55 protein-coding genes, 1 tRNA gene and 2 pseudogenes (2 of these 58 cut by a window edge) are annotated in these 57,003 nt (G+C 52.4%); 33 read left to right on the top strand and 25 right to left on the bottom strand.

Annotated features, from left to right (window positions below; translation table 11 throughout):
• The 7 genes in view from ACZ1HF_RS17220 to ACZ1HF_RS17190 are tightly spaced (each overlapping or abutting the next) and all read left to right on the top strand, a layout consistent with a single transcriptional unit that may run on beyond the window.
• Positions 1–429, top strand: partial view of a glutathione S-transferase family protein gene (locus tag ACZ1HF_RS17220; RefSeq protein WP_472658661.1) — the 3' portion only. The gene continues 201 nt to the left of window position 1, outside the view; only the last 429 of its 630 coding nucleotides appear in the window; the start codon falls outside the window, past its left edge; its stop codon occupies positions 427–429.
• Positions 426–770: a hypothetical protein gene (locus ACZ1HF_RS17215; protein WP_472658660.1), complete on the top strand. Its 345-nt coding sequence runs from the start codon at positions 426–428 to the stop codon at positions 768–770. The genes ACZ1HF_RS17220 and ACZ1HF_RS17215 overlap by 4 nt, the downstream gene beginning before the upstream one ends.
• On the top strand, positions 763–1,974 hold the full coding sequence (locus ACZ1HF_RS17210) for an acetyl-CoA C-acetyltransferase (RefSeq protein ID WP_472658659.1): 1,212 nt from the start codon (positions 763–765) through the stop codon (positions 1,972–1,974). Before ACZ1HF_RS17215 ends, ACZ1HF_RS17210 begins: the two co-directional genes overlap by 8 nt.
• Positions 1,974–2,447 carry a cupin domain-containing protein gene (locus tag ACZ1HF_RS17205; protein ID WP_472658658.1) on the top strand — a complete coding sequence of 158 codons (474 nt, stop codon included), beginning with the start codon at positions 1,974–1,976 and terminating at the stop codon, positions 2,445–2,447. Before ACZ1HF_RS17210 ends, ACZ1HF_RS17205 begins: the two co-directional genes overlap by 1 nt.
• Positions 2,447–2,647 (top strand): hypothetical protein, encoded by a 201-nt coding sequence (locus ACZ1HF_RS17200; RefSeq protein ID WP_472658657.1) that lies wholly within the window; start codon positions 2,447–2,449, stop codon positions 2,645–2,647. The genes ACZ1HF_RS17205 and ACZ1HF_RS17200 overlap by 1 nt, the downstream gene beginning before the upstream one ends.
• Positions 2,644–2,919, top strand: coding sequence for a cupin domain-containing protein (locus ACZ1HF_RS17195; protein WP_472658656.1), 276 nt, complete (start codon positions 2,644–2,646; stop codon positions 2,917–2,919). Before ACZ1HF_RS17200 ends, ACZ1HF_RS17195 begins: the two co-directional genes overlap by 4 nt.
• The gene (locus tag ACZ1HF_RS17190) at positions 2,916–5,108 is read left to right on the top strand and encodes a 3-hydroxyacyl-CoA dehydrogenase NAD-binding domain-containing protein (RefSeq protein ID WP_472658655.1); all 2,193 of its coding nucleotides are present in this window, start codon (positions 2,916–2,918) and stop codon (positions 5,106–5,108) included. The genes ACZ1HF_RS17195 and ACZ1HF_RS17190 overlap by 4 nt, the downstream gene beginning before the upstream one ends.
• A 40-nt stretch (positions 5,109–5,148) precedes the next feature.
• Here the strand turns inward: ACZ1HF_RS17190 and ACZ1HF_RS17185 are convergent, their stop codons facing one another.
• Both ACZ1HF_RS17185 and ACZ1HF_RS17180 read right to left on the bottom strand, forming a co-directional pair.
• On the bottom strand, positions 5,149–5,760 hold the full coding sequence (locus ACZ1HF_RS17185) for a Hint domain-containing protein (RefSeq protein WP_472658654.1): 612 nt from the start codon (positions 5,758–5,760) through the stop codon (positions 5,149–5,151).
• 109 nt (positions 5,761–5,869) lie between these two features.
• The gene (locus ACZ1HF_RS17180) at positions 5,870–6,523 is read right to left on the bottom strand and encodes a sulfotransferase family 2 domain-containing protein (protein WP_472658653.1); all 654 of its coding nucleotides are present in this window, start codon (positions 6,521–6,523) and stop codon (positions 5,870–5,872) included.
• A 123-nt stretch (positions 6,524–6,646) separates the two neighbouring features.
• Between ACZ1HF_RS17180 and ACZ1HF_RS17175 the strand changes: the two genes are divergently transcribed.
• Entirely contained in the window at positions 6,647–7,666 is a 1,020-nt protein-coding gene (locus ACZ1HF_RS17175; protein ID WP_472658652.1) for a hypothetical protein, read from the top strand.
• Positions 7,667–7,671: 5 nt separating this feature from the next.
• On the opposite strand, the gene ACZ1HF_RS17170 is transcribed toward ACZ1HF_RS17175, so the two are convergent.
• From ACZ1HF_RS17170 to ACZ1HF_RS17125, 10 genes are all read right to left on the bottom strand, one after another.
• A complete protein-coding gene (locus ACZ1HF_RS17170) occupies positions 7,672–7,938 on the bottom strand; it encodes a hypothetical protein (RefSeq protein WP_472658651.1) in 267 nt (88 codons plus the stop codon).
• Between the two features lie 62 nt (positions 7,939–8,000).
• A complete protein-coding gene (gene upp, locus ACZ1HF_RS17165) occupies positions 8,001–8,651 on the bottom strand; it encodes a uracil phosphoribosyltransferase (protein ID WP_472658650.1) in 651 nt (216 codons plus the stop codon).
• 1 nt (position 8,652) lies between these two features.
• Complete coding sequence (locus tag ACZ1HF_RS17160) at positions 8,653–9,636, bottom strand: adenosine deaminase (RefSeq protein WP_472658649.1); 984 nt, start codon at positions 9,634–9,636, stop codon at positions 8,653–8,655.
• A complete protein-coding gene (locus tag ACZ1HF_RS17155) occupies positions 9,633–10,829 on the bottom strand; it encodes a phosphopentomutase (protein WP_472658648.1) in 1,197 nt (398 codons plus the stop codon). The genes ACZ1HF_RS17160 and ACZ1HF_RS17155 overlap by 4 nt, the downstream gene beginning before the upstream one ends.
• The gene (gene deoA / locus ACZ1HF_RS17150) at positions 10,826–12,136 is read right to left on the bottom strand and encodes a thymidine phosphorylase (protein WP_472658647.1); all 1,311 of its coding nucleotides are present in this window, start codon (positions 12,134–12,136) and stop codon (positions 10,826–10,828) included. Before deoA ends, ACZ1HF_RS17155 begins: the two co-directional genes overlap by 4 nt.
• Complete coding sequence (locus ACZ1HF_RS17145; protein WP_472658646.1) at positions 12,136–12,534, bottom strand: cytidine deaminase; 399 nt, start codon at positions 12,532–12,534, stop codon at positions 12,136–12,138. Before ACZ1HF_RS17145 ends, deoA begins: the two co-directional genes overlap by 1 nt.
• Before the next feature lie 97 nt (positions 12,535–12,631).
• Positions 12,632–14,068: an Ig-like domain-containing protein gene (locus ACZ1HF_RS17140; protein WP_472658645.1), complete on the bottom strand. Its 1,437-nt coding sequence runs from the start codon at positions 14,066–14,068 to the stop codon at positions 12,632–12,634.
• 262 nt (positions 14,069–14,330) lie between these two features.
• Positions 14,331–16,223: a propionyl-CoA synthetase gene (locus ACZ1HF_RS17135; RefSeq protein WP_472658644.1), complete on the bottom strand. Its 1,893-nt coding sequence runs from the start codon at positions 16,221–16,223 to the stop codon at positions 14,331–14,333.
• A 417-nt stretch (positions 16,224–16,640) separates the two neighbouring features.
• Positions 16,641–17,237 (bottom strand): hypothetical protein, encoded by a 597-nt coding sequence (locus tag ACZ1HF_RS17130; protein WP_472658643.1) that lies wholly within the window; start codon positions 17,235–17,237, stop codon positions 16,641–16,643.
• Between the two features lie 254 nt (positions 17,238–17,491).
• Positions 17,492–19,771 (bottom strand): NADP-dependent malic enzyme, encoded by a 2,280-nt coding sequence (locus ACZ1HF_RS17125; protein ID WP_472658642.1) that lies wholly within the window; start codon positions 19,769–19,771, stop codon positions 17,492–17,494.
• Between the two features lie 135 nt (positions 19,772–19,906).
• Between ACZ1HF_RS17125 and ACZ1HF_RS17120 the strand changes: the two genes are divergently transcribed.
• Positions 19,907–20,989, top strand: coding sequence for a cupin domain-containing protein (locus tag ACZ1HF_RS17120; RefSeq protein WP_472658641.1), 1,083 nt, complete (start codon positions 19,907–19,909; stop codon positions 20,987–20,989).
• Here the strand turns inward: ACZ1HF_RS17120 and ACZ1HF_RS17115 are convergent.
• Positions 20,986–21,725: pseudogene (locus ACZ1HF_RS17115) on the bottom strand (NAD kinase). The gene ACZ1HF_RS17120 and the pseudogene ACZ1HF_RS17115 overlap by 4 nt on opposite strands.
• A 209-nt stretch (positions 21,726–21,934) precedes the next feature.
• Here ACZ1HF_RS17115 and glyA point away from each other — a divergent pair.
• Positions 21,935–23,230 carry a serine hydroxymethyltransferase gene (gene glyA / locus ACZ1HF_RS17110; RefSeq protein ID WP_472658640.1) on the top strand — a complete coding sequence of 432 codons (1,296 nt, stop codon included), beginning with the start codon at positions 21,935–21,937 and terminating at the stop codon, positions 23,228–23,230.
• 109 nt (positions 23,231–23,339) lie between these two features.
• Here glyA and ACZ1HF_RS17105 read toward each other — a convergent pair whose 3' ends face one another.
• Entirely contained in the window at positions 23,340–23,969 is a 630-nt protein-coding gene (locus ACZ1HF_RS17105) for a TetR/AcrR family transcriptional regulator (protein WP_472658639.1), read from the bottom strand.
• A gap of 493 nt (positions 23,970–24,462) precedes the next feature.
• Between ACZ1HF_RS17105 and ACZ1HF_RS17100 the strand changes: the two genes are divergently transcribed.
• From ACZ1HF_RS17100 to ACZ1HF_RS17085, 4 genes are all read left to right on the top strand, one after another.
• The gene (locus tag ACZ1HF_RS17100; protein ID WP_472658638.1) at positions 24,463–25,749 is read left to right on the top strand and encodes a homoserine dehydrogenase; all 1,287 of its coding nucleotides are present in this window, start codon (positions 24,463–24,465) and stop codon (positions 25,747–25,749) included.
• A gap of 24 nt (positions 25,750–25,773) precedes the next feature.
• Positions 25,774–26,742, top strand: coding sequence for a class II fructose-bisphosphatase (glpX, locus tag ACZ1HF_RS17095; RefSeq protein WP_472658637.1), 969 nt, complete (start codon positions 25,774–25,776; stop codon positions 26,740–26,742).
• A gap of 1 nt (position 26,743) precedes the next feature.
• Positions 26,744–28,501, top strand: a complete 1,758-nt coding sequence (recJ, locus tag ACZ1HF_RS17090) for a single-stranded-DNA-specific exonuclease RecJ (protein WP_472658636.1) — start codon at positions 26,744–26,746, stop codon at positions 28,499–28,501.
• Between the two features lie 75 nt (positions 28,502–28,576).
• Positions 28,577–28,650 (top strand) — tRNA-Glu (locus tag ACZ1HF_RS17085).
• A 22-nt stretch (positions 28,651–28,672) separates the two neighbouring features.
• On the opposite strand, the gene ACZ1HF_RS17080 is transcribed toward ACZ1HF_RS17085, so the two are convergent.
• The 4 genes from ACZ1HF_RS17080 to ACZ1HF_RS17065 all read right to left on the bottom strand — a co-directional run bounded on the left by ACZ1HF_RS17080 (position 28,673) and on the right by ACZ1HF_RS17065 (position 31,974).
• On the bottom strand, positions 28,673–29,701 hold the full coding sequence (locus tag ACZ1HF_RS17080; RefSeq protein ID WP_472658635.1) for a diguanylate cyclase domain-containing protein: 1,029 nt from the start codon (positions 29,699–29,701) through the stop codon (positions 28,673–28,675).
• Positions 29,702–29,703: 2 nt separating this feature from the next.
• Positions 29,704–30,303: a heme NO-binding domain-containing protein gene (locus ACZ1HF_RS17075; protein WP_472658634.1), complete on the bottom strand. Its 600-nt coding sequence runs from the start codon at positions 30,301–30,303 to the stop codon at positions 29,704–29,706.
• Between the two features lie 65 nt (positions 30,304–30,368).
• Positions 30,369–31,061, bottom strand: coding sequence for an HAD family hydrolase (locus ACZ1HF_RS17070; RefSeq protein ID WP_472658633.1), 693 nt, complete (start codon positions 31,059–31,061; stop codon positions 30,369–30,371).
• Between the two features lie 133 nt (positions 31,062–31,194).
• Positions 31,195–31,974, bottom strand: coding sequence for a hypothetical protein (locus tag ACZ1HF_RS17065; protein WP_472658632.1), 780 nt, complete (start codon positions 31,972–31,974; stop codon positions 31,195–31,197).
• Positions 31,975–32,191: 217 nt separating this feature from the next.
• Here ACZ1HF_RS17065 and ACZ1HF_RS17060 point away from each other — a divergent pair.
• A pseudogene (locus ACZ1HF_RS17060) lies at positions 32,192–35,373 on the top strand (4Fe-4S dicluster domain-containing protein).
• Positions 35,374–35,382: 9 nt separating this feature from the next.
• On the opposite strand, the gene ACZ1HF_RS17055 reads toward ACZ1HF_RS17060, so the two are convergent.
• The 5 genes from ACZ1HF_RS17055 to ACZ1HF_RS17035 form a co-directional block, all read right to left on the bottom strand.
• A complete protein-coding gene (locus tag ACZ1HF_RS17055; protein WP_472658631.1) occupies positions 35,383–35,664 on the bottom strand; it encodes a DUF3572 domain-containing protein in 282 nt (93 codons plus the stop codon).
• Positions 35,665–35,732: 68 nt separating this feature from the next.
• Positions 35,733–36,218 (bottom strand): periplasmic heavy metal sensor, encoded by a 486-nt coding sequence (locus tag ACZ1HF_RS17050; protein WP_472658630.1) that lies wholly within the window; start codon positions 36,216–36,218, stop codon positions 35,733–35,735.
• 5 nt (positions 36,219–36,223) lie between these two features.
• A complete protein-coding gene (locus ACZ1HF_RS17045) occupies positions 36,224–36,571 on the bottom strand; it encodes a hypothetical protein (RefSeq protein WP_472658629.1) in 348 nt (115 codons plus the stop codon).
• Positions 36,568–37,143, bottom strand: a complete 576-nt coding sequence (locus ACZ1HF_RS17040; RefSeq protein WP_472658628.1) for an RNA polymerase sigma factor — start codon at positions 37,141–37,143, stop codon at positions 36,568–36,570. The genes ACZ1HF_RS17045 and ACZ1HF_RS17040 overlap by 4 nt, the downstream gene beginning before the upstream one ends.
• Positions 37,144–37,189: 46 nt before the next feature.
• On the bottom strand, positions 37,190–37,660 hold the full coding sequence (locus tag ACZ1HF_RS17035) for an EF-hand domain-containing protein (RefSeq protein WP_472658627.1): 471 nt from the start codon (positions 37,658–37,660) through the stop codon (positions 37,190–37,192).
• 176 nt (positions 37,661–37,836) lie between these two features.
• On the opposite strand from ACZ1HF_RS17035, the gene ACZ1HF_RS17030 reads away from it, so the two are divergent.
• The 5 genes from ACZ1HF_RS17030 (at position 37,837) to ACZ1HF_RS17010 (ending at position 42,059) form a co-directional block, all read left to right on the top strand.
• Positions 37,837–38,232 carry a DUF983 domain-containing protein gene (locus tag ACZ1HF_RS17030; RefSeq protein ID WP_472658626.1) on the top strand — a complete coding sequence of 132 codons (396 nt, stop codon included), beginning with the start codon at positions 37,837–37,839 and terminating at the stop codon, positions 38,230–38,232.
• A 32-nt stretch (positions 38,233–38,264) separates the two neighbouring features.
• Complete coding sequence (locus tag ACZ1HF_RS17025; RefSeq protein WP_472658625.1) at positions 38,265–38,936, top strand: NUDIX hydrolase; 672 nt, start codon at positions 38,265–38,267, stop codon at positions 38,934–38,936.
• 88 nt (positions 38,937–39,024) lie between these two features.
• On the top strand, positions 39,025–40,008 hold the full coding sequence (locus tag ACZ1HF_RS17020) for a lysylphosphatidylglycerol synthase transmembrane domain-containing protein (RefSeq protein WP_472658624.1): 984 nt from the start codon (positions 39,025–39,027) through the stop codon (positions 40,006–40,008).
• Positions 40,009–40,011: 3 nt separating this feature from the next.
• Positions 40,012–41,325, top strand: a complete 1,314-nt coding sequence (locus tag ACZ1HF_RS17015; protein WP_472658623.1) for an FAD-binding protein — start codon at positions 40,012–40,014, stop codon at positions 41,323–41,325.
• On the top strand, positions 41,322–42,059 hold the full coding sequence (locus ACZ1HF_RS17010; protein WP_472658622.1) for an SDR family oxidoreductase: 738 nt from the start codon (positions 41,322–41,324) through the stop codon (positions 42,057–42,059). The genes ACZ1HF_RS17015 and ACZ1HF_RS17010 overlap by 4 nt, the downstream gene beginning before the upstream one ends.
• 3 nt (positions 42,060–42,062) lie before the next feature.
• Here the strand turns inward: ACZ1HF_RS17010 and ACZ1HF_RS17005 are convergent, their stop codons facing one another.
• On the bottom strand, positions 42,063–42,881 hold the full coding sequence (locus ACZ1HF_RS17005; protein ID WP_472658621.1) for a lytic transglycosylase domain-containing protein: 819 nt from the start codon (positions 42,879–42,881) through the stop codon (positions 42,063–42,065).
• 377 nt (positions 42,882–43,258) lie between these two features.
• Between ACZ1HF_RS17005 and ACZ1HF_RS17000 the strand changes: the two genes are divergently transcribed.
• From ACZ1HF_RS17000 to ACZ1HF_RS16945, 12 genes are all read left to right on the top strand, one after another.
• Positions 43,259–43,459, top strand: a complete 201-nt coding sequence (locus tag ACZ1HF_RS17000) for a Flp family type IVb pilin (RefSeq protein WP_472658620.1) — start codon at positions 43,259–43,261, stop codon at positions 43,457–43,459.
• A gap of 302 nt (positions 43,460–43,761) precedes the next feature.
• Positions 43,762–43,962: a Flp family type IVb pilin gene (locus tag ACZ1HF_RS16995; RefSeq protein WP_472658619.1), complete on the top strand. Its 201-nt coding sequence runs from the start codon at positions 43,762–43,764 to the stop codon at positions 43,960–43,962.
• 610 nt (positions 43,963–44,572) lie between these two features.
• Entirely contained in the window at positions 44,573–45,406 is an 834-nt protein-coding gene (gene cpaB / locus ACZ1HF_RS16990; protein WP_472658618.1) for a Flp pilus assembly protein CpaB, read from the top strand.
• A 208-nt stretch (positions 45,407–45,614) separates the two neighbouring features.
• A complete protein-coding gene (locus ACZ1HF_RS16985; protein ID WP_472658617.1) occupies positions 45,615–46,997 on the top strand; it encodes a type II and III secretion system protein family protein in 1,383 nt (460 codons plus the stop codon).
• A 5-nt stretch (positions 46,998–47,002) separates the two neighbouring features.
• Positions 47,003–47,641: an OmpA family protein gene (locus tag ACZ1HF_RS16980; RefSeq protein WP_472658616.1), complete on the top strand. Its 639-nt coding sequence runs from the start codon at positions 47,003–47,005 to the stop codon at positions 47,639–47,641.
• A 201-nt stretch (positions 47,642–47,842) separates the two neighbouring features.
• Complete coding sequence (locus ACZ1HF_RS16975; RefSeq protein ID WP_472658615.1) at positions 47,843–49,090, top strand: AAA family ATPase; 1,248 nt, start codon at positions 47,843–47,845, stop codon at positions 49,088–49,090.
• Between the two features lie 14 nt (positions 49,091–49,104).
• Positions 49,105–50,523: a CpaF family protein gene (locus ACZ1HF_RS16970; protein ID WP_472658614.1), complete on the top strand. Its 1,419-nt coding sequence runs from the start codon at positions 49,105–49,107 to the stop codon at positions 50,521–50,523.
• Between the two features lie 6 nt (positions 50,524–50,529).
• Positions 50,530–51,498 (top strand): type II secretion system F family protein, encoded by a 969-nt coding sequence (locus tag ACZ1HF_RS16965; RefSeq protein WP_472658613.1) that lies wholly within the window; start codon positions 50,530–50,532, stop codon positions 51,496–51,498.
• Positions 51,499–51,507: 9 nt separating this feature from the next.
• The gene (locus tag ACZ1HF_RS16960) at positions 51,508–52,488 is read left to right on the top strand and encodes a type II secretion system F family protein (RefSeq protein WP_472658612.1); all 981 of its coding nucleotides are present in this window, start codon (positions 51,508–51,510) and stop codon (positions 52,486–52,488) included.
• Positions 52,489–52,523: 35 nt separating this feature from the next.
• Complete coding sequence (locus ACZ1HF_RS16955; RefSeq protein WP_472658611.1) at positions 52,524–53,069, top strand: tetratricopeptide repeat protein; 546 nt, start codon at positions 52,524–52,526, stop codon at positions 53,067–53,069.
• Positions 53,070–53,100: 31 nt separating this feature from the next.
• A complete protein-coding gene (locus ACZ1HF_RS16950) occupies positions 53,101–53,949 on the top strand; it encodes a tetratricopeptide repeat protein (protein WP_472658610.1) in 849 nt (282 codons plus the stop codon).
• A gap of 3 nt (positions 53,950–53,952) precedes the next feature.
• Positions 53,953–54,444, top strand: coding sequence for an A24 family peptidase (locus tag ACZ1HF_RS16945; RefSeq protein WP_472658609.1), 492 nt, complete (start codon positions 53,953–53,955; stop codon positions 54,442–54,444).
• Here the strand turns inward: ACZ1HF_RS16945 and ACZ1HF_RS16940 are convergent.
• On the bottom strand, positions 54,441–56,024 hold the full coding sequence (locus ACZ1HF_RS16940; protein WP_472658608.1) for a hypothetical protein: 1,584 nt from the start codon (positions 56,022–56,024) through the stop codon (positions 54,441–54,443). The genes ACZ1HF_RS16945 and ACZ1HF_RS16940 overlap by 4 nt on opposite strands.
• 143 nt (positions 56,025–56,167) lie before the next feature.
• On the opposite strand from ACZ1HF_RS16940, the gene ACZ1HF_RS16935 reads away from it, so the two are divergent.
• Positions 56,168–57,003 carry the 5' portion of an ATPase gene (locus tag ACZ1HF_RS16935; RefSeq protein WP_472658607.1) on the top strand. It continues 481 nt past the right edge of the window, so 836 of the gene's 1,317 nt are visible here — the first part of the coding sequence; its start codon is at positions 56,168–56,170; its stop codon lies off the right edge, out of view.

Genomic DNA, 57,003 nt, shown 5'->3' with positions numbered 1-57,003 from the left:
GGTGCGATTCAGGATTATGTCAGCTCCAAATCCGGCAAACTGGGTGGGCAAAGTGCCAATGAACGGCGCGAGATCATGCGTTGGGTGCTGTGGGACAATCACAAACTCAGCTCAAACGCGGGCACGGTGCGGTTCCTGATGAATTTCCTGCCCGAAGAAAAGCGAAACCCAGACGTCATAGCCTTCCTGCAAGGTCGTCTTAAAGCCGCTTACACAGTGCTGAACGATGAATTGGCGAACAAAGACTGGCTGGTGGGCGACCGCATCACCATGGCCGATATCGCCTGCTGCGGATACCTGTTTTACGAGGAACCATTCGGGTTCAACCGGGCGGACTGGCCCAATATCGACGCGTGGTTGACGCGGATCAGCGAGACGCCGGGCTGGAAGCATCCCTATGATCTGATGCCACGGGCGTTGTCGAAATGATCCTTGCCGCCTTTCTCATCGGCATGGTGCTTTGCGGGCTGACCCTTGCGCTGATCAGGGCAGAGGATGGTGCGCCTGATGACAAATTCGGCAGCGCCGTTGCAATGTTCTCGGGCTGGTGCGCCTTTGGTATGTTGCTGATGGCAGGCACCTACGGTTTGGGCCTTGTTCTGCCCGCATTAGCTGGCGCTGCTGTCTTGATGGCGCGCACTGCGAAATTCAGCACAGCGTTTTCATCGCTGGCTCAATATAAATTGCCCCTTGGGGTTGGTGCACTGGTTGCCAGTGTCATCACCTGGATGGGCGTCCTTAATCTGATGGAGGAACTCCCCAATGGCTGAAGCCTATATCTACGACGCCGTCCGGTCCCCACGCGGTAAAGGCCGCAAAGATGGTAGCCTGCACGAAGTCACATCTGTGCGCCTGTCTGCGCAAATACTGAACGCCATGAAAGAGCGTAACAATCTGGACGGCCATGCGGTCGAAGACGTGATCTGGGGCAATGTCACCCAAGTTGGTGAGCAAGGCGGCTGCCTTGCCCGTACCGCCGTTCTGGCCTCTGATCTTGATGAAAGCATTCCCGGCCTTGCCATCAATCGCTTCTGCGCATCGGGCATGGAAGCTGTGAACCTTGCGGCCAATCAGGTCAAAGGCGGCGCAGGTGATGCCTATATCGCGGGCGGGGTCGAGATGATGGGGCGCGTTGCCATGGGTTCTGACGGGGCGGCGATTGCTGTGGACCCAAGCGTCGCGATGGAGACTTATTTTGTCCCACAAGGGATCAGCGCAGACATCATCGCCACAGAATACGGGTTTTCCCGTGACGACGCTGACGCGCTGGCCGTTGAAAGCCAGAAACGCGCCAAGGCAGCTTGGGACGACAGCCGCTTCGATAAATCCGTCGTGACAATTCGGGATCAAAACGGCCTGCCTATTCTGGATCATGACGAATACATGCGCCCCGGCACAGATATGCAGGCGCTTGGCGCGCTCAACGCCTCTTTTCAACAAATGGGGGAGGTCATGCCCGGTTTCGACGCCGTGGCGCTTATGAAATACCCACACCTTGAGAAGATCAACCACATCCACCATGCTGGCAATTCATCCGGCATCGTTGACGGCTCTGCTGCCCTGTTGATCGGGTCAAAAGAGTTCGGCGAGAAGCATGGCCTGAAAGCGCGCGCCCGGATCAAGGCCACAGCGAAAATCGGCACTGATCCTACGATCATGCTGACCGGGCCCGTGCCAGTGACACGAAAGATCATGGCCGATAATGGCATGGATATTAAGGACATTGATCTGTTCGAAGTGAATGAGGCTTTCGCCTCTGTCGTGTTGCGCTTCATGCAGGCTTTTGACGTGGATCATAGCAAGGTCAACGTGAATGGTGGCTCCATCGCCATGGGCCACCCGCTGGGCGCGACTGGCGCCATGATAATCGGCACATTGCTGGATGAAATGGAACGGTCTGACAAAGAGCTTGGCCTTGCCACACTGTGCATCGCGTCAGGCATGGGCGCCGCCACAATCATCGAGCGCGTCTAATGCCAAAAATCGATATAGCAAATGTGCCGGTCAGGACCGGCTCGTCCTATCCGGCATCTGAAGCGGCCAAAATGGAAGGCCGCTCCCAACAGCGCTTGGGGGACGCGGGCGGTATCACCCAGTTCGGGGCCAATCTGGTCACACTCGCCCCAGGTGCGCTGTCCTCGTTGCGCCATTGGCATGAAAAGCAGGATGAGTTTCTGGTTGTCACAAGCGGCACCTGTACCCTGATTGATGATACTGGCGAGACAGAGCTGAAAACTGGTGACTGTGCCGCCTTTCCGGCAGGTGATCCAAACGGGCACCATCTGGTCAACAAAACAGATACCAGCGCCAGCTTTCTGGTTATCGGCACCCATACACCCACCGAAACGGGGTATTACAGCGATCTTGATATGATGGTGAAAGTGGCAAACGGCACCTACACGTTCACACGCAAGGACGGAACACCCTTTGGCGAGGCGACAGAGTAATGCCAAAGGTCGACCTGCTGCCCCCTTTGACGCTTGAGAAGGATCCAGCCCATCCGGTTCTGGGGTCCGGCAACGGTGATTACTCTTACAGCATCATCGGGGAGGCCGGTGGGCTGACACAGTTCGGTGCGCATATCGAGGTATTGCACCCCGTGCCCGATCTTCATATCGGCACTGGCATGAAACCGAAGACGAAATGATCTACATGTTGTCAGGCGAAGCCGTACTGATCGAGGACACAGAAACCGTTCTGCGCCAAGGTGATGCCGCCTGTTGGCCAGCCGGTTCTCCAATCGGTCATTGCATTGAAAACCGCAGTGATCAGGACGCAATCTATCTTACGATCGGCACCCGCAACCAGACTGACATTATTCATTACACCGACCATGATTTGGTCACTTACAAACACGGCTCGGCGCGACGTTATACGCGCGAAGACGGCTCAGACTATCCCGTAAGGAGGAACACATGACCGATTTTTCATATGCAGTTGACGCTGATGGCGTTGCCACCATCACATGGGACACGGTTGGCAAATCCATGAACGTGATGAACGAACAAGGGTTTATCGATCTGGATGCGCTGATCGATAAGGCGCTTGCCGATGATGCCGTGAAAGGCGTGATCCTAACCTCTGGCAAACCCGATAGTTTTGCCGGCGGCATGGACCTGAACATTATTGCGAAGATGAAAGAAAGTGCAGGCGATGACCCTGCCCGCGGTCTGTTTGATGGCATCATGGCAACCCACGCAATCCTGCGCAAGATCGAGCGCGGCGGCATGGATGACAAGAATAAGGGCGGTAAGCCGATTGCCTGCGCCATGCAAGGCACAGCGCTTGGGATCGGCCTTGAAATTCCGCTTGCCTGCCATCGCATCTTTGCCGCTGACAACCCAAAAGCCAAGATCGGACTGCCTGAAATCATGGTGGGCATTTTCCCCGGCATGGGCGGCACAACTCGGCTGGTACGCAAGATGGGTGCCATGGCGGCCTCTCCGTTGTTGTTGGAAGGTAAGCTGAACGATCCGAAGAAAGCCAAGATGGCTGGCATCGTGGACGAAGTGGTCCCTGCCGATGAACTTCTGGCAAAGGCCAAGGAATGGGTTCTGTCTGAACCTTCCATCGTCAAGCCTTGGGACGAAAAGGGCTACAAGATGCCTGGCGGCGCACCCTATCATCCTGCGGGCTTCATGACGTTCGTCGGTGCATCAGCTATGGTCAACGGCAAGACCAAGGGTGTCTATCCTGCCGCCAAGGCTCTGCTGTCTTCCGTGTATGAAGGCGCGATGGTGCCATTTGACACAGCCCTGAAGATCGAGACGCGCTGGTTCACGAATGTTCTGATGAACCCATCCTCTGCAAATATGATCCGCTCGCTCTTCATCAACAAGGAAGCGTTGGAAAAAGGTGCGGTACGCCCTGACGTGCCTGACCAGAAGGTGCAAAAAGTTGGCGTTATCGGCGCTGGCATGATGGGCGCGGGGATTGCGCTTATCTCAGCCCTTGCAGGGATCGAGGTCGTGTTGATCGACGCTAAACAAGACGCTGCTGATAAGGGCAAAAGCTATACAGCCGATTACATGGATAAAGGCATCGCCCGGAAGAAAGCGACCGAAGAAAAGAAAGAGCAGGTGCTTGGCCTGATCAACGCCACGACCGATTACGACGCGCTGAAAGGCTGCGATCTAATCGTCGAGGCGGTGTTCGAAGATGTGGGCGTCAAGGCCGAGGTTACAAAGAAAGTACAGGCAGTCACCGGCCCTGACTGCATTTTTGCCACCAATACCTCAACCCTGCCGATCACAGAGCTTGCCAAAGCTTCCAAGGATAGCAGTGATTTCATAGGCATTCACTTCTTCTCGCCCGTCGATAAGATGATGCTGGTCGAGATCATCAAGGGTCAGCAAACCGGCGACCGTGCGGTGGCCAAAGCGCTGGATTATGTGCGCCAGATCAAGAAAACCCCTATCGTGGTCAATGATGCGCGGTTCTTCTATGCCAACCGCTGCATCATCCCTTATATCAACGAAGGCATACGTATGGTCAAAGAGGGCGTCGCCCCTGCATTGATCGAGAACGCAGCCAAGCTGATCGGTATGCCCCTTGGCCCGCTACAACTGGTCGATGAAACTTCGATTGATCTGGGCGTAAAGATTGCGAAAGCCACGAAGGCTGCAATGGGCGATGCCTACCCGGACGGCGCAATAGATGAAGTGTTGTTCTGGATGGCCGATGAAGGCCGCTTGGGACGCAAATCCAACGCAGGCTTTTATGACTACGACGATAAGGGAAAACGCCAACTCCTATGGGACGGGCTTGCTGCGAAATATCCCACAGCCGCAGAACAACCCGAACTTCACGAGGTTCAGAACCGCCTGCTGTTCGCGCAAGTGCTAGAGGCTGTGCGCGCGATCGAAGAAGATGTGCTGATGGACATTCGTGAAGGCGATGTCGGCGCAATACTGGGCTGGGGCTTTGCGCCATGGTCTGGCGGGCCGCTAAGTTGGCTTGATATGGTTGGTACCCCTTGGGCAGCAGAAACCACAAATGCTTTGGCGGAAAAACATGGGAAGCGGTTCGAAGCACCGGCGCTCTTGCAAGAGATGGCCGCGAAGAACCAGACATTCTACGGACGCTTTGATCCAGCCAAAGCTGCTTGATCTGGAAGGCGGCGCGCGGTCGACACTGCGCGCCGTTTGTTCAAATCCAATCCAGTTTATGAGCGCGCGCGTTAATTTCTTTGCGCTCAGACATATGGCGCACCAGCAGTCTCGCCTGTCGATCATCTAAAGGTAGCGCAGTCTGCACCCGATTGGGGATTGGTGGATCCAGCATAAGACCACCTTCAACCACCAATATCTCGGGCTGATCGAAAGTCAGGGTGACATGAGGAAACGGCTGATCAAGCCGCGCCCGTGAAATGCCGTAGCAGCCAATAAGGCTTTCGGCTTTCAGACTGACCCGCGTGTGTTCAAACAATGTGCTGGCTTCGGGCGTATCAATGACAAAACGCATTTTGGGCGCGACCATCAGGTTTTGATCATTTCCAAGCGCCTGCTCGGGCACAATGACTGGCCAATGGGCGGCAGCAGCCTTTGTTGACCCAAGGCACAGCTCGCCCTTGGCAAGCCCGGTAATAGGTTGTTCCCCATGTTCTCCGGTGAGGACAATATCGCCGACCGCTAGATCCTCAACTGGGGTCCAACTGTAAGACGTCGCCACGCGGGTCCCATTAAACAACCCAGGGGATGGAGCCACGTTCAGTAACAGCGGAGGCGGTGCGCTTCGCTCTTTCCAAAACGACTTAAACATATTTCACCTGTTCGCTTCGTTATATGACGCCCCCAAGCGCAGATCTCAGAGGATGTTCTTATAAAGAGGCAGGAGTTTGACAAGATATTATTAAATTAAGAACAGTGGCTTATATGCCAAAGTTATAGTGAAATCGCGCAATGTCATCTGCCGCGAGCCTTGAAATCAAGGCTTTATCAGCCTCGGAATACAAATGTGTATATCCCGGGCTGCGATGCGATCTGTTGCTGTGTGGCAACGGCGCAAGCTTGAGATTCAGCAACGATTCCAGTTTTGGCAAATCCTCGCTCAGATGTTCGAGCCGCAGGAACAGATCACATTGCTCCCGCCCAGCTCTATCTGTGACGTAAGTGCTATAGCGAGAGCCGCGTAGGCTGAGTATAGTGTGCTCATGATTTAAAAAATCGCTGAAAGACAAAGACTGCGCCAGCCGGACGGATGGATGATCAAATCGCTGGTCTTTTAGCCAGCGATATAGGCTTGCTGCATGGTCCCATGGATTACGCACAAGGGTGAACACCTTGAACTTTGCAATCTCTTCTTCACTAACCAACCCCACAATATCCGTTAGCCGGGAATGCTTCCACAACCGACCGGATGTCTGGACGCCCTTCACGCGCTTGCGCCGTCGTTCAGCTTTTGGCGTGTCGCCCAGCATGATGTCATCTGCCATTGCGCGGTTTTCAAGCGCAAGCGCCAGAGACGTTCCACCCGTTTTCGGGATATGCACAAAGATATACTGACGCCCGCGCGAGATGATCATGGCCCTTCCTGCCCGAAGATGTGCTGTATTTCAAACCCCACACAACCATTTGTTGAGCGACCCGGATAATTTCGCTAAGCTGATATAAAGAACAAAAAAGAAGCAGTGGCGCAGCCGCACACAATGACGGCACTCAAAGAGTATCAACGACTGGAATCGATTGGCCTTTGGCGCGAAGCGCCCGAGACCCAAAGGCGTGATGTATTGCTATCGTTTGGCAAGGCGACCGTGGTGATCAGCGACAAATCTGGCAAAGCATTGGCGCATTGGTCCTTGCCCGCGATTGAGCGAATGAACCCTGGCAAGCGCCCCGCAATTTTCCAGCCCGGACCCGAGTCCGGTGAAGTGCTGGAAATTGAAGACGGCATGATGATTGATGCCATCGAGAAGGTCCGCACGACAATCGCACGGCACAGGCCCCATCACGGACGACTGCGATTTGCGACTTTCGCGGGTATTCTTGCGCTAATCGCTGCCCTTGGTGTGTTCTGGCTGCCCGGCGCATTGGTCCGCCACACAGTCTCGGTCATACCAGACAGCACACGTCTGGCAATTGGCACAGCGCTTCTGGGCCATATGTCCCGGCTCACGGGCGATACATGCCGAAATGTGCAGGGCAGTCAGGCCCTCGCCCGCCTGAAATCACGCGTCTTGGGTGATGATATGCGCAATATCTATGTGATCCCAGGTGGTGGGCGTAAGACTATCTTCCTACCCGGCGGGTTGCTGCTTTTGAACCGCACACTGGTCGAGGATCACGATGCACCTGACGTAGCCGCTGGGTATATGCTGGCTGCGGCCGAGATCGCCTCGGTCAATGATCCGATTGAACATCTGCTAACCAATGCCGGGGCTGGCCCGACATTCCACCTGCTGACCACAGGAAAGATCAAGGATGACGTTCTGGGCGATTACGCTCAAACGCTTCTTACAATGCCGCAGCAACGGCCAACAGCCAGTATGGTGGTGGACAGGTTTGCAAAAGCAAAGGTTGCGACGTCGCCCTATGCCTACGCGCTGGATGTTACAGGCGAGAGCACAGTGGACCTGATTGAAGCTGATCCTTACCCGAATAATGCAGCCCCACGCCTTATCTCGGACGGAGACTGGCTGAGCCTGCAAACAATCTGTGAGCAGCAATAGGGAATCTAACCCGAGCTATTGTCTTTCGCGGGTTGCGTTAATGTCGGTTTATAGCCGCACAGCACCTGCCGTTTGCGATTGACGCGGGGGATCCAGATTACACGCTTACCCTGCCCCGCACGGATGTAAATACACCCGCGGCTATCGACATATTGCTTGCCTTGGTATGTAGCGGGCGGGATTTCGGCAGGGCCAGTGTCCGATTTCAGATTTTGCGCCACTGCCATTGGTGCAACGCACGTGATTACGAAAAATACCGGTATCCAACGCATTTCCACCCCCCAAATTCTGCTGCCATGACCATGACCCAATGCCCTTGGGCTGTAAACTGGTGCTATTTCGTTCCGAACATACGGTCACCCGCATCGCCTAGACCCGGTACGATGTAGCCTTTTTCATTGAGGTGACTGTCCAAAGCGGCTGTGACAATTGGCACATCAGGATGCGCTTCTTTCATCCGCGCGACACCTTCAGGCGCGGCCAAGAGACAGAGGAATCGGATATTTGTGGCCCCTGCCTGTTTCAACAGATCAATCGCTGCCACGGATGAATTCCCGGTCGCCAGCATCGGGTCCACAGCTATGACCATACGGTCCTCAAGTGCTTCCGGCACCTTGAAATAATATTGCACAGGTTGCAGAGTTTCCTCATCCCGATAGAGCCCGACAAACCCCACGCGGGCCGAGGGGATCAGCTCCAGCATTCCATCCAGCAATCCGTTGCCCGCCCGCAGGATAGAGATTAGCGCCAGCTTACGCCCATCCAGCGTTGGTGCATCCATCGCCTCAATCGGTGTTTCAATCCGCTTGGTGGTCATCGGCAAGCCGCGCGTAACCTCATAGGCCAGCAATTGGCTGATCTCGCGCAGAAGCTGGCGGAAAACAGCGGTTGAGGTGTCGATCTCGCGCATCAGTGTCAGTTTATGCTGCACCAACGGGTGATCAACGATTGTCAGGTGCTCAGATGTAAGGCGGTCTTCGGGCATCTTATGGCTCCAGATGTTTCAGAATGCGGGTGCGGGTCGCGTCATCACAGAATGCCGCGTGCATTGCAGTACGGTTCAGCTCGGCAAATATCTCTTCGTCCCAACCAAATGTATCTGCCAAACGGTCATATTCGGCGTTCAGTGTCGTATGGAAAAACGGCGGATCATCGGTGGAAACTGTAACATTCACCCCTGCAGCGCGCAGCTTTTCGATCGGATGATCAGCCCAGTTTTCATATACGCCCAGCGCGATATTTGACCCCGGACAGACCTCTAGCGTAGTGCCATTCTCGGCCAGTTGATCCACCAAAGCAGGATCATTGATCGCGTGGACGCCGTGGCCGATCCGCTCGACCCGCAGATCGCGCAAAGCATCACGAACCGATGCCGCTCCACCCCATTCGCCCGCATGGGCGGTGAGGCGCAACCCGGCTTCACGTGCCATGTCAAAGCTATAGGCAAAATCAGCCGGTTTCCCTTTGCTTTCATCCCCTGCAATCCCGAAGCCCGTGATTAAATCACCCATCGTTTCGACAGCACAATGAGCCACGGGTTTTGCCTGATCCGGTCCAAAATGGCGAATGCAGGTAATTACGCCACGCAGAGTAATGCCCATATCACGCTCTGCATGATTGGCCGCCTCTGCCATGGCAGCCAGATAGTCGCGCCAAGCAACCAAATCGCCGCCCCCACAGAAATCAGGGCTCAGGAAGGTTTCGGAATAGACGACACCTTGCTCGGCTGACTGTTCCAGCACGGCAAGGGTCAGACGGTAAAAATCCTGCGGTGTTTGCAGGACTGTACAGGCGGCCTCGTAAGTCCGGAGGAATTGGGTGAAATCCGTGAACTTGTAATCACCTTGCTCGTCAAAAATCCCTGAAAGATCGATCGATTTTTCTGCTGCAAGCCCTCTGATGAACGCAGGCGGCGCAGCGCCTTCAAGATGCAGGTGAAGTTCCACTTTGGGCAGCGATGTAAACGTCATAGAAAGCTCCGACCGGGTCCATATTGGGGCAGGTTTAAATGATCTGCAAAGGCGGCTGCAACATCAGAAAACCCGACCGTTCCAATAGCATGATGCCCGATGCCGGCCCCCAGAACAGGCACGCGTTCCCGTGTGTGATCCGTTCCGGTCCAGGTAGGATCATTGCCGTGATCAGCAGTGAAGATCATCAAATCACCCGCCTGCAACATCGGTAAGATGCGGGTCAGCTGCGCATCAAACCATTCCAGATGGCGCGCATAGCCTGAAACATCACGGCGATGGCCATAGAGACTGTCGAATTCAACAAAATTTGCGAAGATAAAGCTGCCATCTTCGGCTTCGCGGATTACATCGGCCAGATGATCCATCAGATCAGCATCCACCCCTTTGCGCAGGTCCGAGATACCACGATGCGAGAAAATATCCCCGATCTTGCCGATCGCATAAGTCTTGCTCCCTGCCTCTTGCGCCCAATCCAGTAGTGTCGGCTTGGGGGGTGCGACCGCATAATCGCGGCGGTTTGGGGTGCGTTTGAACGTATCAGGCGTCTCGCCCACAAAGGGTCGAGCGATAACCCGACCAACCTTCATCGCATGCAGTGTTGGTGCAAGCGCTTTGCAAAGCGTCAGCAGGCGATCCAGACCGAAATGGGTTTCATGAGCCGCGATCTGAAAAACACTATCTGCCGAAGTATAACAGATCGGTTGACCAGTTTTGATATGGTCCAACCCCAGCCGCGCGATGATCTCGGTGCCCGATGCATGGCAATTACCAAGAATGCCGTCGGTCCTCGCCAATTGTGCGACCTTGATGGAAAGATCTGGCGGGAAGGCAGGGGTTTCGTCTGGAAAATAATGCCAGTCCCAGGGTACGGGAACACCTGCCAATTCCCAATGCCCGGATGGCGTATCCTTACCGCGCGAGACCTCGGTCGCAGCGCCCCACAAGCCTTCGGGTTGCATCGAGAGCCCCGGTGCAGTTGCCCCCGAGGCCAGCTCGACCACATAGCCAAGCCCAAGCCGCGCAAGGTTGGGCAAATACAAAGGGCCACTACGCCCGTCCTCTGCCCGCCCCTCAGCACAAGCCTGCGCGATATGGGCCAAGGTGTTTGAGCCTTCATCGCCGAAAACCGCAGCATCCGGCGCGCCACCACAGCCTACTGAGTCCATAACAATCAGAAAGCCCCGCTTCACAGGTGTAGCTCCCCATAGATCAACGGCGGCATATCAGGCGCTTTTGCCCCAATATTGTAAGCAGCCTTCACAGCGGCTGCGGCCGCATCAGCACGCACTTCGTCAGAAGCGTGCACCATGGCCAATGGCGTTTTCGTGTCGAGCTTCTTGCCAAGGGGTTGGAAGCCGGACAAACCAACCGCCGAATCGATCCGATCAGTTTCGCGCAAACGTCCGCCGCCTAAATGCACCACCGCTTCACCTAAGGCACGCGTATCTATTTCGGTGACGTAACCAGCCTTGGTCGGCATAACTTCACGCACAATCGTTGCCTCTGGCAAGCAATGTCGCCAGCTCTCTGCAAAGTCTGGCGGACCGCCCATGGCTTCAACCATCTCAGCAAATTTTTCCGCCGCTTTGCCAGACGCAAGCGTTTTGGCGACCATTTTCGCGCCCGCTTCCAAATCAGTCGCAAGGTTATTGCTGACCAGAACCGCCGCCCCCAAGGCAGTCGTCACATCAACCATCCGTTGGTTCGTCTTGGTGCCTGTCAACACCTCCATCACCACGCGGATTTCCAGCGCATTGCCAGCCGCATTCGCCAAAGGTTGTGACATGTCGGTTATCAAGGCAGATGTCGGGCAACCCGCCCCGTTCGCGACAGAGACCAGTGATTGCGCCAAAGCATGTGCATCCGCCGGGTCCGCCATGAAGGCACCTGACCCGGTTTTAACGTCCAGAACAAGCCCATCAAGACCAGCGGCCAACTTCTTTGACAGGATTGAGGCCGTGATCAGATCGATGCTTTCCACGGTCGAGGTTACGTCGCGGATCGCATAAAGCCGCTTGTCAGCAGGTGCCACGCGCCCGGTCGCGCCAACAATGGCGCAGCCGACCTTACGCACAACGTGCTCCAGCCGTTTGGGACCGATGTCGGTGATATAACCGGGGATCGCCTCCAGTTTATCAAGTGTACCGCCCGTATGCCCCAGCCCGCGCCCTGAGATCATGGGCACATAAGCACCGCACACAGCCAAAGCAGGGGCAAGCAACAAAGACACCGTATCACCGACGCCACCGGTCGAATGTTTATCCACGACCGGCCCCGGCAAATCCCATTGCAACACATCGCCACTGTCGCGCATTGCCTCCGTCAATGCTACGCGGGCATTATCGCTCAGCCCTTTGAGGCAGATCGCCATCGCAAAGGCACCCGCCTGCGCATCGGTCACGGCACCCGAGGCAAGAGCCGCCCCGAACCAGCGCATATCATCCGGCAGGACATCCTGCCCTTCCCGGATTTTCAGGATGATCGCACGGGCATCCATCAGCGGGCCATATGGGTCTGATCAAACGCACCCGGCAATAAGTCAGCGACTGTCATTGTCTCTGATGCGCCGCCTATCGTTACCATAGTAACCGGAACATCGCTTGCTGCGAATTCCGCCAGTTTCTGACGGCACCCACCGCAGGGCGGCACAGGTGTCGGACTGTCGGCAATGATGGTTATTTCAGCGATCTCGCATTCCCCGGCTGCAACCATAGCTGCAATCGCCCCTGCTTCAGCACAGGTGCCTTCGGGATAGGCAACATTTTCCACATTGCAGCCGCTAAATACCGCCCCCGATGACGTGCGTAAGGCCGCACCTACTTTGAAATTGGAATATGGCGCATGGGCATTACTGCGCACAGCACAGGCGTGTTCGAGAAGTGTTTTGTCGCTCATGCCCTAATCTGCCCCGGCCAAGCCACCGGATGCAAGCGAGTAAGGCCTGACCTGCGGAAAACAGATCAGGCCCCATGTTCAAACGTGACGAAGTACCTTAGCCAATGATGCCATCAGACAGGAAAGTCGTCATATCAACGCCATCATTTTTGAGCTCGAGGCCCATTTCCTCGGGCGTCACATTAACGGTGATCTGTGCTTTTGATTGCTCAGTCCCCTGACCTGTACGATCCGAAATCGTAACATCCAGCATCTCAACCCCATTGAAATCAGGATCAGGTGTGTAAACCAAAGTTGACCCCGCGCCCGACAGCGTCACCGTGCCATTATTCGCACCCGTGACGGTGTCGAAGAACAAGTCTTCGCCCTCGGGGTCAGAGCCAAGCTGGCCTGGGGTGACAGTGAAATCAAATTCTGGTGTGTCTTCAGCAATGGTGAAGGTTTTATCTTCAACAACCGGGGGTTTGTTTTCGGTCACCGCGCCGTTAGCATCGGGCGTAACACCGCCACCTTCTGCCTCTGGAGTTACGTTGATGGTAATCTGTGCTTTCGATTGCTCGGTTCCCTGACCTGTACGATCCGACACCGTGACATCCAGCGTTTCAACCCCATTGAAGTCAGGATTGGGGGTGTAGACCAAGGTGGAGCCTGCGCCTGACAATGTCACCGTGCCATTGCTTGCACCTGTAACGGTATCGAAGAACAAATCTTCGCCCTCGGGGTCCGAGCCAAGCTGGCTTGGGGTGACGGTGAAATCGAATTCTGGTGTGTCTTCAGCAATGGTGAAGGTTTTATCTTCAACAACCGGGGGTTTGTTATCTGCCATCTCAGCGCCATCGCTTTTGACCCCGCTCGCGGCCTCCTCTTCAGGCGTCACATTAACGGTGATTTGTGCTTTCGATTGCTCGGTTCCCTGACCTGTACGATCCGAAATTGTAACATCCAGAGTTTCAGTCCCGCTAAAGTCAGGATTGGGGGTGTAAATCAAGGTGGAGCCTGCACCCCCCAAATTCACAGTACCATTGCTGGCGCCCGTGACGGTGTCAAAGAACAAATCTTCGCCCTCGGGGTCCGAGCCAAGCTGGCTAGGAGAAATGGTGAAATCGAATTGCTGCGTGTCTTCGGCAATTGTAAAGGTTTTATCTTCTACAACCGGGGCTTTGTTCTCTGGTATTGTAAAGTCGGACGTTTGCTCGAACAGCGCTTCTCCTTCAGCGTTTTTCTGAGTAAATGCTTCAACTTTCAGTTGATAATCACCTGTTTCATAGGTGGCGCCTTTGGAAAAATCACCGTTATTATCGCCAAACAATGCATAAGGCGCGACATTTTCAACGCGCACCTGATCACCAAGTGTAAGCCGAACACTTCCAATGCTTTCAGCAAGAGCAGGATCGGTCGCTTCTACAGAAAATGAGATGTCACGGTCTTTGATTATATCAACCGGCAAGCTTTTACCTGCTGATAACGTGGTGAGAACTTCGTCGGTATTCGTATCAATTACTGAGACTTTCAGTTTATCAGATATTGGTTCCATTATACCCTCTGAGTACTTGTTTTCTAACTTGGCTCCCAGCATGAGCGCTGTAGCCATAGTCACAAAGACATAGCTGGGATTGTGTAGAGCGATATGAGTGAATCTGTATATTGCAGAAACCAGCATTACTTTGCTGAGAACTAATCCGCTTAAACCTTATTTTAGTTTATTTATCAGTACGTTGAAGAGAGTATTCAGGTGCTGTTATTTTGCGTAAAAATTCGCCGATGTATCACGGCGCCAGACCGTTGGGTATATTGCCCTATTTTGCGGGATAGCCCAATCCAGTCAGCGCAGTTGTGATTTCATCAAGAATCACCGGATCATCAATGGTTGCGGGCATCTTGTAGTCACGCCCATCGGCAATTGCAGCCATCGTAGCCCGTAGAATTTTACCGGATCGGGTCTTGGGCAGACGATCCACGACACATATAAGTTTGAAGGCAGCCACAGGCCCGATCTGATCGCGCACCAGTTTTATACAGTCAGCCTGCACATCGTCATGGGGTCTTTTGGTGCCTGCGTTCAGACACACAAACCCCATCGGCAATTGCCCTTTCAGCGGATCGCCTACACCTATGACAGCACATTCAGCGACATCAGGATGACCTGCAAGAACCTCCTCCATTCCGCCAGTGGACAAGCGGTGGCCGGCAACATTGATCACATCATCCGTGCGCGCCATGATATAGAGGTATCCGTCCTCATCAATATAACCCGCATCACCCGTCTCGTAATAACCGGGGAACGTGGTCAGATAGCTTTTTACAAACCGCTCTTCCGCATTCCAAAGCGTCGGCAATGTGCCCGGTGGCAAGGGTAGCTTCACCGCAATCGCCCCAAGCTCCCCCGGTTTCATAGGATGACCACCTTCGTCCAAAATACGGACATCATATCCCGGCATAGCCACCGAAGGTGAACCGATTTTAACCGGAAGCTTTTCGATCCCCATGGGGTTTGCTGCGATGGCATAACCTGTCTCGGTCTGCCACCAGTGATCGATAACCGGGACACCAAGCACATTATGCGCCCACTCAATCGTATCAGGGTCGGCCCTTTCTCCAGCCAGATATAGCGCTTGCAGCGAGGAAATATCATATTCGCCAACCATGTCACCCGCAGGGTCCTGCCGCTTGATCGCGCGGAAAGCGGTTGGGGCGGTGAACAGAATCTTGATGCTGTACTCCTCGATCATACGCCAGAACGTACCTGCATCCGGCGTTCCCACTGGCTTGCCTTCAAAGACCACAGTGGTGTTGCCGTGGATCAACGGCGCATAGCAAATGTAGCTATGGCCCACGACCCAACCGACATCAGACGCCGCCCAATAGACGTCACCAGGCTGGACATCATAAATATTGGACATGGTCCAGTTCAGCGCCACCAGATGCCCTGCTGTGGGGCGCACAACGCCTTTAGGCTGGCCAGTCGTCCCGGAGGTATAAAGGATATAGGCCGGGTGGTCGCCAGAAACGGGCACACACGCGGCGGGTTCTGCCCCATATTGGAAGGCGTGCCAGTCCACATCACGCCCTTCTGTCAGTTGGGCGACTTCCTGATCACGCTGGAAAATAACACAGAAATCCGGTTTATGGGCAGCTTGTTCAATCGCGCCATCCAATAGTGGTTTGTAATGCACCACGCGACCTGGCTCAATCCCGCAAGAGGCTGCGATAATCGCTTTGGGAGTCGCATCGTCAATACGCACTGCTAACTCATGAGCCGCAAACCCACCGAAAACAACCGAGTGGATCGCGCCCAGCCGGGCGCAGGCCAGCATCGCCTCCAACGCCTCGGGAACCATTGGCATATAGATGATGACACGGTCGCCTTTCCCGATCCCTTTGGCCCTGAGTGCGCCAGCCAAAGAGGCCACGCGATCCTTCAGTTCATAATAGCTGATCTTCTGCTTGGTGCCGGTGACAGGGCTGTCATAGATAATCGCGGTGCGGTCGCCATTTCCGGCCTGAACATGGCGATCCACAGCGTTCCAGCAGGTATTGACCTTGGCATCTTTGTACCATTCGTAAAGCGGAGCGGCCTTATCAAACAGCGCTTTGGAGGGGCGTTTATCCCAATCAACCCCATCTGCCGCCCGCATCCAGAAACCTTCGGGGTCTGTCTGCCAAGCTGCATAAACCTCTTTATACCCCATCGAATTCACCTCCCTTAGCCTAAGCAAATTGATAGGCCGGACCCGAAGTAACAACAAGCCTCATCATTGTTGCTTAGATATTCCGAGATTATGAGGGATGGTTCACTAAACCTTTTGGCAGAGCGAAGGTGGTCCCCGTGCGGAGCGCCCAGTTCAGAAAATCACAAAAGTTGCTCTGGCATACCCTCACTGTAGAACAGTCAGGTGCCTTTGACCTTCACGTCACAACTTTGACCCAACGGCAAAAAGTGAGGTAGGCAGCCTTCGGAGGTGTGTGTGGCGCAAATGTTGGGAAAAGAGCCCGATTGCAAAATGCTGCGTGCTGAACGAATGGCAACTTTGAGCCCTTAGTTACTGCTAACCTTATGAAGTTTGTCGCAGCGGTCGGATCGACGGCTCAAACCTAATACCGGGGCCTTACGTCGCCAAACTGGGATACCTACGCCGCAACGCCACCACCAGAAATATGAACCCAACAATAAGGAGAACAAGACCGGGTCCGGCAATAGCCCAGTTGAAAGCGCGTGAATTGCGCTTAATGACCGCGTTGATGCTGTGCATCGAAAAGCCATTTTCTTCAGAAACCGAGGCGCTAAGGCTCCAACTACCACCTGTCATGCAATTCAACAGCTTCGAAGATTGTACTCTGTTAGGAACTTCACCAGGTCGAATCGTCAAGTTTCCAGAGCCAATGGATGAGTTTAAGCGGTCGCCGTCTTCGTCGATAACAGCTTGAAAACTAAGGGCGTCACAGTTTTCGGGGCCACCAATGGTAACCGTTACCAAAGAATGGAATGCAATATCAATCGTCTCCCGGCTCCCAAACATTTCAAAGTTCAGCCGAATCGGAAGGTCGCTTTCGCGAACGTCTATCTGGTAGATTTGCGGTTGTCCGTCGTCAAACAAAGTTGCTTCTGCAACTGTTTCTCCGGCCCAGTATTTGACGTAGGCGAATTCCCCTAAACTCATGAGCGCTCCTACAAGACATACTACAAGCCAGAAAATCACTTTCATCTCTTCGGTCCTTAATATTTCTAAGTCAGTTCGTCGTCTGGCAGAGTTCTAACTGACAGCCTTCAATCTATCATCCAGATTTGTCCGACACTTGCAACGGCAGCTCCTCCCGCTCCGCTGACCTTCACATAGATTCTACGATGACCATCTGGTCTGGGTCACTTAACATTTAGGCCAATACTACCCCGACAGGCCCACGCGGCTGAGTGAAGAAAACCCATCTCATTGCGTCAATGATGCGCGACATTCAACACTCACCCATATTCCGCCACAGGTGTCCCGGCGATAGCAGACATGTTCAGCAATCCGCGCGCGGTGATGGATGGGGTTACGATATGCGCGCGGTTGCCCATGCCCATCAAAATAGGACCGACCTCAAGCCCGCCAGCTTTCATTTTTAGGATGTTGCGCACGCCCGACGCGGCGTCGGTATTGGCGAAGACCAGCACATTGGCGGGGCCCTCAAACCGCGCGTCTGGAAAGATGCGATCACGCAAAGCTTCGTCAAGCGCGGCGTCAGCATGCATTTCGCCCTCGTAGTCGAAATCGCGGGGTCTGGCGTCCAGAATATCCAGTGCGCCGCGCATCCTACGGCCTGTATCGCAATCCAGATTACCGAATTGAGAATGCGAACAGAGCGCCACTTTTGGCGTTACACTAAACCGGCGGACGTGGCGGGCTGCCGCGATGACGGTTTCGGCGATCTGCTCGGGACTGGGTTCAGGGTGCACATGAGTGTCTGCGACGAAAAGTGGCCCATCCGGCAGGATCATCAGGCTAAGCGCCCCGACCGGGTGCAACTCATCTGTGCCAAGGACCTGCGTTATATAGTTGAGATGCCAGAGATATTGGCCAAACGTGCCGCAAATCAGGCTATCGGCTTCCTCGCGATGGACCATAACCGCACCGATAGCCGTCGTGTTTGTGCGCATAATCGCCTTGGCAAGATCCGGTGTTACGCCACGACGGGCCATGATTTGGTGATATGTCGTCCAGTAATCGCGGTAACGCGGGTCATTATTCGGATCGACCAGTTCGAACTCTTTGCCAGGGCGGATCGACAGACCAGCGCGTTTCACTCTGCGCTCTATGACTTCGGGACGGCCGATCAGGATCGGCGTATCCGTTGTATCTTCCAACATGGCATTTGCCGCCCGTAAGACGCGTTCGCTTTCACCTTCAGTAAAGACAATGCGGCGGGGCTTCGTGGCGGCGGCTTCAAACACTGGCCGCATGATGAGGGCAGATTTGAAAACTGAACCATCAAGTTGCTTTTTATAGGCCTGAATATCGTCGAGCGGTCTGCTGGCGACACCGCTTTCCATCGCAGCCTTGGCAACAGCGGTCGCAACGACACCCATAAGACGTGGGTCAAAAGGCTTGGGGATCAGGTAGTCAGGACCAAAGCTCATCTGTTCACCGCGATAGGCAGCGGCGGCCTCGGCGCTTGTTGTGGCACGGGCAAGCGCTGCAATGCCTTCGACGCAGCCAATTTTCATGGCATCGTTGATCTCGGTCGCGCCGACATCCAGCGCACCGCGAAAGATGAAGGGAAAACACAGGACGTTATTCACCTGATTGGGGTAGTCACTGCGCCCTGTGGCAATGATTGCGTCAGGGGCCACTTTACGCACCTCGTCCGGCATGATTTCAGGGGTGGGGTTGGCAAGGGCAAAAATGATAGGTTTGGCATTCATCTTGCCCACCATTTCAGGTTTCAGCACTCCGGGACCGGAAAGGCCTAGAAACATGTCGGCACCATCGATTATCTGATCAAGCGTGCGCAGATCGGACGCTTGGGCGAACTCTTCCTTCTGTGAAGTCATATCAGTTTCGCGGCCCTGATAGACCAGCCCCTCAATATCGCAAAGCCAGACATTTTCGCGCTTCACCCCAAGCTTTAACAACATATTCAGGCAGGCAATCCCGGCAGCACCACCACCGGTAGAGACAATCTTGATATCCTCGAATTTCTTGCCGCTGACACGCAACGCATTGGTTGCAGCGGCGCCAACAACGATCGCGGTGCCGTGTTGGTCATCATGAAATACCGGGATATTCATCCGCTCACGGCACAGCTTTTCAACAATGAAACAATCAGGCGCCTTGATGTCTTCAAGGTTGATCGCACCAAAAGTCGGTTCCATCGCGCAGACAATATCCGCCAGCTTTTCCGGGTCACTTTCGTTCAACTCGATATCGAAGCAGTCTATATTGGCGAATTTCTTGAAGAGAACCGCCTTACCTTCCATCACCGGTTTGGAGGCAAGCCCACCAATATTGCCAAGCCCCAAAACGGCACTGCCATTGGAAACCACAGCCACCAGATTTCCGCGTGCAGTATAGTCGCGGGCCGTAACAGGATCAGCCTTGATCTCAAGACAGGCTTCCGCAACACCAGGAGAATACGCCAACGCCAGATCGCGGCCATTGTCGAGCGGTTTGGTTGCGCGGACCTCCAGCTTGCCGGGTTTGGGGTTGAGATGGTAATTCAAGGCCGCTTTGCGCAGGCTTTTTTGTCGATCTTCTTTCAATTTCCACCCCTCCGAGAAATTAGTTTAGCGTTAAACTAATTATTTATACGTCCAGTTAGCAAGCAAATCCAGATAAGCTTTCATGCTTGCAAACCATCTGATCGCGCAGCACTCTTGCTGTGAAAGAGGACACCCATGTCAGACATACGTGCCGAGATACGCCTGCCAACGCAAGAGCTGCGTGCTGATATCCCGTTTTTCACCCAGAAACTGAAGATGCGTCTGGACATGATTTATCCTGCGGACAACCCCAGTGTGGCCGTGTTTTCAGGGCATGGGCTCCGGATCAGAGTTGAAAAAGATGCCCCCGAGGCACCGGGCACTATACGTATCCTAACAGATGATCCGGACGGTTTCGTAGATGGCGCGCGCGTTCTAACAGCGCCGAATGGCACACGCGTAGAGATTGACCAGCTCAACCCGCCACTGCACCTGCCGAAGACAGAACAAGCGTTTGTTGTACGACGTTTGGCGGATCAGGCCCCGTGGGTTATCGGCCGGGCAGGCATGCAATACCGTGATCTGATCCCGTCACGTCTTGGTGGGTCGATCATTGCCAGCCATATTCGCATTCCCGATGGCGGGCCGGTGCCGGATATGGTGCATTATCATACAGTCGGCTTTCAGTTGATCTTCTGCTATCGCGGCTGGGTTGATCTGGTTTACGAGGATCAGGGGGAACCCTTCCGCCTGCATGCGGGCGATTGTGTTATCCAACCACCAGAGATCCGACATCGCGTGTTGTTTGCGTCTGACAATATCGAGGTGATCGAGATTGGCGTTCCGGCTGAACATATCACAACAATTGACCATGATATGGAGCTGCCAAACAAGGTTGTGAACCCAGACCGGCTTTTTCAGGGACAACGCTTCGTACATCATAAGGCAGAGTCAGCCCAATGGGCACCTTTTCGCGTGGCAGGTTTGGAGTCTCGGGACACAACGATTGCAAAAAATACGCAGAATGTTGCGGGTGTTCATGTGGTCAAACCGACCGCCCCGGCGACAGATTGGATGCGCCATGATGCGGATATCTTGTTTACCTTCGTCATGGATGGCGCGATGGTCTTGGAAGGTGAAGGCAAAGAGCCATGCCAGCTACAGTCAGGGGATGCGTTTGTAATGCCGTCGGGACTGCGGACGAAATATTCGGATATGAGCGATGATCTGGAACTGCTGGAAGTCTCGCTTCCCGGCATTTTTGAAACAACGACTTAAACGAACTGCTCCCGGATCAACCGTTCCTCCAGCCCGTGACCAGGATCGAAAAGAATGCGGTGGGTCACATCCTGCTCGGACGTGATTTCGACAGAGACGACCCGTCCCGCAGGACGGCTATCGGCATCGGCCATGACAGGCCGTTTGCCCGGTTGCAGGACATCGATGCGCACATGGGCCGTTTTCGGCAAGAGCGCCCCCGCCAACGGCGCGGGCGGAACGCTGACATAGCAGTCAACGCCAGCACATCAGAGCCGATAGGCAGAATTGGTCCATGGGCCGAGTAGTTATAGGCCGTAGACCCTGCAGGGGTCGAAACCAATGCACCATCACAAACCAATTCCTCCATCCGTTCGCGCCCATCGACAGCGATCCGCAGCTTTGCAGCCTGCGGGCCGGCCCTTAGCAGAGACACTTCGTTGATGGCCAAGGCTTCATGCACCGATCCATCCTCGCGTATCGCCTTCATACGCAGGGGGTTAATCATCTCTTCCTGTGCTTCGCTGAGGCGTTCGGGCAGTCCTTCCTCATGATATTCGTTCATCAAGAAACCCACAGTGCCGCAATTCATGCCATAAACCGGCGTATCAAGTGCCTGCGTTCCATGCATTGTTTGCAACATGAAGCCATCCCCCCCAAGTGCGACAATTATGTCCGCATCTTCCGGGGTCGCGCCGCCATAGCTTTGTTCCAAAGCTCGTTTCGCATCTTGCGCGATGGGCGTATCCGAAGCCATAAAGGCAATTTTTCGTTTGTCAGGCAAAGGTTAGCCTTTCTGTTTCCGAAAGTCTTTGCCTGTTGTCTATTGAATTACAAGAGACATGATAAGCGACATCGGTCTGTTTCAGCTTGCGATTGGTCTGTTTCAGGCCTTTTGATTTCGCCTAAACAGGATTATGACGGCGTATCGTCTTACCCATTCTCCCAGTTGCAGGAGCATTTTCGATGAACGCACCCCACCGTGATGACGGATTTTTCACAGAACACTTGAAGACCCGCGACGCCGAACTCTTTGGCGCTATAACGTCAGAGCTGGGCCGTCAGCGCGACGAGATCGAGTTGATTGCCTCAGAAAACATCGTCTCGGCCGCCGTGATGGAAGCCCAAGGGTCGGTGATGACCAACAAATACGCCGAAGGATACCCCGGACGGCGTTATTATGGTGGATGCCAATATGTTGATATTGCTGAGACTCTGGCGATTGACCGTGCGAAAACGCTCTTTGACTGTAGTTTTGCAAATGTGCAGCCGAACTCCGGATCTCAGGCCAATCAGGGTGTGTTTACAGCACTTCTGAAACCCGGCGATACCATTCTGGGGATGTCATTGGACGCAGGTGGACATCTGACACATGGCGCAGCCCCCAACCAATCGGGCAAGTGGTTCAATGCAGTGCAATATGGCGTGAGGCGCGACACGCTTGAGCTTGATTACGAACAAGTCGAAGCATTGGCAAAAGAACACAAACCCCAATTGATCATCGCTGGCGGATCGGCCATTCCACGCCAGATCAACTTTGCCAAGATGCGTGAGATCGCGGATATGGTCGGCGCATACCTGCTGGTCGATATGGCCCATTTCGCTGGTTTGGTTGCAGGCGGGCGGCACCCGTCGCCCTTCCCCCATGCGCATGTGGCAACGACGACGACACATAAAACACTGCGCGGTCCTCGTGGTGGCATGATCCTGACGAATGACGAAGCGCTGGCAAAAAAGTTCAACTCTGCCATTTTCCCCGGCATTCAAGGCGGCCCCCTGATGCATGTAATCGCCGGTAAGGCAGTTGCATTTGGCGAGGCATTACGACCAGAATTCAAGGATTACACGGCGCAGGTGATCTCGAACGCGCAGGCATTAGCGGATCAGTTAATGAAGGGCGGTCTGGACATCGTGACTGGTGGCACGGACACCCACGTTTTATTGGTCGATCTGCGCCCCAAAGGCGTGAAAGGCAATGCAACCGAGAAAGCTTTGGGTCGTGCGCACATCACGTGCAACAAAAACGGCATTCCCTTCGATACGGAAAAGCCAATGGTAACAAGCGGCATCCGCTTGGGCTCACCCGCTGGCACCACACGCGGATTTTCAGAGGTCGAGTTCCGCCTGATTGCAGATTACATCGTTGAGGTTGTGGACGGGCTGGCAACCAATGGTGAAGATGGAAATGGCGCTGTTGAAGAAGCCGTGAAAGCCAAGGTGCTGAATTTGTGCGGCAAGTTCCCGATTTACCCTAACCTCTAGACTGGTCGGGTTGGGTCCGGTTTCGTTATTGGACCCACACACTCATAGAAAATAATTTGCGGCAGTCACGCTGATACTCAAGAATTGCGGGCTGCCTCAAAAAACGCTGCTACACCCGTGCTTCTGAACGAGTATGGCGGAATTGGCGCGGGCCAGCACGGACCGCCTTACCAACCATATCGGCATAAATCGCCTCAACCCGTTTCAATGACAACCTGCCATCAGGGCGATACCAGTTGGTCACGCCAGTAAGCATTGCAATAAGGGCCAGCGTCGTCAGTTTGGTGTCCTCAACATCAAATTGCCCCTGGGCTTGCCCAGCCTTCAGAATGCTCTCAAGCGCGTCTTCATAACGGCGGCGCATGACCTCAAGCTTAGTGAAATTTTCTGACGAAAGGTTGCGCAGTTCCATATAGGAAATGAAGACCTCCTGCGGGCGGCCCAGATGAAAGCGTATGTGAAACCTCGCAAACGTATCGAGACGTTTGACCGGATCGTCCGGTTTATTTTCAGCTGCCCATGCCGCGTGAAGCTCTTCCATATGGCTTGTCAGAAGGTCAAACAGCAGGGTCTGCTTGTCCGGTGTATAAAGATAAAGCGCACCGGCTTGCACGCCAACCTCGGCTGCAATCTGGCGCATTGAAACGGCAGCAAAACCATGCGCCGCGAAAAGCCTGAGCGCGGCTTCACGGACTTTCGGGCCAGTAATATCAGAATGAGAACCAGTTTTTCGCGCCATAACGCCAAGTTATCTGAACAGGCGTTCATTTCAAGCCCTTACAGATGACGCGACCTTGCCGATATCATAGACACACCATACTGTGATGCGAACAACAACTGGATGGCACGGCCATGCACATAATGCGCCTCATGATCGGAATATCGCTTGCAGGCTTTCTGACCGCCTGTGGGGATAATCTGCCCAGTGCCAAGGGTACGATCAGTGCCGAGGCGCAGGCGGCCCCTTCCCCACGCTTGTCCCTTTGGCGCCCTTGTTGGCAAATGCAGAGACTGGCGGCATCGAAGACCAGAGCATCGCCCTTAAAGCCCGCGTAGCTAACTTGCGCGCCCGGTCTGCGGCTTTGAGGGGGCGATCCATTATAGATGGGAAAACCCGCCTACGGTTGCTCAAATCGGTGGAAAGCCGACAACGCTAAGCTCTCTCGTTGCACAGGGGGGCGTTCCCCGCTAACAGAACAACGAAAGACAAGTCAGAGCTGACGGAGCATTTGATGACACATCCTCTACGCTTGGGAATTGCAGGTCTGGGCACTGTTGGCATCGGGGTTGTCAAAATTATCCGGCAAAAAGCCGATCTTCTGGCCAAGCGTTCTGGACGGCCTATTGAAATCACGGCAATTTCTGCGCGCACCCGCGCCAAGGATCGGGGAATTTCTTTATCGAAATATGCCTGGGAAGACGACCCGGTTGCATTGGCCGAACGAGATGACATCGATGTTTTTGTCGAGCTTATCGGCGGTAGCGATGGACCGGCCAAAGAAGCGACCGAAGCAGCGATTGCAGCAGGCAAAGATGTCGTGACCGCCAATAAGGCAATGTTGGCTTTACATGGTCAAAGCATTGCCGAAGCTGCAGAGGACAAGGGCGCGGCCCTACGGTTCGAGGCGGCGGTGGCAGGTGGCATACCTGTGGTTAAGGCCCTGACCGAAGGACTTGCGGGTAACGAGATTACCCGGATCATCGGCGTCATGAACGGCACATGCAACTACATCCTGACCCGTATGCAAAGCTCTGGCCTCGCCTATCAAGAGGTTTTTGCCGAAGCCAACGCGCTTGGATATCTCGAAGCGGATCCCAGGCTTGATGTGGACGGGATCGACGCTGGCCACAAACTGAGCCTTCTGTCTGCCATTGCCTTTGGGACGCAAGTTAACTTCGATGGCGTTAGGCTGGAAGGCATTGGGCGCATATCGATTGACGACATTACCCAAGCCGCTGATATGGGCTACCGCATCAAGCTGCTGGGCGTCGCCCAGAAAACCCCACGCGGGTTGGAACAACGCATGACGCCCTGTCTGGTGCCTGCAATATCGCCCCTTGGCCAGTTGGAGGGCGGAACGAATATGGTGATCCTTGAAGGGGATGCTGTCGGGCAGATCGTATTAAGCGGTGCTGGTGCTGGCGAAGGTCCGACCGCAAGCGCGGTTATGTCCGATGTGATTGATCTGGCCAGAGGCATACGCGTACCGACATTTGGCATGCCCGCGACCGAGTTGACGACTGCGCCTGTCGCGCAATCCGCTGTGCCTGCGCCCTACTATCTGCGCTTTACCCTTCAGGACAAACCGGGAGCTCTTGCAAAAGTTGCAACAGCGCTTGGCGATGCAGGGGTATCGATTAACCGGATGCGACAATATGGGCACGATGCGCAAACAGCGCCCGTCTTGATTGTCACGCATACCACGACCCGCGATGCGCTGGATCACGCGCTGGCACAGCTGCCAGCAACCGGCGTTGTCGCAACCGATCCTGTCGCGCTTCGAATCGAAGAGTTGTAATTTATTCGTAAAGGGAACTGCCCGATGACTTCCTCGACTGAAATATTCCAAGACCGTATGCTCTCTCTCGGACTTGCCCGTGTGTCCGAAGCGGCTGCGCTTGCCTCTGCCAAACTGATCGGGCGCGGTGATGAAAAAGCTGCAGATCAGGCCGCCGTAGACGCCATGCGTACACAGCTCAACATGCTCGACATTAACGGCGTCGTCGTTATCGGTGAGGGTGAGCGGGACGAAGCCCCGATGCTTTTCATCGGCGAGGAAGTGGGCACTGGCAAAGGACCCGGCGTGGATATTGCGCTTGACCCGCTGGAAGGCACAACGCTGACGGCAAAGGACATGCCGAACGCGCTGGCGGTCATTGCTATGGGCCCACGCGGATCGATGCTGCATGCCCCTGATGTGTATATGGACAAACTGGCAATTGGACCAGGCTTCCCCGTGGATACGGTCACACTGGATATGACACCATCTGAACGGATTGCAGCGCTTGCCAAGGCGAAGGCATGCAGCATAGACGATATCACCGTCTGTATTCTGGAACGCCCTCGCCATGAGGATTTGATCGCAGAGGTGCGCTCTACCGGTGCAGCAATCCGACTGATCACAGATGGCGACGTGGCAGGCGTCATGCACTGCGCCGAGCCCGAAATTACCGGCATCGACATCTACATGGGGTCCGGCGGCGCGCCTGAAGGCGTGCTGGCAGCTGCTGCACTAAAATGTATGGGCGGGCAGATTTACGGTCGGCTTCTGTTCCGCAACGACGATGAACGCGGTCGCGCGGCAAAGGCGGGGATCACCGATCTGAACAAGATTTATACCCGTGACGAAATGGTGACACAGGATGTGATTTTTGCAGCCACGGGTGTCACGGATGGCTCAATCCTACCGGGGATCAAGCGCGAAGTGGGTTATCTGACCGCAGAAACGATCCTGATGCGCTCTAAAACCGGCTCCGTCCGGCGAATGCGCTATCGCAATCCAACCCGCTGATATGGAAGACGCCCCGGCCTTTCTGGGCGTCGAACGCTCTTTGACCGGACGGCGCTGGATCGGGCTTGATCCGGCGCAAACACGCATGGCTGAGGCGATGACGCAAGTCACTGACCTGCCCCTGCCTGTCTGCAGCACATTGGCACGGCTGGGCATCGCACCCGAGGCGGCACAAGCTTACCTGCAACCAACCCTGAGAGAGCTTTTGCCAGATCCGTCTGTCTTGCGCGATATGGACAAGGCTGCGGCACGGGTCATGAAAGCAGTCGAGACACGGCAACGCATTGCCGTTTTTGCGGATTACGACGTGGATGGCGGCAGTTCTGCCGCGCTATTGATCACTTGGCTGCGGCAAATGGGATTGGGCGCGACGCTTTATGTACCCGACCGCATTGATGAGGGGTACGGGCCCAATATACCTGCCATGTCTGAGCTTGCAGCAACCCATGATCTGATCATCTGCGTTGACTGTGGAACATTGTCTCATGAACCTATTGCAGCAGCCAAAGCGGCGGATGTTATCGTACTAGATCACCACTTGGGCGGCGAGATGTTGCCCCCCGCCCTTGCTGTGGTGAATCCAAACCGTCAGGATGAAGACGGCAATTTAAGCTATCTCTGTGCTGCCGGAGTGGTGTTTCTGCTGCTTGTCGCGGTGAACCGCTTGCTGCGAAACGCGGGCAAGAACGGACCAGATCTGATGAGTTTTCTGGATCTGGTAGCACTTGCCACTGTTGCGGATGTGGCACCTTTAAGAGGTGTGAACAGGGCGCTGGTGCGGCAAGGGTTAAAGGTGATGGCAGCGCGCCAGCGTGTAGGCTTGCGTGCTTTGGCAGATATATCAAGGATGGATAGTGCGCCTACGCCCTATCATCTGGGCTTTCTGCTGGGACCAAGGGTCAACGCGGGTGGTCGTATCGGTGCGGCTGATCTTGGGGCGCGGTTGCTGTCAACCGACGACATCGCCGAAGCTGAGGCGCTGGCCGAACGGCTGGATGTTCTCAACACCGAACGACGCGAGATCGAGGCGCAGGTGCGTGAAGCTGCACTGGAGCAAGCCACCGAACGGGGGTTGGATGCACCACTGGTTTGGGCTGCGGGCGAAGGGTGGCATCCTGGTGTCGTTGGTATCGTTGCGGCTCGGCTCAAAGAAGCTACGAACCGTCCTGCCGTGGTGATCGGACTTGATGGGGAAGAAGGCAAGGGATCAGGACGATCTGTGTCGGGCATCGATCTTGGGGCGCAAATACAACGGCTGGCCTCTGAGGGTCTGTTGTTGAAGGGTGGTGGTCACAAGATGGCCGCCGGGCTGACTGTCGCGCGCGACAAACTGGAACCGGCAATGACGCGCCTAAGCGAGATGATGGCAAAACAGGGCGCAGGCGCCATTGGCCCGTCTGATCTGCGGTTGGATGGCATGATGATGTCTAGCGCAGCAACTATAGAACTGATTGAGAAACTTGACACCGCAGGCCCCTATGGTGCCGGAGCTCCTGCGCCACGCTTTGCATTTCCAGACCAACGTATCTTGTTCACAAAGCCCGTAGGCGACGGGCATCTGAAACTCAGCTTTGGCGATGACGGTCCCACGAAGATCGAGGCGATTGCATTTGGGGCATTTTCTAATGGCCTAGGTCACGCGCTTGAAAGCCATGCTGGCGCGCGATTTCATCTGGCAGGTCGACTTGAGGTCAATACATGGAATGGGCGCCAAACCGCACAGCTAAAGTTAGAGGACGCCGCACCTGCCCATGAGTAGAATAACTTGCATATAGTGTATTTTCCGCTTGCCACGCGCACCTGCTTTCCCTAAATAACGCCGCACTACTCCGGTGCTCCCTTCGTCTATCGGTTAGGACGCCAGGTTTTCAACCTGGAAAGAGGGGTTCGATTCCCTAGGGAGTACCACTTAAATTTTCCAAGTGTTTTTTCAGCCTGATGCCATGTCAGGCGCAGCCGTATCGCCAGCTTTATTGGGCTGAAAAACAGTATGGCAGGCGCGCCCTTGGTTTTTTGATGCATAAAGCGCCTGATCTGCATCGCTCAGCATTTGATCAACAGCCGGCACTTTATAAAAACTTGATAAGGTCGTTCCGATACTGGCTGACACGCAGCAAGTCTGGCCTTCAAAGATGATCGGGCGTTCAAGTTGTGTGATGATACGGTTTGCGATGCGATCTAGTGTTTGCAGATCAATGCAATCGTGAAAGATTAAAACGAACTCATCCCCGCCAATGCGGGCCACCATATCATGAGTGCGCGTCTGCCTTGAGAGGACTTTCGCAATAACTTGTAGCACATGGTCCCCCGCCGCATGGCCATAGGTATCGTTCACCTGTTTGAAGTAATCGAGATCCAGATGCATCAGTCCGAACTCAACACCATTCTCAGATAAACGCCCTAACAGATGGTCCATGGCCCGACGGTTCTTCAGGCCAGTCAATGTATCTGTAAACGCCTGTTCTTCAGCTGCAATTTTGGCGCCCTGCAAGCGTGTGTTCAAACGCTTCGATTCCTCTAAGGCAGCTGTCTTAGCCTCAATTAAATATAGCATATCAACTGTTGGATCTGACGGCGCAAAATCGGCGCTGCTAAGATCATAGCGACTGACCGCTTCTACCACAGAAATACCAAGGGACAGGTTGATCAGAGCACCGGAATCGTCTGGCAAGCGCACCAGTAGACCTTTCATCACATATTTTTCACCCTGACGGAATGCAACGCGAAGACGTGAATGGTCTGAGGCATAAAGATCAGCAAACCGCCCGACAGAAAGCGGGCGCTTGATTTCCATCACCTCCAGAAGACGCTGCCCAACAAGTGGCGCATCAGGGAACAGTTTCTGCAACGTAGGTCCTGCGCGCAGGATATGACCGGTCTTCGACACCCAAAGATGCAGCGGCATCAGATGATCCAAAGCCGCTTCAGTGATCGAAATATCTTGAACAGACGCAACCATTACTACACCACCGCTTCAGATCCGAGACTGAAGGACCGACCTTCCGTGAAAGCTGCCTCTAGCAATTCGATGTATAATACTTCCGTTGTACCCTTGTCCTGACGCGTACAGGTCAGATCAAGAATAACAAGGGTGCCATAGTCATCCGCCAAAGCCCTTAATATCCCTAGCAGAACAGCACCAAAGCCAATATGGGACGCCTTGCAATGCAGATTGAAGCTGCAAGAGCTGGTCTGCCGCAGCTCCAACTGCGGCAATTCCAGCCCCGGCAAGGCCAGCTTGCCCCGATCATGCAGATCATCAAGCGACAGGAGAAATTCTTCAAACGTATGACCACCGAAACGCAACAATCGGCGGACCGGCTCCATATTGGGATGTGTCACCATATAGGTGCCGATATCTTCAAGAACTGTGGCCTGATCACGGTCAAGACAGTTCGAAACTGCATCCATCACGTCATCTGTCAGATGGTCATCATATTCGAGCATCGATTCGAAATCGGTAAAGTCAAGCCGCGCTTGGCGGACGACCTTTTCCCACATGGGTTGGCCATACGTGTCGGTCACAAAACACTGAATCGACCGGTTAATCAGCCCGTACATAGCAGTTTCCATCCATTTCTGGACAGAAACGTAGCTCACGAGCTGTTAAGAATTCGCAAATGAGTTCAAGGCGGCATCCCGATCCAGTCTGGCAGATGGCCAATATGGTCAAGAATTACATCCGCATGTGGTGCCAACGTGGCTGCGTTTGCAGGCCCAGTCAGAACACCAACTGTCATCATACCAGCTGCACGTCCCGCATGAAGGTCATGCAGACTGTCACCAATCATTGCGATTTCGGATGGATCAAGCCCGACATGGCGCGCAAAAGCCAAACACATGTCAGGCGCAGGTTTGCCGCTATGGCCGCTGTCAGACCCCGCGATATAGCTCAGGTGCTCAATAACACCCGCTGTCGTCATATGTGCCCGAGCACAGCTTTCAGTATCGTTTGTGGCAATCCCCATGACGATCCCGTGTGCATCGAAGCTGTCAAACAATGGCACAAGCGGGATGACCTCAGACAAAGGGGCAGCAGCGGCGGATGCGTTGTTATGATTGAGAAGATTATCAAAGCTCCAATCGGGTAAATGGGACAGCAACAGGGTGACGCTTTCTTCCGGTGTACCGGCAATGATCGGGCTGTGAGGAAAGAATTTCTGTCTGTCGATATCATAGCCCACGGCTTCACTCAGACATGCCAAAAGGCCTGTATCGCCACGTGCCAGACCCCGCAAAAACCCATCTGCCCAGCGGCCCCAGGTCTTGTCAAAATCAAAAAGAGTGCCGTCCTTATCGAACAGTAGTGCCTTGATCATGGCCTCGCCTTTGCTTGTGCTCCACAGGCAAACCTTTTCAGGCAGAACTGCGATGCACAAGCGTGTGAGCAATCACCATATCTTTCAAAACAATCTGTTGTTTGGAAAACGTGTTTTCGAATTGTACCGCCTGCTAAGCCTCGCGTGCAAGTTTGCGGTACTTAATGAATAGAATTGGCCATAGAATGAAGAAAATAAATGCCAGAAGACCTAAAACTGCCGTAGCACCCCATAGGATTTCTTGATCACTTAGTCCGCCCGTCTCGATCAAGTAAACCGGGTCGGCAACGACTAGACCCTCTTCCTCATAGAAATCGCGCAGCAATAACGGCAATGGTGCTTCACGCAAACGACCGGTCCTGTTGAACAAACCCTCTGATGGCTGAACATTACCCCGTTGCGTAAGCACTTGAACGAACCGAATTGGGTCAGATTTCCCATTTCCGCCAGACGCCACGATAGGCGCGTAATAGGTATCAGTTGAGCTTGAATTGACCGTCTCGGTGATGATGTAAATCTCGTCAAAAAGAATATCACCCTGAGCTACAATATTTCGTGCCTCCGGCTTTGTTTCGCCCATGGTAGCCACGTCAAGCGCAACTGGCGGCTCTGTCCCATCTGAGGCGGTCAACGACAGAAAAAAGGCGACCCCGCCGCCGAGCGCACAGATGATTGCAAAAAGCGGCATATATCTGGCAGTACTGCGGGCTTTGGCAACTTCATCAACTTCGCCTGCGCCAAGACCCAAACCACCTCCGTTGATTACAGACATTGGAAGAATTGTGATTATCACCCACAAGAGCAAGGCTGTGTAAAAATCATAATACTCGCCCAAATACTCTGCTTCTAAACGGATAGCCCAAGCATACACACCCCATTCGAACCACCAGCAATAAGCGATATACCCCGTCATCACGAGGCCCCATACTATTGCAAGAAAAAACCGCATACTGATAACCTTCTTGTATTTATTAATTTAGAACACCAGATAGGCGGAAAACCGCTATCTGTCAATTAGCCTTCTGGAATCAACAGGTAGAGAACCTTTTGCATCAGGATGAACAAATTCGATCTGGCTGCCCTGAGCACACCCGACTACGTTTGGCGCGCAGCTATAAGGACCGCCATTAATGGGAAAACTCTTTTCATATAAAAATCGCCCGGTTCACCTTGGCGGCTACCCTCTTGAAAAGCTTGCCCGACAAGCAAGCGCTGATCTGAACTCTCTGCCTGCAATGCAAGGTCTGAGTTTTCGCAATCCTGAAGACCCGCTGAGTATTATCAATGCCATGCGCGACTATCAGGCGATGCTTGATGCAACCCGAGACGGGCTGGTCAAGAAAGAACGCGCAGTGATCCCGGATGACCTTCAGGAACGGGCGAACCATCTGAAAGCGTTTGGCTATTACTGCGATGCATCGATGGTAGGAATATGTACGATCCCGGATGAAGGCTGGCTTGATGCGCCACTTGTTAACCCGGACGTAGACCGCTTGGCGGAAAAGCTTCGGACCATGCAACCCAAAAGCCTTGCGGCAGGGATAGATGTGATCATGGCAAACCTGCGGGAAGCCATGCGTGCGCCACCAGCCGATTGCCGTCATCACACACATGCGTTGGTATTTCTTTATGACATGCCCCGCGATCCGGAACCGGATGAGACAGGTTGCGACTGGATCAAAGGAGCCCAACCTCAACGTGCTTGCTTGCGCGGCATGGAAACGGCTGTAACGCTCGCAGCATATATACGCACATTAGGGTTTGACGCCCGCGCGCACTCTATGGCGGCGTCTGACCTGCATTTGGGCAAGCTGGCGGTGCAGGCTGGACTGATCTTGCCTGATGGCAGAAATCCATTCGTTGGCAAGCGCTATGGGTTGGCGGTGCTAAGCACCACGTTGACCTTGCATGCGGACGCCCCATTGGAGCCCGATGCGCGCCCCGGATTTTCGTGGACAACAGGCATTGGTTCACATGCAAGAAATGCAATCAATGCCGACCCTTTCGCCAAACGCGCCTTCCGCCAGGGGCCCCATCCGTTTGAAACTTTGAAACGCGTAGATGAGCCTACGACCTATATCGACGCCCCCAATGTCGCCCGCGTTCCAAAACGCGCGAACCTGTTCGTCAGAGGATTGTTTGGCGATATGGGCAAAGCGGTGCAAGAGGCTACGAAGAACGGCAACTACGTGCGCAAATCGGCCTCGGCTTTTGCCTTTCGTCCGTCACTGGGGGCTTTTGTGCTGTTGCAGGATGGTGAGGCTGCAACCGAGCCGCATCCCAGCACCCGCGACGCAGACAAAAACGCCGCCAATATCAAGGCTGCATTATATTGGCTGGGCGTGGATGCTGTGGGCCTATCTGCCTGCCCCGATTGGGCTTACTATTCCCACGATGCAGCGGGTCAACCGATCACGCCCTACCATTCCAACGCCATCTCCATGATTATCGATCAGGGGCATGAAACTATGGAAGGGGCATCGGGCGATGACTGGATCGCCTGCGCACAGTCCATGCGCGCTTACCTGCGCTTCTCGTTGCTTGGCGGTGTTCTTGCGCAACACTTGCGATCGCTTGGTTACACCGCGCGCGTGCATTCCGTGATGGACGATGAAGTTCTGCACCCTCCTCTGTTGCTTCTGTCGGGCCTTGGCGAAGTGTCCCGTATCGGCGAGGTGATCCTGAACCCGTTTCTCGGCCCCCGCCTAAAATCCGGCGTTGTCACCACCAACATGCCAATGACACATGATAAACCCATCGATTTTGGCCTGCAAAAGTTCTGCGACGCCTGCAACAAATGCGCCCGCGAGTGTCCGTCCGGGGCCATCACTGCTGGACCGAAACTGATGTTTAACGGATATGAAATCTGGAAATCTGACAGCCAAAAATGCACAACCTACAGAGTCAGTCAGAAGAATGGCGCAATGTGTGGGCGCTGTATGAAAACCTGCCCGTGGAACCTTGAAGGGTTATTTTCTGAAGCCCCTTTCGCAAACTGGCCATGACAGTGCCATCTGCTGCCAAAACACTGGCCAAGCTTGACGATATGGTCGGTAATGGTGAGATCAATCCCGTCAAGAAATGGTGGTGGGATCTGGAAATGGTGGATGACGGGGCTTATCACCCGTCTGCCCATCCGGTGAATGCGCGACCTCTATCAAAAAAGCTGGGCCTGAAATACGAGGACCAGACATTGGCAGTCTATCCCGCCCCGCTGGCTCCTCCGCCCTATGCTTATCCATTTCCAATGGATCGTGAGGCCGGGATTGCCGCTTATAAGGCCATGATTGTAGCTGATGAGCACAAAGCACGCCGTTCCAAGGGCCTGCCGCCCGAGCACGTATACACGGCCGATCAGACGGAAAGCCCTGTTATGGGGGTTATCGTCTCGAAAGTTGAGCAGATGACCAAATCGGTCACGAAGTACGAGTTTTCTATGCCGGACGGGTCCGATATGCCCCCGGTCACTGCGGGCGCGCATATCGATGTGGTCGTCGCACCAGAATTTTTGCGCCAGTATTCCCTGTCTGGCGATCCGAAAGATCGATCAAAATACCAAATCGCCGTGTTGCGCGAAGATGAGGGACGTGGGGGCTCCAAATTGATGCACCGGGTATTTGAGAAGGGACGACGCGTTCATATCTCGAAACCCATCAATCATTTCCCACTGCATGAAGATGCGTCATTCACCTATCTGATGGGCGGCGGGATCGGGGTTACGCCAATGATCGCGATGGCTCATAGACTGCATGTGATCGGAGCTAAGTTCGCGCTTCATTATTCATGCTCAAGCAGAGCTTCGGCCGGATTTATGGAAGACCTAGCAAAGGTGCCATGGGCAGATCGCGTTCAATACCATTTCTCGGATGAAGGAACGCGCTGTGATCTAAGCCAAACCCTTTCCTACAAAGATGGGGCGCATATCTATACCTGCGGGCCAGAGGTTTATATGAATGCCGTTATAAACATAGCAACTCTCAACGGTTTCCCAGAAGCCGCGCGACATCTGGAATTCTTCTCGGTCCCAGAGCAGCCCGAATATGAGAACCATCCCTTTACCCTACGCCTGAAAGATGGGCGCGATATCACTGTTACTGCCAATGAGGCAGCCACTGACGCGCTTTTGCGCGCGGGGGTCCATGTGGATGTTAAATGCTCCGACGGGTTATGCGGCGTATGCAAATGCGGTGTGATCTCAGGCGCTGTCGAGCACCGCGATTTTGTGCTTAGCCAAAAAGACCGCGCGAGCTCCATGATCTTATGCCAATCCCGCGCAGCCGATCCAGATGGAAGGATTGAAATCGACCTGTAATGCAGGCGTTCAGGTCCAGTTGGGCAAATCGCCGCCCGGCAGTTCCTGACGTGCAAGCAATGGTTGCGCATAATCCAACCCGGAGGCATCGCAAAAACCAGTGACCCAAGTATCATCCATTAAAAGGAAATCCAGAACAGAGCCCAGAAACATTGGATCACTTGCCTGCGTTTTCACATCATCAAGCGATGCCCCGCTTGCACCAAGAAATGTACCCATCAAATCATCAGAGGACGCGATCCAGCCCAGCGCTTGCAGCGCGACTGCCTCAGCTTCGGAAGATGTCATCATGCCAGAGTCAAAAGTTATCCATACTACATAAGTGCAAAGCACAAAGTATTGAGATTTGCAAAAGCGTTTTAAGGGTTTTTCTTGCGCAACCCTTTCTCAAGCACATCTTCCAAACGGTCAGCAAAAGCGAGCCTATCAGCATCGCTCATGTTACCCAGATGCTCAATTAGAACCGTTTGCCCAGCCAACTGCGACTGCCCTATCAGTTGACGTTGAGCTTCAAAGGGAGCAGCGATTTTTGAAGGATCAAACGGATTTTCCCGAAGAATGCCTACGACCTCACTTGCCAAATCCAGCATTACTTTGCGATTGGATTGAAATAAATCTTTCTGATCCCGCAACACATCGCCTAAGACACGGCGGTCTTCAGGGGATAAGGCCCGCCCATAGGGGCCAAGCGAAAAGGCGCGCATCTGAGGCGAACTGCGTTTTTTGTCGCCGTCAGAAAAGCGTGCTCCGATAAAAAGGCCCGCAAAAAGCAGATTTAACGCTAACGATATGACAAGCACAGTGCGTCCCCATGAAAAACCCGCCTTATTTGAAGTGTCATTCACACTCATCACCCTTGCCCTTCTTCGAAAAACATCTCGTCACCTGGTAGAAAATCCAAAATCCTGATTGTCGCATCGGCTTCAATGTCTGGCGTAATTAAAGTCGGATCAGAGAACCCCACTAAAAATCCGGTCGCCATAGCCGTAATCAAACCACCTGCAGCTGGCCATCCCCCAATGACGCGCAAGGCGCGAAGCCAACGGAATAACACCGTTTCATACTGCGGTGCCTTGGTATGTTCTCGTTCCGCATCAAGCGCGATCCGCTGCAAAAGCGCTTCATCTGGTGCGACAGACCTGTCATGCGCCGCGTTGAATAGCACATCCAGATCAACTCTCTCATTAGGATCCGTCATAACCCCAGCTCCTCTTTTCTATGGCTTAGGATAGCCGTCAAAGCCCGCTTCCCACGGGCAGTAAGGCTTTCAACCGCTTCTATGCTGACCCCGAGTATCTGCGCGATGTCCGGATTTGACAGCCCTTCGATATGGCGAAGGATAATGGCCTGCCGTTGTCTTTCAGGCAACTGCGCCAAACCCGCATCAAGTGCAGCAACGCGATCTGCCTGCATCATGGTGGCCTCTGTACTTGGCCTGTCATCTTGGGGTTCGGCGACCCCATCCAATGGGACCATTCGGGACTTACGCAAGCGATCCGTACATAAGTTGCTGGCAACCTGAAACAGCCATGTCGATGGTTTCGCAGTACCTGGTCGCCAAACTTTGGCAATCTTCCAAAGACGCAGCATTGCTTCTTGTGTCACATCTTCGGCCTCACTGGCATCGCTAAGCAGTCGTGATGCGAAACTGTATATGCGCGGGGCAAGCCTGAGCGTCAGTTGACGTGCTGCATTGGCATCACCTTTGGCATAAAGCACAAGAAGTGCCTCATCGTTCAAGTCTGTCAACTGATCGAATGCCATGGTCATTTATTGCAAAGCTACCAAGCCCTGCCCCGCCTACAAGGTACTATACTTATTCTGCTGGCTTTGCGCGATGACCGCGACGAGCATGATGTGGAGCAGCTTCGAATTCAGCCTTCGAAATTCCACCGCTGTTATCAGCATCGAGCCGATCAAAGCGTCGGGACGTGCGATCTGCGGGAGGTGCCATTTCTTCCACACTTAGCTGATCGTCATTATTTGCATCAAAGCGCTCATACATGCGATCTAGCTGCGTGTTTGCGCGCTGCTCGGCCTTTGCCTGTATTTGTTGCTGCAATTCATCTCTGCTGACGAGACCATCGCCATTTGTATCCGCACTCAAAAATTGCAGGTTGCGGTGAGCCTCCATCTCAGCTTGCGTGACTTCGCCATTGGAATCAGCATCCAGCATTTCAAATGTCGCACGCTCACCGCCACCGCTTCTGGCCAATGCGGGCAGTGTGGACAGAACTATTGCAATACCAACCCCCAGGATTGCGGATTTCTTCATATCGAGTTTCATTTAGGTTTCCTTGATCTATGCGCATTTCATAAGCGCTTCATGCCCTTTAAACGCGCAAATCGTATTGTTCCGTCGCCCGCACATTATTTTTTTCGCAACACGCCGCTGCAAGACACCCTGTCGCGGTGCCATTTACAAAAAACCTGTTAGACAGAGCACAAATGATAGGATCGATTATGGCGCGTGATACATTAGCAGAACCTGATGAGCGTGAACTGAAGCCTGCAATGCTACGCGGTTGGCGACGTCGCTGCCCAAGTTGCGGCAATGGACCGATGCTGAAAGGTTATCTCAAAGTGCGGGACGAATGCCCGGTTTGCAATGAGAGTCTGCACCACCACAGAGCAGATGATGGGCCGGCTTATCTAACGATCCTAATTGTCGGACATCTTATGGCGCCGCTTTTTCTCTGGGCTTTTGTAGAGTATGAGCCTGATCCGCTTGTCATGGCGACGATCTTTTCCACCGGCTGTGTCGCCTTGTCTTTGTATCTGTTGCCAAGGCTTAAGGGTGTGATCGTTGGCGTTCAATGGGCCAAACGTATGCATGGGTTTGGTGGCGATATAAGTTGAAAAGGCAGACGTCTTCCGGGCAGGATACGCAAATGAGCAATGTGCCTATCCGCGATGCGGCAACTGTAATCCTTGTCCGTGATCCTGAGACAAATCCGAAAGTCCTGATGGGGCAACGCGGCAAGTCGGCTGCTTTCATGCCAAACAAATATGTTTTCCCCGGCGGCGCTATCGATCCAGAGGATGCCAGAGTTCCTTTGGCCGGAACACCTGATCCAACCTGTGTTGCACGGCTTGCACAATTATCTACCTCCGACCTACCTCATGCGCTTTTGGCCGCAGCTATTCGAGAGGTTTGGGAGGAAACCGGTCTGATTCTCGGGACGCCCACAGGCGCTGAGGCCGTTATGACAGAAGAATGGCACGCGTTTCTGGCTACGGGGTACTTACCTTCTGCCATCGGATTTCGTTATATCTTCCGCGCCATCACACCGCCCGGCAGGCCGCGCCGATTTGATGCGCGGTTCTTTCTGGTGACCGCAAACCATGTGCAAAATAATCTTGATGATTTCTCAAAGGCCGAGGATGAATTAAGCCACTTGCACTGGGTTCCGATCCGGGAGGCACGCGCGCTGGATCTGCCTTTTATCACCGAAGTTGTTCTGGCCGAGGTGGAAGGCCACCTGAAAACCAATGCCCCACCCCAAAGCGTGCCGTTCTTCAAGAATGACACAGAAGCCTCACAGTTCCTGCGTATTGTGTGACAAAATCAATTAAGCATGTTCCTGAATTGGAAACAGCTTCATATTGCTGCCTGAATCTGTTGGTAGCCGCCGGCATATGAGTTTGAGTATGACAAAGCCTATGCCTTTACCGCAGCAAGCACAGACCAATACAATGCGACGTGACTTCTTAATTTTGGGCGGTCTACTGCTGTTGTTTATTTTTGGTCTACTTGGTCTTGCTGCCGTAACCGGATGGGAAGAAACCAAACAACAACTCCTGAAACTCAGCTTGTGGCAGATTGCTATTTTGCTGGGATTATCTTTGGTAAACTATGTCCTCAGAGGCCTGCGGTGGCATATGTTTGCCCACCGCCTTGGTCTGCGCACAAGCCTCATGCAAAACATGCTGCACTTCTGGGGTGGCTTTGCCATGAGCATCACACCCGGCCGGATCGGAGAACTGGTGCGCCTACGCTGGATTTCACGCTTGTCTGACTGGAGCTTTTTCCGCATTACGCCCCTGCCGCTTGCGGATCGTGCTTTTGACATGGCCGCGATGGGGCTGTCGCTGGCAGCGGGGGTCGTTATGGCGCAAGGCGGCGTTGCCGGCGCAATACCAGTGGCGATATTGGCCATAGGTACCGCGTTTATTGTGACCCACCCAAGGATTTTGGCCAACCTGGTCGACGGTCTCTGGCGGATAATTCATCGCGCACCGCGCAAATTTGTCATGCTAAGGCAGGCTGCGCGGTCCATGAAACTGTTTGGAACCTATACAACCGCACTACCTGCAATGGCGTTAAGCATTATTGGCTGGTTGGCGGAAGGTTATGCACTTTACCTTCTCCTGATCTGGCTGGGGGCTGAAATCAGCTTTGCCAGCGCGATCGTGATTTTCATCTTCTCAACACTGGCAGGCGGTCTGACCGGTGCGCCCGGTGGGCTTGGTGGTGCCGAGGCCGCGATGGTATTTCTTTTGGGACTTCAGGGCGTCCCGCTTGAGACCTCGATTCCGGCGACGGCTATCATCCGTGTCACAACGCTCTGGTTTGCGATAGGTATTGGCCTTATAGCCTTCCCCCTTGCTGAACGTATCTCTAAAAGGGCCTGAATCATGCTTTGGAACACTCGCACATATACCGGCTGGGGCCGTGTTCATTCCGCAACTGGTAAAGTCGCGCGCCCTGAACGTGTGTCATCTGTTGCTCATGTGCTGGAAAATCAGAGCGCCCCCGCCATTGGTAATTGCCGATCTTATGGAGATGCCTGCCTGAATGATGGTGGCGCGGCAATTGATATGACCCGCATGGACAGGCTTTTGTCTTTTGATGCGGAAACCGGCGTGCTTGAGGTCGAGGCCGGTGTGCGTCTAGGCGAATTGACACGTCTGTTTGCCCCAAAAGGTTGGCTACCAGCCGTCATGCCCGGAACAGGATTTGCAACTGTTGGCGGCGCAATTGCCTTTGATGTGCATGGCAAGAACCACCATAATGCAGGTTCTTTCGGGCAACATGTCGTCAGCCTGACATTGATGAACCGCGGCAAAACACAAGTCATCGGCCCAAACAAAAATGCGACCCTGTTCAAGGCTACCGTGGGTGGCATGGGGCAAACCGGCATCATCGTATCTGCCAAGTTGCAGCTTCTACCCTGTAAGGGCGATGTCATAATGGTAACAGAAAGACGGATCGACGGGTTTGAGGAATTTCTTGAGGCGCTGGACGCCTCGCAATCCACTTATACCGTCGGCTGGATCGATGCGACAGCTACGGGTGATGGTTTAGGCCGCGGCATCCTGGAAGAAGCCGAGACGGGTTATGGCCTGGTAAAGGCCAGAAAGGCCTCGAAATCTGTGCCATTCAACGCGCCGGGTTGGGCTTTATCCAATCCAATCGTGAAGATGTTCAACTCTGCCTATTTCCGCCGCGTTCCTGATCGTGGGCGCACTTTGGTCAAACCTATTCAAGACTTTTTCTTTCCCCTTGATCGTATCCATGACTGGAACAAGCTGTATGGAAAATCCGGCTTTCACCAGTTTCAATGCGTTGTACCCATTGATCAGGCCCCTGCCCTGCGCAGCATGCTGGAAAAGATCGCCAACGCGGGATCAGCCTCGCCGCTTGCGGTTCTCAAACGCCTTGGGCCAGGACGCGCCGGGATGATGTCTTTTCCGATGGATGGATACACATTGGCAGTAGACTTCCCCAACAGGGGCCGTGTTGCCAAACTGATCGCAGCTTTGGAAGAAATGACAGAGCAAGCCGGTGGACGTGTCTACCTTGCAAAAGACGCAACTATTGCGCCCGAACGCCTGAAGAAGATGTATCCAGAGCTTGCGGGCTTTGCAAAAGCGGCAAACAAAGCTGACCCAGATAAGGCATATGAGACAGATCTGATCCGCCGTTTGCAGTTGAGGAACGTAACATGACCGAGAACTGGATCATCCTTGGGGCGACATCGTCCATGGCGCGCGCCTTCGCGCGGGCCGTTGCACAAGAAGGTGCACAAGTTTTCCTGGCTGGCCGCGATATGGCAGACCTTGAGGCAACTGCAGCAGATTGCCTTTTACGTGGCGCGCCTTTGGCAGAAGCTCTGCGCTTTGATGCCCGAAACCCAGACGACTTTGCCAATATCATTCAGCGCGTGCAATCCGAGGATGGGATGTTGAATGTTGCAGTCTTCGTCGGCTCCATGCCACCGCAAGACGCTATTGACGATGATCCCAGCCTGATTGTTGGCACTGTGACCGACAATTACGCTGGCCCCGCTCAGTTTCTGCAAGCTATCACTCCCGAGATGGAGGCACGTGGCGGCGGCACTGTTGTAGGCGTTGGCTCAGTTGCAGGTGATCGGGGGCGGATTGGCAATTATGTTTATGGCTCAGCCAAGGCAGGCTTTCACACCTATCTTAGTGGCTTGCGTAATCGCCTGACTCGTTTCGGTGGTCACGTGGTGACCGTCAAACCCGGTTTCGTAGATACGGCGATGACATGGGGTATCGAAGGAATGTTCCTGGTCGCCCCACCCGAGAAAGTCGCAACAGACATACTGAAAGCCGTTCGCAAGAAGAAAAACGTGATTTACACGCCTTTCTTCTGGTGGATCATAATGACAATTATCAAGTCGATCCCAGAACCTATCTTCAAAAAGATGTCAGTCTAAGACCTATTGAGTCAGGAAAACGCACCCATCCGTCGGAAGGTCCGGCGGGGTCAGGCATAGGCCGCGGGCGACCCTCCAGGCTGCCAGGACCTTAGGAACGTAATTACGGGTTTCCTCGTAGGGTGGCACGCCATTATGTTTCTTCACTGCGTTTTCGCCTGCATTATATCCTGCCAAAGCCAGAAGCGGGTCGCCATCGAACTCATTCATCAGCCAAGACAGATAGGCCACACCCCCCTTAATATTCTGAGAGGGTACTTTTGAATCAGAAACGCCAAAACGCGCAGCGGTTGCAGGAATTAACTGCATCAGCCCCTGCGCACCTTTGTTGCTTTCTACAGCAACACGTCCACCTGATTCGACGGCGATAACAGCCAATACAAGCGCAGGAGAGACATTCTTGCCTACACTATGCGTCAGGATTTCCGCGCCGTGCTTGGTCGCTATCTTTTGTAAGGTCGCCAATCGCGGCTCCGGCACTGTTCTTCCTTCAGGAGACTTCTCCAAGTGTTCTACCGCCTGCCCAAAACGCCCGGGACCAGATGCGTCAATACTGGGCCCCACCACATTCCAGAACCAATCGATGTCATGTCCCGCAGGCTTTACATCAGATCTGGGTTTGCGCGCAGCTTTCGGCGGTGGGTCCGGCTGTGGCGCGATTTGTATCGTTATAAGTTTTTTGGCACCCGCTGAGGGCGGCTTTATCTTGTTGAAGGTAAAGTCTTGATAATCCCCGCCATGGGCCGGAGATAAGTTATTGGCATGCGTTGTGGATGCACACATCACAACAGTTAAGGTTACTATGATTCTAAATACCGACATGACCTGCCCGACCTGCCTATTTGTTTATTATTATGATTCACCCATTACAGAAAAAGCCTGTCAAAGCTACTGTTTTTGCAGCAGATCTCGCCTCATTCCGTATCCCTTTTGACACTTTGAAAACTGCTTTTCTAGGGTAAGCTAGAAAAATCCTACAAATATAATCATATATATCAATGCATTAAGGGAAAATTAACTTATTGGGCACAAGCGTCACAAATTGAACGAATGTTGCCCAATTCTTGCCAGATTTCACCGGCTATATCTGCTCATACCAAAGCGGTGACGGGTCGGAACAGAGGCTGCCCTGGATCAATTTCAACGCTAAGGTGAATTTGGAAACTGAAACTTACTGTCATCCTTTGGAGGGATACACTATGAAACTGATCACACTCGCAAAGAACTTTGCTAACGACGAATCTGGCGCAGTCACCGTTGACTGGGTTGTTCTGACTGCCGCTCTGGTTGGTCTGGCTCTGGCCGTTATGGTCTTCATCTCCGACGGTCTGAAAGATCTGTCCGGCGACATCAAAGGTCAGCTGACAAAGCAAAACATCACAACGAACTTCCTGCGTTAAGTTATACAATTCTGATTTAATTCAGGATTATGAGAAAAAAAGTCGCGCTTATTGGGCGCGACTTTTGTTATGAATTACTTACGCTTCCATATATTCATTCTTTTTGGGTACATGTTTTAAAACGCCAAAATAAGTTCATTTTAATGACAGAGACTGAACTAGTTTAGTCAAATTTTTGTCGAAATCCTTCATTAACACTTTGTTCATACCAAGCTTATTATGAGGTTAACGTACACCTCTGATAAATTTGGACAATAATGTGAACTGGAAAACTTTAAAATCATCCTTTGGAGGGATAAACTATGAAACTGATCACACTTGCAAAGAATTTTGCTAACGACGAATCCGGCGCAGTCACCGTTGACTGGGTTGTTCTGACTGCCGCTCTGGTTGGTCTTGGTTTGGCCGTTATGGTCTTCATCTCCGACGGTCTGAAAGATCTGTCCGGCGACATCAAAGGTCAGCTGACAAAGCAAAACATCACAACGAACTTCCTGCGTTAATCTGGAAGGACATCCTGATGATGCCCATCAGGATAATATCAAAAGAAATCGCGCTGAAGAAAGCGCGATTTTTTATCTTTTTTGCTACTTTGCAGAAGCCAAGGAAACAAACCGTTTCTATTATATCTGAAAAATAAAAATTCTGACCGATTATCCCCCAATTTCCGCCATATTCTTGGTGCTTCTTGTTTGAAGAAGCAGCGTGCATTTCGTTGATATTCAGGGAACAATTTAGAAAGACCTTGTGATGACTCAGTATATAAAACAGTTCTTATCAGATGAGTCCGGTGCAGTAACAGCTGACTGGGTTGTACTGACAGCATCAATTGTTGGCCTTAGTTTGGCCGTAACAGGAACTGTTCTCTGGAGCGGTGGTCCAGAACACGTCAGCACTGCAATTGGTGACTCTCTGACAGGTTACGAAATTAAGACAACTTTTTAAGTTACAGTTTCGACAGCGCTGGTGCACGTCCATAATTGTGTGCCGTACGCAACGTAAGGTTTATAAACCATGCTAAGTCATGGTTTTGACGCATTTTGCTATGATAAGAGGTGTGATATAGTGTTCAGCAATTGAGCTGGATTTTGACTCTTGTAGGGGAGCGTGGGAATGCGTTTGGTTTTCGGATTGGTTCTAGTGGCTGGTGTCGGGCTTGCGGGGACCGCAGTGTATCTTATCAAAGATCGTATGAGCCAATACCAAGTGACCTTGCAGGCGCAAAATGAACAGCTTGCGAGCCAAGTTCCACTTACCCCTGTATTTGTTGTCAGCCGCAAGATTGAATACGGTGAACAAATTACTCAGGAAGATGTAAGGCTGGTCAGTTGGCCAGAAAACGCGATACCTGAAGGCGCGTTTCAAGTGGCTGAAGAACTGTTCACCCCAAATGGTGAGTTGCGGGTTGTCGTACGGCCTATGGAAAAAGATGAGGCAATTTTAGCCACAAAAGTAACTGAACCTGGACAAGATCCCGGTCTCTCTTCCCGCATACCCAAAGGAATGCGCGCATTAACACTGCGCGTAGACGATACATCTGGTGGTTTCTTGAGGCCAGGTAGTAAAGTTGATGTTCTTTGGACTGGCAATTCCCAAGGGCGTGAAGTTGCCCGCATCCTAGAAGGAAGCGTAGAAATTATAGCGCTGGATCAAACATCCGATACATCCAGACGGAACACAGGCGTTGCAAGAACTGTCACTGTTGCAGCTCCTCCTGAAAAGATTGCTGGACTTACTTTAGCGCAACAAACGGGCAGAATCTCTTTATCTCTTGTCGGAGATAACGATGATACGATTGTTGCCGGCGGTGCCATTGAGATTGATCAAAGGACACTGCTAAATATTCAAGAAGAAGTCGTAGAAGTCGAAAAAGTCGAAGAAAAATGTTATATTACAACCCGTAAGGGCGGTGAAGAGCAGAAAAAAGAAATTGCATGTAAAGAATGATCTTTACAGACAAGAGAAATATAAGCGCGGCACTATATATATAGTGCCGCGCTTCTTGTTTTTACCATCACTAGTCAGGTGTTGCGGCAAGTCCACATAAACAAAACCCTATAACATGCTGATTCTTGAAATAAATTAATACATCGCACATGGTTCGCATAATGTGGGCATTGACCCATTTAACCAGTGGTCAGAGAGGCAGGATCACATGCATATGAAAAAGTTAATTAGCGCGGGCTTCTTGGGCCTCGCTCTATCGACATCAATACCGGCAATTACTGCAGCCGAAAACCTTCGGGTCATGAGCGGTTCAACATCACGCAGTTTAAATGTCGCAATCAACAGGGCGGTCGTTGTCGAAAGCGACAGTCCTTTCGCAGAAATCTCTGTGGCAAATCCGGGGATTGCTGATATTGCAACCCTTTCAGATCGCACGTTGTATGTACTTGGTAAAGCTCCAGGACGTACAACGCTGACCCTTCTTGGGCCAGAAGGTCGTCTTATTACAAACGTTGAGGTACATGTCGCACCAGATGTGGCCGAATTTAAAGAACGGCTGCGCGAAGTCCTTCCAGGTGAAAAAATCGAAGTTCGCACCGCAAATGACGGCATCGTCATGAGTGGCGTAGTTTCGAGCATCACCAAGCTGGATCGTGCTCTTGATCTTGCAGAACGTTATGCACCTGATCGGGTATCTAACCTGATGACAGTCGGTGGCTCGCATCAGGTCATGCTAAAAGTACGTTTTGCAGAAATGAGCCGTAACGTTAGCAAAGACCTATCTGCAACCATTGGCCTGACTGATATCAGTGGCCGTCTAACAGGTACTATCGGTACTGGCACAGGCAATGCTGGCATTGGAGACTCGAATAGAGGCAGAGGTGCGCTAGGCTTAGGCTACACACGTGGTGGCCTAACAGCAAGTATTGCTATTGAAGCCTTGGAAAGCAAAGGTTTGGTGCGTACTTTGGCCGAGCCAAATTTAACTACTCTTTCTGGTCAAGAAGCATCCTTCCTAGCAGGTGGTGAATTCCCAATCCCAGTTTCTGATGGTGATGGTGGAATCGAGGTAGAATTCAAGCAATTCGGTGTTGAATTGAAGTTTCTCCCAACTGTTCTTGATGGAGATATAATTAACTTGAGACTGAATACAGGCGTCAGCGCGCTGAGTGATATTGCATCTATTCAAGTCGGACAATTAGCTATACCAGGCTTAAGCTCTCGTACAAGCTCTACAACAGTAGAGATGCGTGACGGGGAAAGCTTTGCGATTGCCGGGCTTTTGCAAGATGACTTCCGTGATGCGAAAGGACAAGTGCCATGGTTAGGTGATATGCCAGTCCTTGGAGCTTTGTTCCGCAGCGTCGATTATTCGCGCCGTCAGACTGAACTGGTCGTTATTATCAGCGCGCATCTGGTATCGCCTAAACGTGGTGATGCTTATGTTGTAGCGACTGATCGGGTACGCCCACCAAGCGAGCGCGACTTGTTCCTGAATGGCAGATTGTCACGAGATGTTAATCTTGGTGGCGCAACAGGTGAAGTAGCACGTCAGGACTTTTCTGGTTCCTACGGCTATGTGATGGAGTGAGACAAATGTTAATAACGAAAAGCAAAATCGCACTTCTGACAGCAATATCCTTGAGTGTTGCAGCCTGTAGCGATAATGAAGCTGGTGCCGACCTGGATGAGGGCGGCTTCGGCAACCCCACGATGAACAACACTCTTGTCAACACTGGGCAGCTTTCTGTTGCTCAGAACCTGACACGGCGGTTCGCAAGTGAGGTGCCTTCAACAGTGAACTTTGCATTCAATAGTGCAACGCTCGATTCAAACGCACGTGCTGCACTTGTTCAGCAGGCGAACTGGATCAAACAGTTCCCTGAAGTCCGGTTCCGTGTTTATGGTCACACCGACCTTGTTGGGTCAAATGGCTATAACAAGTCACTTGGCTTGCGTCGGGCGCAAAATGTCGTTGCATTCTTGTCAAGCCAAGGCATCAGCCGCTCCCGTCTTGAAGCTGTCGCTTCATTCGGCGAAACGCAGCCATTGGTTGTAACGCAGAATAAGGAACGCAGGAATCGCCGGACAGTTACTGAGGTTTCTGGATTCGTGGGCAAGGGCGGATTTGGCCTTGATGGTAAATATGCCGCACTTGTTTACCGGAAATACGTCAATACCGGTAGCGATAGCGGCACAGGTCAGGTTGTTACGAGCGGAGTGGTCGCGGAATAGAAACATTCCTCATATTTTCGCCATTTCTGCCGTAATCTTGCCTAGATTGCTAAGCATTCTTAAGAAATGAAAGCCAAATCCCCGAGCTTCGGGGATTTGGTGTTTTTGGAAGAAACATTTGCTCGGGCATGTAGTTGCTTTATTATATGTCTGACAGCTCACAACGCCTGGTCCTTTACGGATCATATGGGGATTTTAGGCATGAACAGTAACTTAGCGTTAGATTCTGAACCTACTCCAATTATTGCCTGCACTGTTGCGCGGGATGTGCAGAACTTTGATCTGTTAATCGAAGATATGGAAGCCGAGCTTGGCGAGGGTTGGGGCGATCTCAATTTCGACGATGCCGCCGAGTTTTTGAAGCAGCCCGAAGCATCTGATCTGAAATTTATTGTTGTTGCGGTAAATGATGATGATGAAGGCGAACTTACTGCTATTGGTGATCTGATCACCGAGGCTAAGAAAATGGGGCTGAAAGTGATTTTGATCGCTGAAGAAGTCTCGCCGATTGCTCTGCATCAACTTTTGCGCCTTGGGGCCGACGATTTTGCACCCTACCCCCTACCCGAAGGTGCACTGCATGAAGCTATTGAACGTGCTAAGACACCTGCCCCTGTTATACCGACAGGAACAAATTTAACTGATCAAGCCACGTCTACCGGCCCAGCGGGCGGTCGTGACGGTGTCATTTTCCCAATACATGGACTGGCCGGTGGGGCTGGCAGCACCACATTAGCCGTAAATTTGGCTTGGGAACTTGCCACATTGGAAAAGAATTCTGATGTAAAGGTCTGCCTGATTGATCTCGACTTCCAGTTTGGCTCAGTCTCGACATATCTCGATCTTCCACGTCGTGAAGCTGTTCTTGAGATGATTACCGACACTGACACAATGGATGACGACGCCTTCCGGGCGACGTTGCTGACATTCAATGACAAATTGCACGTCTTGACGGCTCCACCAGAAATATTGCCGCTTGATATTATATCGCCCGAAGGCATCGATAAACTGATCAAGACTGCGCAGCGACAATTCGACTATGTTGTAATTGACATGCCAAGTGCGGTTGTTCAGTGGACAGAGACAGTTCTTTCAAATTGCCATGTTTACTTTGGCGTATTGGAACTCGACATGCGTTCAGCGCAAAATACTTTGCGTTTAGTACGTGCGTTGAAAGCCGAAGACCTTCCTTACGAAAAAATCCGCTATGTGCTAAACAAAGCGCCCAAATTTACCGATATGACCGGTAAAAGCCGCGCAAAACGTATGGCGGAAAGCCTGGACATAGATCTTGAACTCCATATGCCAGATGGTGGCAAACCGGTCATGGAAACATGTGACCATGGTCTGCCCCTTTCTGAGACAGCTGGAAAGAACCCATTGCGTAAAGAAATCAACAAGCTCGCGGTATCTCTACACGACGTCAACCAAGCTGCTGAAGCAGGATAACCTGAGGTAACAATATGTTTGCAAGATACAAAAAGACATCTGATGCTGCACCTGCTCAGAAGCCCACTCCGGTCGCTGAAGTTGCCCCAAAAAAACCAACTGCGCGTAAAGCTGAAGTTTCGCCCGGCGAAGTAGCCGTCAAGGATAAAGAGCTAAAACGTCGCCAAAGGCTCGAGGAAGTTAGATCCAACTTACACCACCGCCTTTTGGACAACCTGAATCTAAGTGCCCTTGAAAATGCACCAGAATCTGAGCTGAAGGCAGAAATCGTTTCGATCTGCGCCGAGGGGCTTGAGGAAATGTCCGTCGTCCTCAACAAAGAGGAACGGCAGACACTACATTCTGAATTGTTTGACGAAGTTACAGGTCTCGGACCGCTTGAACCACTTCTGAAAGACGACGAAGTTAACGATATTCTGGTCAACGGACCCAATCGCGTCTTTGTAGAACGCGATGGCGTCCTAAGCCTGACCAATACGCGGTTCAAAGATGAAAAGCATCTACTGCGCATCATTGATAAAATTGTGTCTGCTGTTGGCCGACGTGTGGATGAATCAAACCCATATGTCGACGCCCGTCTCAAAGATGGCTCGCGTTTTAATGCAATGGTACCCCCAATTGCTGTCGATGGGTCCTTGGTCTCAATTCGGAAATTCAAGAAAGAAAAGCTCGGCATTGATGACTTGGTTAATTATGGCGCGTTCTCCGAAGAAATGGCAGCCTATCTCCAAGCTGCGGTGGCCTGTCGATTGAATGTCATTGTGTCCGGCGGTACGGGTTCTGGTAAAACAACAACACTGAACGCTTTGTCATCGTTCATCGACAACTCTGAACGTATCCTGACGATTGAGGATACTGCAGAACTTCAACTCCAGCAGGTTCATGTGGGTCGGATGGAAAGCCGCCCACCGAATGTAGAAGGCAAAGGTGCTGTAACCCAGCGTGATTGTCTTAAAAACGCCCTGCGGATGCGCCCAGACCGCATCATCGTAGGGGAGACACGTGGCGAAGAAGTTATCGACATGCTTCAAGCTATGAACACCGGCCACGATGGTTCAATGACAACAATCCACGCCAACTCAGCCCGTGATGCGACCTCGCGTCTCGAAAACATGATTGCTATGGCTGGGATCGAAATGCCGATCAAAGCTGTTCGCGCACAGATTGCTTCCGCTGTGAACCTGATTGTTCAGGCATCCCGCCTACAGGATGGCTCACGTCGTATGGTCTCAATCACAGAAGTAACTGGCATGGAAGGTGACGTGATCTCGATGCAGGAAATCTTCCGCTTTCAGCGGTTAGGTCTGCACCCGGATGGCAAAATCATTGGTCAGTTCACCCCAGCTGGTATGCGTTCTGCCTATTCGGAACGTTTCAAACAGTGGGGCTATGACTTGCCTGCTTCTATCTACGAACCCCTTGCGGCGGAGTAACCGAACATGGAATTCAGTTTTGAGCCAATCCTTTACGGCATAATTTTTGTCGCAGTCCTTGTGCTGATCGAGGGGATCTACCTTGTCTTTTTTGGTAAATCTATCAGCCTGAACAGCAAGGTAAACCGCAGGCTGGACATGATCCAGAAGGGCGGGAACCGCGAAAAGGTACTGGAACAGCTCCGCAAAGAGATGAACCAGCATATGAATGCTGGCGGTATTCCGCTCTATTCCATGCTGGCAGACAAGGCATTGCGGGCGAATATCGCATTTTCTCCCAATGCTCTTATCGGTATTATGGCGGTCTTGTCCGTTTTAGTTTTCGGGATGTTGAGCATTGCGACAGATGCAGGCCTTGGCGTGCGGTTGCTGATAGCTGCGGCCATGGGCGTTGGTGGTGTCTATGTCTGGGTAAACAACAAAGCAAAAAAGAGGATCGCGATGCTGGAAGAGCAGCTTCCAGACGCAATCGAGCTTATGGTGCGGTCGCTTCGTGTGGGCCATCCTTTTTCGTCAGCGATCAATGTTGTCTCAAAAGAAGTCCCCGATCCATTGGGGACAGAATTCGGTGTTATTGCGGATGAGGCTGCCTATGGGCGGGATATTTCTGAAAGCCTGAAACACCTTGCTGAACGTATGGACATGCAGGATTTACGCTTTCTTGCAGTTGCTGTGACCATTCAGCAGACATCAGGTGGTAACCTGGCAGAAATTCTTCATGGCTTGTCGCAGGTTATACGTGCCCGGTTCAAACTGTTCCGCCGCGTTCGCGCCATCACCGCCGAAGCAAAATGGTCCGGTATGTTCCTGTCTGTGTTCCCGATCTTTGCACTGATTGGCATCAACGTCCTTCAGCCGAACTACTATGATGGCGTAAGAGAAACCCCATATTTCATACCTGCATGTATCGTTGTAGGCGTTTTCTTGGTTATAAATGTGATTTTCATGAAAATCATGGTCGATATCAAAGTCTGAGGTCAGAACATGCTTGAAACAGTAAATACATTCCTGATCGATATTTTCGGTCCTCTTGGACCAGTGTTTGGTGTCGGATTCCTTGGTCTTTTATTGATCTTGTTGGCAATTCCAGCGATCATGAATCAGCGCCGCGACCCAATGGATCGGTTGCGGGACCAAACCAAAAAAACAAAGGCAAGCGGCTCCTCAAAGGGTTTACGCTCGTCGAACCGTGGAACAGATAAGCTTGAAAAATATGCAAGCTTTCTGGAGCCGCAGAACGAAAAAGAACTTGCAGGAACACAGCTGAAATTGCTTCAAGCTGGTTATAAAGACAAATCGGCGGTTCGCACTTTCCATTTTTTCCAGTTCATTTTCGGCATTGGGTTCATGTTGCTGGGCCTTATGTTTGTTCTGTTCCTTGCTAGCGATGATATGTCTGTGCCGGCTATGGCGCTCATCATCTTAATCCCAAGCATGGTTGGTTATTTTATACCAAAATACTGGATCGAGCGCCGCAGGAAGGCGCGCGAAGATGAAATTGTGCGTGGTTTCCCTGATGCCCTTGATCTAATGCTTGTGTGCGTTGAGGCTGGTCAGTCTCTTGACCAGTCGATTGTACGTGTTGCAACGGAAATTCGCACAGGCTTTCCAGCACTTGCAGACGAATTTGATCTTGTGGCTTTTGAAATGAAAGCGGGTAAGGATAGGGTAACTGTCCTTAAAGACATGGCAGAGCGTGCCGGTGTTGCTGATGTATCGTCTTTTGTTACTGTTCTCGTGCAATCAGCTACATTCGGTACATCCATTGCAGAGGCTTTGCGCGTCTTCGCAGCAGAAATGCGGGATAAGCGGGTGATGCGAGCCGAAGAAAAGGCTAACGTCCTTCCAACAAAACTAACCTTGGGCACAATGATGTTCACGGTTCCACCGCTGCTGATTATTCTAGTTGGCCCATCCGTCTATGATGTTGTACAAAACCTGAATACACTAAGCGGTGGTGGCTAGGTTTATTCATGCGGGTGTGGGCAAGTAGCGCTTTTTTGGCTACAACAATTTGGTTAACTGGATGCGCAGAAACAAACCCTCAGCTTGATGCTGAAGGTAATCCTTTTGCACCATATGGCTCGGTTGCTCGGCTAGAATCCGTAGATGGCCTGATTGTAGGGCACCGCCTAATGGAGGCGGGACAGTATGAGCTTGCATTGAAAGCCTATCTTCGCGCAGCCAGCGAGAAAGGCCTCAATGTTGATGTGCTCAGTGCCTTGGGTTCTGCCAACCTCAGACTAGGGCGAATGGGCCAATCTGAGGACTTGTTGCGCAAGGCTATCAAAGTAGATCAAACCTTTGTCCCCGCTTGGAATAATCTGGGTGTTGTCCTTATGGAAACTGGCCAGGTTGCTGAAGCATCCAGAGTTTTTAAGACCGCTTTTGCCTTGGATAGTGGCAATTCAGACGAGATACGCGAAAACCTGCGCATGGCGCTATCAAAAATTGAAAATCCTGCGTATACTACAGAAAAAGAAGATAACAACTTTGGCTTGGTAAGACGTGGAAACGGGCGCTATCTGCTTCTTCGAACACCATGATCAAGGGAAATAACGAGCGGTAGAGGAAAAAATGTCCCAGATCAGAGCAGGAATGCTGTGCTTTGTAAGCACAGTCGCATTAGTAGCTTGTGGAACAAGTGATGATGCAGACGTAAGTCGCGCATTGAAAGATATAAAAGTAGGCGACGAAACAGGTATCGATAGCATCATGTTATCCTCGGCGGACCCTGGGGAAGCTGTAAATCATTTCAGAAAATCTCTGGCAGAAAACCCGGATGATATAAAACTGCAACGCAACCTTGGTAAATCTCTTCTTCGGGCAGGGCGCGCAACAGAGGCAAGTGTAATCTGGTCTAAAATTGTGGAACGCCCCGAAGTCACAAACGAAGATCGGGTGAGCTATGCAGACTCACTCATCCGGATGAGTGAATGGGAACGTGCGACAGCGGCGCTAAACACTATACCACCCACATATGAGACATATGAACGATATCGGCTTGAAGCCGTTGTTGCTGACGCCAACAAGCAATGGAAAAAGGCGGATAGTTTTTACGAAATTGCAGCAGGTCTGACGACACAGCCCGGAAATGTTTACAACAACTGGGGCTACTCAAAGCTGACACGTGGTGATTATAAAGATGCCGAACGTCTTTTTGGCGAAGCAATCACCTACGCGCCTGAACTGTTTACTGCGAAAAACAATCTTGTCTTGGCACGTGGTGCGCAGAAAAATTACACTCTTCCAATTATTCAGGTGAGTCAGGAAGAACGAGCGCAACTTCTTTATACAATGGCCCTAACAGCTGTAAAACAAGGTGATGTGAATACGGGCAAAAACTTGATCCAGGATGCTATAGACACGCATCCTCGACATTTTGAGGCCGCTTCAAGATCACTTGAAAAGCTGGAAAATAGCTGACCGATGGGAACAAGTGTTGCGACGGCGATCTGGTTTTTACCATTCGTAATTCCTATAGCGATATGGGTCGCCTGGAGCGATATAAGCACGATGAAAATCCCGAACTATGCTGTCCTGGCATTGGTCGGGGTTTTCCTTGTGATCGGTTTGGTAACGCTGCCCCTGCCTGATTATGGTATGCGTCTCATACATTTGATTGTCGTACTGTTTGTGGGCTTCATATTGTCTTCATTGGGCGCATTGGGTGCCGGTGACGCAAAATTCGCCGCCGCTATGGCACCGTTTATTGCCCTTCAAGATGTTTTAAACTTCATCTTCATCTTCGCTATTTGTATCTTTTTTGCCTTTGTAACGCATCGTCTGGCACGTATGATGCCTTTCATACGCCGGTTGACACCGGATTGGGCAAGCTGGACAAGTAAACGACATTTCCCACTTGGCTATCCGCTTGCTCTAAGTTTGGTCGTGTACCTTATTCTGGCAGCAACAGTTTAGATCTTCTCATATAGTGTATAAAGAGACGTCCGCCTGATCTCTTTGAATTCCACATCTTCCAACTCATTCAGCTCATCCAGAATGGAGCCAAATGTCAGCAAGCTGTTCGTGCAGCTTGGAATAATCAGATAGTCTGCGTTATCGAGCCCTGACAGGTTTTTATAGTACCACGGTGCAGCGCCTTTGGTCGGTTCAAGATCACCGAACATCCATAGCCCGCTAAACGTGTCAGCCACAAACACCGATTTCCCATTGCTCAGGTTTGCATCATCCAGATCTTCGGCCATGGCACGAATAACGCCAATCAGCCCCAATTCCTGTGAGCAGCTTGGTAAAACCTCATCGCCAAATTTGAAGATTTCGACCTCATCGTCCTTTGCATTCAGAAATGCAAAATTTGGCTCGGTAAAGCTGCGCCTTTGCGTAGTATCAACCTGCAAGACACGAAGCTCTGGTGTGAAGAAATCGTTATGCGGTGCGGTCGCGAATGTAGGAATGAATAACTCTTCATTCACTTGAAAATGGCGCATCGTACTGAAGGTCATATTGAGGAACGAAGGGGTAATGATAACTGCGCACGCTAGGGCGATCGCATTCATACTTGGCTTGCTCGATGTGAGGAAAAGCATGGTAGCCAAAAGCAGAAGCCATTTTGGATCATTGCCGTAGTTTTGGAAGGTCACATAGACAAACGCGGGTGCGAGCAAAAGCAGAATTACGCCCATGTCCGGGTCATCACCCTGACGTATGAGAATAATGGCTGCCAACAACAATAAATTGGCCAAGGCAAATCGAGGTGCCAGAAGCAACTGGGATATATCTGCGCCAGGCCTTGGGCGCACCTCATTACCCAGCATTGCAAGGAGGTCGCCAATATATGCTTGCCAAAACTCAATGCCGCCGAACACAGTCACAAGAACGAATGCCGCCATCATGACAACCAGCCCTACACCCAAAGCCCGCCATTGCCGGCGCAAAGCCAGAGCCACCAGAATTGCTGGTGAGAAGGCAAGAGCATAAGTCACTTTGCTCAGAACGAAGAAGGCCATCGCCAAACCGAGGATAACCCCGTCCGCGACGAAGGAATTTGCGTTTCGCGGTGGTATTGCGGCGATAAGAACACTGATGAACACCAATGCCCAAGCCCAGCGATTATAATGCATGGAAACCGAAACGCTTACATCAGGCCCGCCAAAAATTAGGGCAAGAGTCATTGCAATGATCAGCCCGCCTAACCCAAAAGCCACAAGTCTGGGCAAGCGGGACACACCAAGCCACCAGACCATGGGCAGAATGGCTAAAGCGACAGCGATTTGACCAAGAAGAATCGATGTCCCGACGCCAAAACCAGCCCAGATAAAGATGACTATTGGCAGGAAAGACAAGATTCCCAATGGCGTCATGAAATCGAAATGAGGCCATTGACCAAGCTCCATCCGGAGTAAAATTTCGGTCAGATGCAGCACATCCCCTTCATGTGCGTACACGAACAATCCACCCTTCGCGAGCGTGATTCCACCGAAAATCGTAACCAATGCCAATAGATAGACAAGAAAAAGCCATTTATCTGCCTTGTTCATGTCAGAAGCCCCGTATTGTTTTTATCACTAAGATACACGCTAGACTGCTCATGGAATGCGGACCAGTTTTTGTTGTTTGGAAGGCAATATAAAGGTAAACTTCCGATTAACTACTAAGGTTCTGGCATAACAAGGTGAACCAGATGAATATGCATGCTTCTGCCGGTGTTTTTGCACCAGCACCACCCAAAACACTCGAAGATACAGGGCTCAGCATCGTAATGATGCGGGATATCCTGCTCAAAACTGTATTTCGCAAGAATCTTGAAACAGTATCTGAAATGTCAGAGGCGATCAAACTCTCGATCCCTCTCACTCAGCAATTGGTTGAGATCACCCGTGAGCAAAAGCTTATCGAAGCACAAGGTACACTGCACGCCGGCTCTGGCTCGGAAATGGCATTCCAGTTGGCAGATGCAGGCAAGGCCCGCGCGCTGGATGCGCTGAGCCAGTCAGAATATTATGGCGCCCTGCCTGTACCGCTTGAGATGTACAAAGAGCAGGTCAAACGCCAGTCAATCCGCAACATTCAAATGACGCGCGACAGACTGCTTGGTTCAATGCAGCACCTGATCCTGCCGGAACATCTGCTTGAGCATCTTGGCCCTGCGGTAAGCTCTGGACGTTCTGTCTTGCTCTATGGCCCTCCGGGTAACGGTAAATCATCAATTGCTAACGGTATTCGGGACGCCTTGGGCGATCTGATCTATGTGCCACAATGTATTGAATATGCCGGCCAGGTTGTCACACTCTATGACCCGATCGTGCATACTCTGGTTGAAGATGCTGATCAACAAACCGGAAGCAGCTTGCGCCGCACAGACAATCGCTATGACAAGCGCTACCTGATTTGCGAACGCCCCACGGTTATGACCGGTGGTGAATTGATGCTCAGCATGCTTGACCTGAACTACAACGCGACCTCGCGGACGTATCAGGCCTCATTGCAACTGAAATCAACCGGCGGCGTATTTATCGT

The organism is Litoreibacter sp. GN1-5 (assembly GCF_055693805.1).
Note: the sequence above shows the minus strand (reverse complement) of the source record. Positions and strands in the feature narration are given on the sequence as shown.

Excerpts from the sequence above, each read along its gene's own strand:
- ACZ1HF_RS17135 (WP_472658644.1), bottom strand. The coding sequence starts at position 16,223 with ATGGGGTATAAAGAGGTTTATGCAGCTTGGCAGACAGACCCCGAAGGT.
- ACZ1HF_RS17205 (WP_472658658.1), top strand. The coding sequence starts at position 1,974 with ATGCCAAAAATCGATATAGCAAATGTGCCGGTCAGGACCGGCTCGTCC.
- ACZ1HF_RS17070 (WP_472658633.1), bottom strand. The coding sequence starts at position 31,061 with ATGATCAAGGCACTACTGTTCGATAAGGACGGCACTCTTTTTGATTTT.
- ACZ1HF_RS17030 (WP_472658626.1), top strand. The coding sequence starts at position 37,837 with ATGGCGCGTGATACATTAGCAGAACCTGATGAGCGTGAACTGAAGCCT.
- ACZ1HF_RS16980 (WP_472658616.1), top strand. The coding sequence starts at position 47,003 with ATGTTAATAACGAAAAGCAAAATCGCACTTCTGACAGCAATATCCTTG.
- deoA (WP_472658647.1), bottom strand. The coding sequence starts at position 12,136 with ATGGATGCCCGTGCGATCATCCTGAAAATCCGGGAAGGGCAGGATGTC.
- ACZ1HF_RS17100 (WP_472658638.1), top strand. The coding sequence starts at position 24,463 with ATGACACATCCTCTACGCTTGGGAATTGCAGGTCTGGGCACTGTTGGC.
- ACZ1HF_RS16945 (WP_472658609.1), top strand. The coding sequence starts at position 53,953 with ATGGGAACAAGTGTTGCGACGGCGATCTGGTTTTTACCATTCGTAATT.
- ACZ1HF_RS17120 (WP_472658641.1), top strand. The coding sequence starts at position 19,907 with ATGTCAGACATACGTGCCGAGATACGCCTGCCAACGCAAGAGCTGCGT.
- ACZ1HF_RS17210 (WP_472658659.1), top strand. The coding sequence starts at position 763 with ATGGCTGAAGCCTATATCTACGACGCCGTCCGGTCCCCACGCGGTAAA.
- ACZ1HF_RS17020 (WP_472658624.1), top strand. The coding sequence starts at position 39,025 with ATGACAAAGCCTATGCCTTTACCGCAGCAAGCACAGACCAATACAATG.
- ACZ1HF_RS17130 (WP_472658643.1), bottom strand. The coding sequence starts at position 17,237 with ATGAAAGTGATTTTCTGGCTTGTAGTATGTCTTGTAGGAGCGCTCATG.
- ACZ1HF_RS17105 (WP_472658639.1), bottom strand. The coding sequence starts at position 23,969 with ATGGCGCGAAAAACTGGTTCTCATTCTGATATTACTGGCCCGAAAGTC.
- ACZ1HF_RS17195 (WP_472658656.1), top strand. The coding sequence starts at position 2,644 with ATGATCTACATGTTGTCAGGCGAAGCCGTACTGATCGAGGACACAGAA.
- glpX (WP_472658637.1), top strand. The coding sequence starts at position 25,774 with ATGACTTCCTCGACTGAAATATTCCAAGACCGTATGCTCTCTCTCGGA.
- ACZ1HF_RS17045 (WP_472658629.1), bottom strand. The coding sequence starts at position 36,571 with ATGACGGATCCTAATGAGAGAGTTGATCTGGATGTGCTATTCAACGCG.
- ACZ1HF_RS17015 (WP_472658623.1), top strand. The coding sequence starts at position 40,012 with ATGCTTTGGAACACTCGCACATATACCGGCTGGGGCCGTGTTCATTCC.
- ACZ1HF_RS17180 (WP_472658653.1), bottom strand. The coding sequence starts at position 6,523 with ATGATCATCTCGCGCGGGCGTCAGTATATCTTTGTGCATATCCCGAAA.
- ACZ1HF_RS16950 (WP_472658610.1), top strand. The coding sequence starts at position 53,101 with ATGTCCCAGATCAGAGCAGGAATGCTGTGCTTTGTAAGCACAGTCGCA.
- ACZ1HF_RS17010 (WP_472658622.1), top strand. The coding sequence starts at position 41,322 with ATGACCGAGAACTGGATCATCCTTGGGGCGACATCGTCCATGGCGCGC.
- ACZ1HF_RS17190 (WP_472658655.1), top strand. The coding sequence starts at position 2,916 with ATGACCGATTTTTCATATGCAGTTGACGCTGATGGCGTTGCCACCATC.
- recJ (WP_472658636.1), top strand. The coding sequence starts at position 26,744 with ATGGAAGACGCCCCGGCCTTTCTGGGCGTCGAACGCTCTTTGACCGGA.
- ACZ1HF_RS17215 (WP_472658660.1), top strand. The coding sequence starts at position 426 with ATGATCCTTGCCGCCTTTCTCATCGGCATGGTGCTTTGCGGGCTGACC.
- ACZ1HF_RS16970 (WP_472658614.1), top strand. The coding sequence starts at position 49,105 with ATGTTTGCAAGATACAAAAAGACATCTGATGCTGCACCTGCTCAGAAG.
- ACZ1HF_RS16940 (WP_472658608.1), bottom strand. The coding sequence starts at position 56,024 with ATGAACAAGGCAGATAAATGGCTTTTTCTTGTCTATCTATTGGCATTG.
- ACZ1HF_RS16985 (WP_472658617.1), top strand. The coding sequence starts at position 45,615 with ATGCATATGAAAAAGTTAATTAGCGCGGGCTTCTTGGGCCTCGCTCTA.
- ACZ1HF_RS16975 (WP_472658615.1), top strand. The coding sequence starts at position 47,843 with ATGAACAGTAACTTAGCGTTAGATTCTGAACCTACTCCAATTATTGCC.
- ACZ1HF_RS17035 (WP_472658627.1), bottom strand. The coding sequence starts at position 37,660 with ATGAAACTCGATATGAAGAAATCCGCAATCCTGGGGGTTGGTATTGCA.
- ACZ1HF_RS17170 (WP_472658651.1), bottom strand. The coding sequence starts at position 7,938 with ATGCGTTGGATACCGGTATTTTTCGTAATCACGTGCGTTGCACCAATG.
- ACZ1HF_RS16965 (WP_472658613.1), top strand. The coding sequence starts at position 50,530 with ATGGAATTCAGTTTTGAGCCAATCCTTTACGGCATAATTTTTGTCGCA.
- ACZ1HF_RS17000 (WP_472658620.1), top strand. The coding sequence starts at position 43,259 with ATGAAACTGATCACACTCGCAAAGAACTTTGCTAACGACGAATCTGGC.
- ACZ1HF_RS17200 (WP_472658657.1), top strand. The coding sequence starts at position 2,447 with ATGCCAAAGGTCGACCTGCTGCCCCCTTTGACGCTTGAGAAGGATCCA.
- ACZ1HF_RS17025 (WP_472658625.1), top strand. The coding sequence starts at position 38,265 with ATGAGCAATGTGCCTATCCGCGATGCGGCAACTGTAATCCTTGTCCGT.
- ACZ1HF_RS16960 (WP_472658612.1), top strand. The coding sequence starts at position 51,508 with ATGCTTGAAACAGTAAATACATTCCTGATCGATATTTTCGGTCCTCTT.
- ACZ1HF_RS17185 (WP_472658654.1), bottom strand. The coding sequence starts at position 5,760 with ATGTTTAAGTCGTTTTGGAAAGAGCGAAGCGCACCGCCTCCGCTGTTA.
- glyA (WP_472658640.1), top strand. The coding sequence starts at position 21,935 with ATGAACGCACCCCACCGTGATGACGGATTTTTCACAGAACACTTGAAG.
- ACZ1HF_RS17075 (WP_472658634.1), bottom strand. The coding sequence starts at position 30,303 with ATGTACGGGCTGATTAACCGGTCGATTCAGTGTTTTGTGACCGACACG.
- ACZ1HF_RS17140 (WP_472658645.1), bottom strand. The coding sequence starts at position 14,068 with ATGGAACCAATATCTGATAAACTGAAAGTCTCAGTAATTGATACGAAT.
- ACZ1HF_RS17055 (WP_472658631.1), bottom strand. The coding sequence starts at position 35,664 with ATGATGACATCTTCCGAAGCTGAGGCAGTCGCGCTGCAAGCGCTGGGC.
- ACZ1HF_RS17005 (WP_472658621.1), bottom strand. The coding sequence starts at position 42,881 with ATGTCGGTATTTAGAATCATAGTAACCTTAACTGTTGTGATGTGTGCA.
- ACZ1HF_RS16995 (WP_472658619.1), top strand. The coding sequence starts at position 43,762 with ATGAAACTGATCACACTTGCAAAGAATTTTGCTAACGACGAATCCGGC.
- cpaB (WP_472658618.1), top strand. The coding sequence starts at position 44,573 with ATGCGTTTGGTTTTCGGATTGGTTCTAGTGGCTGGTGTCGGGCTTGCG.
- ACZ1HF_RS17080 (WP_472658635.1), bottom strand. The coding sequence starts at position 29,701 with ATGGTTGCGTCTGTTCAAGATATTTCGATCACTGAAGCGGCTTTGGAT.
- ACZ1HF_RS17160 (WP_472658649.1), bottom strand. The coding sequence starts at position 9,636 with ATGACGTTTACATCGCTGCCCAAAGTGGAACTTCACCTGCATCTTGAA.
- upp (WP_472658650.1), bottom strand. The coding sequence starts at position 8,651 with ATGCCCGAAGACCGCCTTACATCTGAGCACCTGACAATCGTTGATCAC.
- ACZ1HF_RS17145 (WP_472658646.1), bottom strand. The coding sequence starts at position 12,534 with ATGAGCGACAAAACACTTCTCGAACACGCCTGTGCTGTGCGCAGTAAT.
- ACZ1HF_RS17065 (WP_472658632.1), bottom strand. The coding sequence starts at position 31,974 with ATGACGGGGTATATCGCTTATTGCTGGTGGTTCGAATGGGGTGTGTAT.
- ACZ1HF_RS17175 (WP_472658652.1), top strand. The coding sequence starts at position 6,647 with ATGACGGCACTCAAAGAGTATCAACGACTGGAATCGATTGGCCTTTGG.
- ACZ1HF_RS17040 (WP_472658628.1), bottom strand. The coding sequence starts at position 37,143 with ATGACCATGGCATTCGATCAGTTGACAGACTTGAACGATGAGGCACTT.